The sequence below is a fragment of the Bradyrhizobium sp. 482_C4_N1_8 genome (assembly GCF_052075965.1).
GTDB classification, from domain to species: Bacteria; Pseudomonadota; Alphaproteobacteria; order Rhizobiales; family Xanthobacteraceae; genus Bradyrhizobium; species Bradyrhizobium barranii.
In genome coordinates, this window is the sequence record NZ_CP197231.1 from 57,672 (window position 1) to 115,342 (window position 57,671).

Sequence of the window (57,671 nt, forward strand, 5' to 3'; positions counted from 1 at the left end):
CCGCATCCAGCAGATCGCCGAGATTCTGCAGGTGCCGGTGTCGTTCCTGTTCGAGGGCGGACCGAGCGGCGTAGCTGGCCCGGACGGCTTCGCCGAAGGCGCCTCGCCGTCGTATGTGTCGGACTTCCTCGCGACCTCCGAAGGTCTCGCTCTGACCAAGGCGTTCACCCGAATCACTGATTCGAAGATGCGCCGCTCGATCGTCGATCTCGTCGAGCAGATCGCCGCCCGCGAAGGTCCCGACAAACGCTGACGCGACGGCTCAATCCGATTTGAGACTGCGTCAAATCTGGCCTATGTCGTCATTTGCGGGCGCGTTTTTGGTGCGCGCCCTCTTCGATGATGCGGTTCAAAGGCACAGATGCGTTCATGACCAAGTCCAATTGGTTCGATTCACAAACTATTCTCGATGGCATCCGCCGCTGGGTGGAGATCGAGACGCCGACGGACACACCTGAACAGGTCAACAAGCTGATCTCCGTGGTCGCGGAGCAATACCGCGATCTGCCGGTTACGCTCGAGCGCGTCGCCGGCGTCGATGGCTGCGGCGATCATCTCGCTGCACGCTCGACCTGGGGCCAGGACCGGCCGGGCATTTTGGTGCTGAGCCACCTCGATACCGTTCATCCCATGGGATTCATCGAGCGCCTGCCGTTCAAGGTCGAGGGCGACAGCGCGTTCGGTCCCGGCATCTACGACATGAAGGGCGGCGCCTATATCGCCCATCACGCCTTTCGCGCGCTCTGCGCCGCCGGCGATCGCTCGCCGCTCGGCATCACCCATTTGTTCACCTCCGACGAGGAGATCGGCAGCCCGACCTCGCGCGCGCTGATCGAGGCGGAAGGGCGCAAGGCCAAATACGTGCTGGTGACGGAGCCCGCGCGCGACGGCGGCAAGATCGTCACCGGGCGCAAGGGCGTCGGACGATTCGAAGTATTCATCAAGGGTGTGCCCGCACATGCCGGCACGCGGCCCCAGGATGGCCGCAGCGCGATCCGCGAGCTTGCCAACGTCATCCTGGCGCTGGAAGCGATGAACGATCTGGCACGCGGCGTCACGGTGAATGTCGGCGTGGCACGCGGCGGCACGCGTCCCAACGTCACGCCGGAGGAGGCCTATGCCGAAGTCGACCTGCGCGTGCCGAGCTTTGCCGACGCGGAGGAGTTCGTCGGCAAGATCCTCGGGCTGAGGTCGAAGACGGATGGCGTCACGGTCAAGGTCACGGGCGGACTCAACCGTCCGCCCTACGAGAAGAGCAATGCAGGCGCCTCGCTGTACGAGCATGCGAAGTCGCTTGCCACCGAGATCGGCTTCGAGCTGATCGACACCCACACCGGCGGCGGCTCGGATGGCAATTTCACCGCCGCCCACACCGCAACGCTCGATGGACTCGGCGTCGACGGCAAGGGCGCACACACCCATTATGAGCAGATCTACCTCTCGTCGCTCGAACCCCGCGCGCGGCTGCTCCATCGCCTGTACCAGACGCTGCGATGAGCGAACGAAAATCAGATCCCGATCGCGATGACAGCGAACGCGCCTTCTTTGGGCGCCGCAAGGGCCACAAGCTCAGGCAGCACCAGGCCGAGCTGATCGATCATCTACTGCCGCATCTTTCACTCGACATCGAGGGCGAGAAGCCGGCGAATGCCAACGAGATCTTCGATCCCGCGGCCGACGATGTCCGGCTCGAGATCGGCTTCGGCGGCGGCGAGCATCTTGCGGCCGAGGCCCAGAACTTCGCCACGACCGGCTTCATCGGCTGCGAGCCCTATCTCAACGGCATGGCAAAGATCCTCGCGCAGATCGAGGCCGCCAACATCGGCAACATCCGCCTGTTCGCGGGCGATGCCGCCGAGCTCCTGGCCTGGCTGCCGCAGGCATCGCTGTCGCGGATCGACCTGATCCATCCCGATCCCTGGCCGAAGCGGCGGCACTGGAAGCGGCGCTTCGTCCAGGACCGCACCATCGCCGCGATGGCACGCGTGCTGAAGGCGGGCGGCGAATTCCGTTTCGTCTGCGATATCGACGATTACTGCGCGTGGACGCTGATGCATCTGTCGCGGTCGACGGATTTTCAGTGGCTCGCCCAATGCGCCGACGATTTCCGTCGGCCATGGGACGGCTACACCATGACGCGCTACGGCCGGAAGGCCACGCGCGAAGGGCGCAAGACCACATATCTGCGGTTCAGGCGCGCATAGATTCTTCGCGCGATCCATCGATAATCGTCATGCCCGGGCTTGTCCCGGGCATCCACGTACTTTCCTCCTGTGGGCAGCAAGAACGTGGATGGCCGGGACAAGCCCGGCCATGACGACGAAGATCCGTACTTTGATTAGATCGTCTGGCGGTTGCGCCAGAATTTCACGACGCGCTCGGCCGTTGACGGCATCAGGCGCGTGAAGTTCACGCGCGCCTGCTCGAGATCGGCATCAGCCGGCGTGCGATGCGGGCCGTACCACATCAGGATCAGCGCGCGCACCGTGGGCCAGCCGAGATTGAGCACGCGCCCCAGAATCAGAATCGGATCGTAGCGGTCGCCCGCGACCAGGCGATCGAGGATCGAGAGGCGGACACCGGACATCGCCGCGAGCGAGGCGATCGATTCCTCATATTTGAGCGCCTTGGCGAAGCCGAGCAGCGCGCTCTCGCCGAGATGACCCTCGCGATGCAAGGTCAGCACCGTGCGCTGTGCCGCCGAGAAATCGCGGCGCGGCCCCGGCGGCAGCGCGGCCTCCTCGATCGCCGCCATGGCGCGCTTGATCTCGACCTGGCGCACGGGATTGACCACGCTCGAGAGGCGGCGGCGGATGACGTCGAGCGTGCCGTCGAGCAGCTGTTTCAGGTGCTCGCCCGAGAGATCGTTGCGCTGGCCGATCTTGAGCGTCAGCACGCCGTCCTGCGACGCACGCTTGATCAGCTCGGAATAGCTGCCTTGCGAGAACTCCGCGCCGGCATTGCCCGCGGCGCGACGCACCACGTCGCGATCGCCGCGCTCGACCAGCACGTCGGTGATGGCGGCCGACAGTGCGGGGCGCTCGGTCATCGCCAGCAGATGGCCCTGACCCTTCAGCCGCGCGATCTCGACGAGAGCGGCGTCGTCGAGCACCGGCGAGCGGCGCAGCACAGGGCCCGCCACCATGATCTCGTTTTCGCGCGCGAGCTGGCTCACCAGATGCGGCGGCGCATTGTTCAGGCGCGAGAAGCGCTCGGCGAGGTCGACGCGCGAGGCAAGCTCGGCATGCGGAACGAGATCGATCAGCAGATTGTCGAAGAGATCGACGAGATCGGGACGGAGCTTCTCGGCGTCCTGGAAGAACAGTTGGGCGATGGCGCGCGCGATCTCACCGCGACGCCGGGGGTCGCCGCGTTTGACGATCTCGTCCAGTCCGGGAATGAGCGACGTGGCAGCGGTCATGAAAACGCAACTCGTACAGGGCACGCCGCGGGTGCGCCCTTGGTCCAAGCCGCCCCACAATCAGGGAATTTAGGCCTGCTAGATGAAGGAAGCGTTGCGCGGGGGGGGGCCACAGGCCGGGCGCAAAAAGCCTCGTCTTTCCCGCGATGGGCCTTGTCCGGGAGGACGGAAAGGGCTATATCAGCGCCAATTCATCTTCTCATACGATCCGCGTAGTGAGAGTGGGCCCGAAAGGACCCGCTCTTTTTTATTACCTGAACGCGGCTTGGTTGAAGATATGCGGCCCGGCGAGCTGCCGGGATAAAGAGTTCCGAAACAGGCTCTGCAGATCCTAACCTGTTCAAGTCCTTAACCAAGCCTTAACCATCGAGCGCCTTGACCCCTGATATGACCGAACCGAACACTGGTTCCACGGATGCCGAGTTGCTGGCCGAGCCGAGGCTCGTGGTCGAGCCGGGCGTGGCGGCACGTGTGTCTGCGGTCGCAGGTCCGGTGCTCGAGGGCATGGGCTACCGCCTGGTGCGGATCCGCATCTCCGGCGAGGCCGGCTGCACCGTGCAGATCATGGCCGAGCGGCCGGACGGCTCGATGCAGCTCGAGGATTGCGAAGCGATCTCGCGGGCGCTGTCGCCCGTGCTCGACGTCGCGGACCCCATCGACCGCGCTTATCGGCTGGAAATCTCCTCGCCGGGGATCGACCGTCCGCTGGTGCGCCGCTCGGATTTCGAGCGCTATTCCGGCTATCTGGTGAAGATCGACATGGCGGTCGCCCATGAGGGGCGGAAGCGGTTCCGTGGCATGCTTGGTGCCGTCGAAGGCGACCGCGTGCACCTGCATCGCGACGACGTCAAGGCGAACGATAATCCCGACGTTCTCCTGACGATGGAAGACATCGGTGAGGCACGCTTGGTGCTGACCGACGAGCTGATCGCGGAATCCATGCGCCGCGGCAAGGCCGAGGAGCGCCAGATGCGCCGCGATCTCGGCATCGAGCCGCCGGCTGCACCGCACGCGGAAATCAGTGCGAAGATCACCAAGAACACCAAGCCGCAAAAAAAGAAGCCGGCACCGACCAATACGAAGAAGCACCGCCTGGCCGCCGAACGCGCGCGGCGGGGCGAGATCGAGCCTGACGAAGGAGACTAGCCATGGCAGTCAGCGCCAATCGACTTGAATTGCTCCAGATCGCCGATGCCGTCGCGCGCGAGAAATCGATCGACCGCGGCATCGTCATCGCGGCAATGGAAGACGCCATCGCCAAGGCGGCACGGGCACGTTACGGCAGCGAGACTGACGTTCATGCCGAGATCGACCCGAAGAAGGGCGAGCTGCGGCTGTCGCGCCACATGCTGGTGGTCGAGAAGGTCGAAAATCATTCCAACCAGATCTCGCTGGTGGATGCGCAGCGCGCCAATCCCGGCGCCCAGGTCGGTGACACCATCGCCGATACGCTGCCGCCGCTGGAATATGGCCGCATCGCCGCGCAATCGGCCAAGCAGGTGATCGTGCAGAAGGTGCGCGAGGCCGAGCGCGACCGGCAATATCAGGAATTCAAGGACCGCATCGGCGACATCGTCAACGGCGTCGTCAAGCGCGTCGAATATGGCAGCGTGATCGTCGACCTCGGCCGCGGTGAAGCCATCATCCGCCGCGACGAGATGCTGCCGCGCGAAGTGTTCCGCAACGGCGACCGCGTCCGCGCCTACATCTTCGACGTCCGCCGCGAGACCCGCGGCCCGCAGATCTTCCTCTCCCGCACCCATCCGCAGTTCATGGCGAAGCTGTTCGCGCAGGAAGTGCCTGAGATCTATGACGGCATCGTCGAGATCAAGGCGGTGGCCCGCGATCCCGGCTCGCGCGCGAAAATCGGCGTGATTTCCCGCGATTCCTCGGTCGATCCGGTCGGCGCTTGCGTCGGTATGCGCGGCTCGCGCGTGCAGGCGGTGGTGAACGAGCTGCAGGGCGAGAAGATCGACATCATTCCGTGGTCGCCCGACATCGCGACCTTCGTGGTCAACGCGCTGGCGCCGGCCGAAGTCTCCAAGGTCGTCATCGACGAAGACCGCGAGCGCATCGAGGTCGTCGTGCCCGACACCAACAACCAGCTCTCGCTGGCGATCGGCCGCCGCGGCCAGAACGTGCGTCTGGCCTCGCAGCTCACCGGCTGGGACATCGACATCCTGACCGAGCAGGAGGAATCGGAGCGCCGCCAGGCCGACTTCGAGAACTCCACCCGCGTCTTCATGGAATCGCTCAATGTCGACGAGGTGGTCGGCCAGCTGCTGGCGTCCGAAGGCTTCACCTCGGTCGAGGAACTCGCGATGGTGGACCTCAAGGAACTCGCCGGCATCGAAGGCTTCGACGAGGAGACCGCGCAAGAGCTCCAGAACCGTGCCCGCGAATATCTCGAGCAGCAGGAGGCCGAGATCGAGGCCAAGCGCAAGGAGCTCGGTGTCGAGGACGCCGTCAAGGACGTGCCGGGCGTCACCTCCAAGATGCTGGTCAAGTTCGGCGAGAACGACATCAAGACCGTCGAAGACCTCGCCGGCTGCGCCACTGACGATCTGGTCGGCTGGACCGAGCGCAAGGAAGGCGGCGAGCAGACCAAATTCCCTGGTGCGCTCGACGGTATCGAGATCTCCCGTGACGATGCCGAAGCCATGATCATGCAGGCCCGCGTCAAAGCCGGCTGGATCACCGAAGCCGATCTCGCGAAGCCCGCCGAAGAGGCCGAGGCGACCGAAGATCAGCCGGCTTAAGGACGAAGGAGAATGTCGCCCGGATGCTCGCAGATACTGACCACGATCTCGACCATGGACCGCGGACCGAAAGGTCCGCGACCATGCGGATGTGCGCGGTCAGTCGCGAGGTCCGGCCGATCGACGAGCTGATCCGCTTCGTCATTTCGCCGCAAGGCGACATAGTTCCCGATCTCAAGCGCAAGCTGCCCGGACGCGGCATGTGGGTCACCGCCTCGCGCGAGGTGGTTGCGGAAGCCGTGCGGCGTCACCAATTTAGCAAAGCCTTCAAGCGCGAGCTGCGCACTCCCCAGACGCTTCCCGCCGACATCGAGGCGCTCCTGGTTCGGAGTGTGACGGAAGCCCTTGGGATTGCCGCCAAGGCGGGCCAGATTGTGGCCGGCTTCGGCAAGGTCGAAAGCGCCCTGCGGGAAGGCACGGCCGAGGTCCTGATCCATGCCAGCGACGGGGCCGCGGACGGAATCCGCAAATTGGACATGCTGGCACGTCAAAATGACGGGAATCGCGGCGCCAAGCCGCAGATTCCCGTCGTCACTGCGTTGAAATCGATAGAATTGGATTTGGCACTTACCCGGTCAAATGTGATACATGCTGCCCTGCTCGCGGGCCCGGCGAGCAAGTCATTCCTGTCACGTAGCCAGATGCTGGTCCGATACCGGATGGCGGACGATGACAAGACTGCCGAAAAGCCCGGCCAGGATTTCTGAGAGACAACGACGACCCGATAGGACGGTGCGGCAACGCACAACGTTAACAAAGATCAGGATTAGGACTGCTGAATGGTTGATACCAAGACCCCTGACGACAAGAAGCTGAGCGTTCCGAGCAAGACGCTATCGCTCAAGCCGCGCGTCGAAACGGGCACTGTGCGTCAGAGCTTCAGCCATGGCCGCAGCAAGCAGGTCGTGGTCGAGAAGCGCGGCAAGCGCCGCGTCGACGGCAGCCCCGAACCGCAAGCTCCCGCGGTTGTTGCAAAGCCGGCACCGGCCGCGCCTGCTCCCGCTCCGGCACGCCCGGCTCCGCCGCGCAACGCCGGCTCCGGCGTGGTGCTGCGCACGCTGACCGAGGACGAACGTTCCGCCCGCGCCAGCGCGCTGGCCGACGCCAAGGTGCGCGAAGTCGAAGAGCGCCGCCAGGCCGAAGACGAAGCCCAGCGCCGCGCTGTCCGCGAAGCCGCCGAACGCGTCGAGCGCGAAGCCGCCGAGGCCCGCCGCAAGGCCGAGGATGAGCGCCACCGCCACGAAGAGGAAGCCAAGCGCAAGGCCGAAACCGAGGCCAAGAAGCGTTTTGGCGAAGGCGAACAGCCGGCGTCAGCCGCGCGCCCTGCAACTGCCGCCCCGGCCGCTCCCACGCCACGTCCTGGCGCGCCCGCAGCACGCCCCGGCACCACCACGACCACGGCACGCCCGGGAACAACCACCGCGCGCCCTGGAACGACCACCGCGAGGCCGGGAGGCGGCCCGTTGGGTCGCGCTCCCGCGGTCGCAGCCGGACCGGACGAGGACGATGGTCCGCGCCAGATCCGTCGCGGTCCCGGCGGCGCCGCGCGTCCTGTGGTAGCCCCCAAGCCCACCCACAAACCCGGCCCGCAGAAGGAGCGCGGTCGCCTGACGGTCGTGACCGCATTCAATGCCGACGACGTGCGCGAGCGCTCGATCGCCTCGTTCCGCCGCCGCACTCAGCGCCTGAAGGGCCATGCCGCGAACGAGCCGAAGGAAAAGCTCATCCGCGAGGTGGTCATTCCGGAAGCGATCACCATCCAGGAGCTCGCCAACCGCATGGCCGAGCGCGCGGTGGAAATCATCCGCATGCTGATGAAGCAGGGCGCGATTCACAAGATCACCGACGTGATCGACGCCGACACTGCGCAGCTGATCGCCGAAGAGCTTGGTCACACCGTCAAGCGCGTTGCCGCGTCCGACGTTGAAGAAGGCCTGTTCGACGCCACCGACGATTCCACCGACACCGAGACGCGTTCGCCCGTCGTGACCGTGATGGGTCACGTCGACCACGGCAAGACCTCGCTGCTCGACGCGCTCCGCCATGCCAACGTCGTCTCCGGCGAAGCCGGCGGCATCACCCAGCATATCGGCGCCTATCAGGTGCTGTCGCCCGAAAGCGGCAAGAAGATCACCTTCATCGACACGCCCGGCCACGCCGCGTTCACCGCGATGCGCGCCCGCGGCGCCAAGGTGACCGACATCGTCGTGCTGGTGGTTGCTGCCGATGACGGCGTCATGCCGCAGACGATCGAAGCCATCAACCACGCCAAGGCGGCGCGGGTCCCGATCATCGTTGCCATCAACAAGATCGACAAGCCCGATGCGAAGCCCGAGCGCGTGCGCACCGAGCTGCTCCAGCACGAGGTGCAGGTCGAATCCTTCGGCGGCGAAGTCGTCGACGTCGAAGTGTCAGCCAAGAACAAGACCAATCTCGACAAGCTGCTCGAGATGATCGCGCTCCAGGCCGACATCCTCGACCTGAAGACCAATTCGGAGCGTCCGGCCGAAGGCACCGTGATCGAAGCCAAGCTCGATCGCGGCCGTGGCCCGGTCGCGACCGTGCTGGTCCAGCGCGGCACGCTTCGTGTCGGTGACATCATTGTCGCCGGCGCCGAGATGGGCCGCGTCCGCGCGCTGATCTCGGATCAGGGCGAGACGGTGCATGAGGCCGGTCCTTCGGTTCCGGTCGAGGTGCTCGGCTTCAACGGTCCGCCGGAGGCCGGCGATCGTCTCGCGGTGGTCGAGAACGAAGCCCGCGCCCGCCAGGTCACCAGCTATCGCGCGCACCAGAAGCGCGAGAACGCGGCTGCCTCGATCTCCGGCATGCGCGGCTCGCTCGAGCAGATGATGTCGCAATTGAAGACGGCGGGCCGCAAGGAATTCCCGCTGATCATCAAGGCCGACGTGCAAGGCTCGCTGGAAGCGATCCTCGGCTCGCTGGAGAAGCTCGGCACCGATGAAGTCGCAGCCCGCATCCTGCATGCCGGCGTCGGCGGCATCTCGGAATCGGACGTGACGCTCGCGGAAGGCTTCAACGCCGCGATCATCGGCTTCTCGGTTCGTGCCAACAAGGAGGCGGCTGCGGCCGCCAAGCGCAACGGCATCGAGATCCGCTACTACAACATCATCTACGACCTCGTGGACGACGTGAAGAAGGCGATGAGCGGCCTGCTCGCGCCGACCCTGCGTGAAACCATGCTGGGCAATGCCGCGATCCTGGAGATCTTCAACATCTCCAAGGTCGGCAAGGTTGCCGGCTGCCGCGTCACCGACGGCACCGTGGAACGCGGCGCCAATGTGCGCCTGATCCGCGACAACGTCGTCGTGCACGAAGGCAAGCTGTCGACGCTGAAGCGCTTCAAGGACGAAGTGAAGGAAGTCCAGTCCGGTCAGGAGTGCGGCATGGCCTTCGAGAACTACCACGACATGCGTGCCGGTGACGTGATCGAGTGTTATCGCGTGGAGACGATCCAGCGCTCCCTGTAAGTCCAAATCTTACCGAAGCGCCCGGATCTTTTTGAGCTGAAATTGCGGGAGTGCGATGGCCGGATTTATTCCGGCCATCCGCGCCGCATTCGTTTCAACAGGACAAATGACAATGCTCGTGTCCCAAACGCGGGCACGACGAGGTGATTTTCAACCATGCCCCGCCACCATCAGAAGAAAAGTTCCGCGCCGGGCGGCTCGCAACGCCAGTTGCGTGTCGGCGAGCAGGTTCGCCACGCGATGGCCGAGATTCTGGCGCAAGGCAATGTGCATGATGTGGACCTCGAAGGTCACATCATCACCGTGCCGGAGGTTCGGATGTCGCCCGACCTGAAGCTCGCAACGGTTTACGTGATGCCGCTCGGTGGCCGCGACACCGAGGTCATCATCGCTGCGCTCGAGCGCAACAAGAAATTCCTGCGCGGCGAAGTCGCGCGGCGCGTTAACCTGAAATTTGCACCTGACCTTCGTTTCCGCGTCGACGAACGATTCGACGAAGCGGAACGGATCGAGAAGCTTTTGCGAACACCTGCGGTGCAGAAGGACCTGGAACAGGATCCGGATTCGGATCGGGAAGAAGAGCGATGACGATGGACCCGGCTCACGGCACGATCGGCGGCGAAGAGACCGATCAGCGCGACGTGCAGAAAAATAATTTTGCGGATCTCGGCGGCGATTCGCAGCCGCATCAGGAGCCGCGCCGCGTCAACAACGATCCCCGCGCCAACAAGCAGAAGGGCAACCAGCCGCGCCGCGACCGCCGCGACGTCCATGGCTGGGTCGTGCTCGACAAGCCGATCGGCATGACCTCGACGCAAGCCGTCGCCGTGCTCAAGCGCCTGTTCAACGCCAAGCGCGCGGGACACGCCGGCACGCTCGACCCGCTCGCCTCCGGCGGCCTGCCGATTGCGCTCGGCGAGGCCACCAAGACCGTTCCCTTCGTGATGGACGGCCGCAAGCGCTACCAGTTCACCGTGTGCTGGGGCGAGGAGCGCGACACCGATGATATCGAGGGCCGGGTCACCGCGACCTCCGACCAGCGCCCGACCCAGGAGGCCATCCTGGCCCTGCTGCCCCGCTTCACCGGGGTGATCGAGCAGATCCCGCCGCGCTATTCCGCGATCAAGGTCCAGGGCGAGCGCGCCTACGACCTCGCCCGCGACGGCGAGGTTGTGGAACTGGCCCCCCGTCCCGTCGAAATTCATCATTTAACCCTTGTGGATCAACCGGATAGCGACCGGGCAGTGTTCGAGGCGGAGTGCGGCAAGGGCACCTATGTCCGGGCGCTGGCCCGCGATATGGGCCGGATTCTCGGCACTTACGGCCACATCTGCGCGCTGCGGCGGACCCTGGTCGGCCCATTTGACGAGAACGACATGATTCCGCTGGATCAGTTGGAGGCTTTATGCGATAGAGCCGCGTCCGGCGAGGGCAGCCTCGCCGACGCGCTTATGCCCGTTGAGACCGCGCTGGACGACATCCCGGCACTGGCCGTCACTCGGGCTGATGCGGCAAGGCTCCATCGGGGCCAGGCCGTTTTATTGCGCGGACGGGATGCGCCCACTAGTAGCGGCACAGTCTATGTCACGGTGGCAGGCCGTCTATTGGCGCTTGCTGAAGTCGGCAACGGCGAAATCATCCCCAAGCGTGTGTTCAACCTGACCGGTCTGACTGCCAGCACCGGTCGCAACGAGAGAAATTGACGATGTCGATTGCCGCAGAACGCAAAGCGGAAGTCATCAAGACGAATGCCAACAAGGCCGGCGACACCGGCTCGCCGGAGGTTCAGGTCGCGATCCTGTCGGAACGCATCAACAACCTCACCAACCATTTCAAGACCCACGTGAAGGACAACCATTCGCGTCGCGGCCTCTTGAAGCTGGTTTCGACCCGCCGCTCGCTGCTCGACTACCTCAAGAAGAGGGACGAGGCGCGTTACAAGGCGCTGCTCGAGAAGCACAACATTCGTCGTTAAGTGTTCCTGCGCGCGCCACTGGCGCGCGTTTTCGTGCGCGGTTTCGAGCGAAAGCGTTTGTTTAAAGGTTTTTGATCGAGGCTGCGTGCGCGTCGGGTGCGAGCCGTTGACGGCTAGCACCCGGGCACGATGGGCGAGGACCGCAATCCGGTGTTCGCGTTCGTGCCGACTGACAGTCCAGCAGCAATCCGGCGGCTGGGCACAACGGGCAAGGCGCCCGTATGACCCGAAAGGATGGACGCCATCCGAAATCCGAAAACCATGGCAGGATCGCAGGACGCTGATCGCCCGCTTCGATCAACGTCCCGCAATCTTGCGCATGGTTTTTGTTTTTCGGGCCGTCCTTCTTTCGAGAACCCATGAAAGAAGACATCTATGTTCAATAAGCATTCAGTCGAGATCGACTGGGGTGGACGCCCTCTCAAGCTTGAAACCGGCAAGATCGCGCGTCAGGCCGACGGTGCCGTCGTCGCCACCTATGGCGAGACCGTGGTGCTCGCCACCGTCGTCGCGGCGAAGGCGCCGCGCGAAGGCGTCGACTTCCTGCCGCTGACGGTCGACTACCAGGAGAAGACCTACGCAGCCGGCCGCATTCCCGGCGGCTATTTCAAGCGCGAGGGTCGTCCGACCGAGAAGGAGACGCTGGTCTCCCGCCTGATCGACCGTCCGATCCGTCCGCTGTTCGTCGACGGCTGGCGCAACGAGACCCAGGTGATCGTCACCGTGCTGTCGCACGACATGGAGAACGATCCCGATATCGTGGCGCTGGTGGCCTCATCGGCTGCGCTGACCCTGTCCGGCGCGCCCTTCAAGGGCCCGATCGGCGCAGCGCGCGTCGGCTTCGCCAATGACGAGTTCATTCTCAACCCGACGCTCGACGAGATGGTCGACACCCAGCTCGACCTCGTCGTCGCCGGCACGGCCGACGCCGTGCTGATGGTGGAATCGGAAGCCAAGGAGCTCAACGAGGACATCATGCTCGGCGCCGTGATGTTCGGTCACCGCCACTTCCAGCCGGTGATTAACGCCATCATCGAGCTCGCCGAGAAGGCCGCCAAGGAACCGCGCGAAGTCACGGTGATCGACAATTCGGCGCTCGAGAAGGAAATGCTCGGCCTCGTCGAGCAGGAGCTGCGCGCCGCCTACGCCATTCCGGTCAAGCAGGATCGCTACGCCGCGGTCGGCAAGGTCAAGGAAAAGGTGATCGCCCATTACTTCCCCGAAGGGCAGGAGCCGAAATACGACAAGCTGCGCGTCTCCGGCGTGTTCAAGGAGCTGGAAGCCAAGATCGTTCGCTGGAACATTCTCGACACCGGCAAGCGCATCGACGGCCGCGATAGCAAGACCGTGCGCAACATCATCGCCGAAGTCGGCGTGCTGCCCCGCGCCCACGGCTCGGCGCTGTTCACCCGCGGCGAAACCCAGGCGCTGGTCGTGACCACGCTCGGCACCGGCGAGGACGAGCAGTATATCGACGCGCTGTCCGGAACGTACAAAGAGACGTTCCTGCTGCACTACAACTTCCCTCCCTATTCGGTCGGTGAGACCGGTCGCCTCGGCGGCACCAAGCGCCGCGAGATCGGCCACGGCAAGCTGGCCTGGCGCGCGATCCACCCGGTGCTGCCGCCGCATCACGAGTTCCCCTACACCACGCGCGTGGTGTCGGAGATCACCGAGTCGAACGGCTCGTCCTCGATGGCTTCGGTCTGCGGCGCTTCGCTGGCGCTGATGGATGCCGGCGTGCCGTTGAAGCGGCCGACCGCGGGTATCGCGATGGGCCTGATCCTCGAGGACAAGCGCTTCGCGGTGCTCTCGGACATCCTCGGTGACGAGGACCATCTCGGCGACATGGACTTCAAGGTCGCCGGTACCGAGCAAGGCATCACCTCGCTCCAGATGGACATCAAGATCGAGGGCATCACCGAAGAGATCATGAAGGTGGCGCTCGGTCAGGCCAAGGATGGCCGTATCCACATCCTCGGTGAAATGGCCAAGGCGCTCACCAACGCCCGCGCCGAGCTCGGCGAGTACGCGCCGCGCATCGAGACCTTCAAGATCGCCACCGACAAGATCCGCGAAGTGATCGGCACCGGCGGCAAGGTGATCCGCGAGATCGTCGAGAAGACCGGCGCCAAAGTCAACATCGAGGACGACGGCACCGTGAAGGTCGCCTCCTCCGATGGCGAGGCGATGAAGGCCGCGATCAAGTGGATCAAGTCGATCGCCTCCGATCCGGAAGTCGGCCAGATCTATGACGGCACCGTCGTCAAGGTGATGGAGTTCGGCGCCTTCGTGAACTTCTTCGGTTCCAAGGACGGCCTCGTCCACATCAGCCAGCTCGCTTCGGCGCGCGTGCAGAAGACCTCCGACGTCGTCAAGGAAGGCGACAAGGTCAAGGTCAAGCTGCTCGGCTTCGACGACCGCGGCAAGACCCGGCTGTCGATGAAGGTGGTCGACCAGACCACCGGCGAAGACCTCGAAGGCAAGGGCGGCGACGGCGAGAAGACCCCGCGCGAAGCCGCCGGCGAGTAATCGATCCGCACATCAGAAACACGAAGGGCGGCCTCGCGGCCGCCCTTTTTGTTTGTCGCTTCCTTAAGCCCGGGGATCAGGCCGCGAGGTCGTACCGGTCGAGGTTCATCACCTTGGTCCAGGCCTTGGCGAAGTCCTGCACGAACTGCTGCTTGGCGTCCGACGAGGCATAGACCTCGGCGAAGGCGCGGAGCTGCGAGTGCGCACCGAAGATCAGGTCGGCGCGCGTGCCGGTCCACTTCACCGCGTTGGTCTTGCGGTCGCGGGCCTCGTAGGTGCCGTCAGCCGCCGGCGTCCACTGCGCGCTCATGTCGAGCAGGTTGATGAAGAAGTCGTTGCTCAGCGTTCCGACCTTCGAGGTCAAGACGCCGTGCTTCGAACCGCCCGCATTGGCGCCGAGCACACGCAGACCGCCGACGAGCGCGGTCAGCTCGGGACCGGACAGCTTCAGCAGCTGCGCGCGATCGACAAGAGCTTCCTCCTGCTGCAGGAACTGATGCTTCTTGCCGACGTAGTTGCGGAAGCCATCGGCCCGCGGCTCCAGCGGGGCGAAGGATTCCGCGTCGGTCTGCTCCTGCGAAGCATCCATGCGGCCCGGCGTGAAGCCAAGCTTCACGTCAACGCCGGCATCCTTCGCGGCCTTCTCGACCGCGGCAGAACCGCCGAGGACGATGAGGTCGGCGAGCGAGACCTTCTTCGCACCTGCCGATGCGTTGAAGTCCTTCTGGATCGCTTCGAGCTTGCCGAGAACCTTGGAGAGCTGAGCCGGCTGGTTCACCTCCCAATCCTTCTGCGGGGCCAGACGGATGCGCGCGCCGTTGGCGCCGCCGCGCTTGTCGGAGCCGCGGAACGTCGAAGCCGACGCCCAGGCGGTCGAGACCAGCTCGGAGACCGAGAGGCCCGAAGCCAGTATCTTGGTCTTCAGCGCAGCGATGTCCTGGTCGCCGACCAGCTCGTGGTTCACCTTCGGAATCGGATCCTGCCAGATCAGCGTTTCCTTCGGCACCAGCGGGCCGAGATAGCGCTGGATCGGACCCATATCGCGGTGGGTGAGCTTGAACCAGGCGCGGGCAAAGGCGTCCGCGAACTGATCCGGGTTTTCGAAGAAGCGACGCGAGATCTTCTCGTAGGCCGGATCGAGACGCAGCGAGAGGTCGGTCGTCAGCATCGTCGGCCGGTGCTTCTTCGACTTGTCGAAGGCATCAGGAATGATCGCGTCGGCACCCTTAGCCGTCCACTGATTCGCACCGCCCGGGCTCTTCGTCAGCTCCCATTCGTACTTGAACAGGTTCTCGAAGAAGTTGTTGCTCCACTTCGTCGGCGTCGTCGTCCATGTCACCTCGATACCGCTGGTGATGGAATCGCCCGCCAGGCCGGAAGCGTACTTGCTCTTCCAGCCGAGGCCCTGATCCTCGAGCGCGCCCGCTTCCGGCTCCGGACCGACCAGCGACGGATCGCCCGCGCCGTGGGTCTTGCCGAAGGTGTGGCCGCCGGCGATCAGCGCGACGGTTTCCTCGTCGTTCATCGCCATGCGGGCGAACGTCTCGCGGATGTCCTTGGCCGCGGCGACCGGGTCAGGCTTGCCGTTCGGGCCTTCCGGATTGACGTAGATCAGGCCCATCTGCACCGCGCCGAGCGGCTCGGCGAGCTGGCGTTCGCCGCTGTAGCGCTCGTCGCCCAGCCACGTGCCTTCAGGACCCCAATAGAGCTCTTCCGGCTCCCACACGTCGGCGCGGCCGCCGGCGAAGCCGAAGGTCTTGAAGCCCATCGATTCCAGCGCGACGTTGCCGGCGAGCACCATCAGATCGGCCCAGGAGATCTTGCGGCCGTATTTCTGCTTGATCGGCCAGAGCAGACGGCGCGCCTTGTCGAGATTGGCGTTGTCAGGCCAGCTGTTCAGCGGTGCGAAACGCTGCTGACCGGCACCGGCGCCACCGCGGCCGTCCGTGGTGCGATAGGTGCCCGCGCTGTGCCAGGCCATGCGGATCATGAGGCCGCCATAGTGGCCGAAATCGGCAGGCCACCATTCCTGCGAGTCCGTCATCAGAGCCGTCAGGTCCTTGATGACGGCATTCAGGTCGAGCGACTTGAACTCCTTGGCATAGTCGAACTCCTTGCCCATCGGGTCGGACAGGGTCGAATTCTTGTGCAGCATCTCGATGCTGAGCTGGGTCGGCCACCAGTCGCGGTTCACGCGCGTGGGTTTTCCGCCCGAAAACGGGCACTTCGAAGTGTCATCCATGAATACCTCCTCTGGTGGCGTCGAACTCGCGCCTTTGACCAGGTAGAATTACTCTAGGCTTCGCATTCGATCAGGGGAAGTTGACTTTAATGATCGCTGCGATAGGATTTTCTGATGGCCAACGTGACGATGCGCCAGCTCAGATATTTCGACGCGCTGGCGCGTCACGGCCATTTCGGCCGCGCGGCGGAGGCAAGCTCGATCTCCCAGCCGGCCCTGTCGATGCAGATCAAGGAACTGGAGGAGGCGCTTGGCGGCCTGCTGCTGGAGCGCAGCGCCCGGCAGGTGGCGCTGACCCGGTTCGGCGAGGAGCTCGCACCGCGCGTCCGCGACATCCTGCGCTCGGTCGATGAGCTTGGCGATTTCGCGCGCGCCTCGCAGGACCGGTTTGCGGGCCGGCTGCGGATCGGCATGATCCCGACGATCGCGCCCTATCTGCTGCCGAAGATCACCAAGAATCTCACGCGCATGCATCCGGAGCTCGACATCCGCGTGCGCGAGACGATGACGCCGCGGCTGATCCAGGAACTGGTCGAAGGCCGGCTCGACACGGCCATCGTCGCACTGCCGGTGTCCGAGCCTTCGCTCACCGAAGTCGCGCTGTTCGACGAAAAATTCCTGCTGGTGCGGCCGGGCTCCGACGAAGGCACACCGGTGCCATCGCGCGAGATGATGCGCGAGATGCGGCTGCTGCTGCTTGAAGAAGGGCACTGCTTCCGCGATCAGGCGCTGTCGTTCTGCAACATGCAATCGGCGCCGCCGCGCGAGATGCTGGATGCGAATTCGCTGTCGACGCTGGTCCAGATGGTCAGCGCCGGAATCGGCGTCACCTTGATCCCGGAAATGGCGGTGTCGGTGGAGACGCGATCGGCCTCGGTCTCGCTGTCGCGCTTCCGCGATCCCGAGCCCTCGCGCACCATCGGCATGGTCTGGCGCAAGACCAGCCCGCTGGCGCGGCAGCTGCTGCAGATCTCCGAGGTGGTGTGCCTGTCGGCCGGCAAGGCGCGCCCGCGGCAAGCCACGCGCGGCCAACGTGGGTAGGCGGGAATTTTCCTGAATAGCCGGGATCATTCAAGCGAGCCCCGGCGCAAGGCGGCAGATCGAACTGAGAGCACCAATGTCTGATCCCGTCATCCGTCCCGCGCGCACCGACGAATATGACGAGATCGGCCGCGTCTGGATGGAAAGCTGGGCCTCGACCGGCCTCGCCGAGGCGAGCGAGTTCCTGCTGGCAAATCTGCGCGCACGCATCAGGCGCGAGATCGAGAACGGCTGGAGCCTGTTCGTCGCCGACGACAACGGCACGATCGCCGCCATGCTGGCGCTGCATCTGCCAAAACTCTATCTCGACATGCTTTTCGTCGGGCCCGCCTACCAGGGGCAATCGCTCGGACGGCAATTGCTCGCCTTCACCCGCACGGAAATGCCCGACGAGATGCACCTGCGCTGCGTGCGCGAGAACGAAAAAGCCTGGCGCTGGTACGAACGCGAAGGCTTTGTGTTCGAGAAGGAAGAGATCGAGCCGTCGAATGGGTTCGTGATGAAGTATTATCGGTGGAAGCGGCAGCGGCCCACCGAATAGACGGCGACCTCCGGGTGCAGCTTGCGGTTGTCGCGATCCCACCCTAGTGTGGCGCGTCCGATGACCTCCCGCCTCTGATCCTTGGAATCCATGTTTCGACTTGCTGCCCCGGTGCTCATCCTGCTGTCCTTCCTGACTTCGGCAGCAGCGCAAACCCCTCCCGCAACCACCGCTCCCGCCGCTCAGACCGCACCATCGGCAAAGCCGACAGCCAAGAAAGCGACGGCGAAGGCGACGCCGAAGCCTGCGGAGTCGGCGACTGCCGGTCCTTGCGGCGCCGGCGTGATTGCGGGGACCGGGGACATCTTCGTCGTCCAGAAGATCGGTTTGACCGTGTTCGGCAACGACTATGCCGAAGTCCCGGTATCCTGGGGCCTTGACGATCTTGTCTTTGCGCGGGTGCGGGCCGCAGCAGGCAACACGCCGGTGCGACGGATCACTTATGCCAAGGGTGCACTCGATTCCTGCTACCACCCCAAATCCGGCCTGTTTCGCAATCAGCGCGAGGAGCTGTCGAACCTGATCCGGCAGGTCGCGCCACTGCTGGTTGCGAACGCTATCTCGTCGTCATGCGCAGCGAAGGACAGCTTGACGGGACCAATCAGTCGCTCAGCGGCGTCGGCATCTTCAGCCGGGGTGTCGGTCTCATCTCATATGCATATGTCTTCTCCTATATCGGCGTGACGTGGGTCGACGGCCGCACCTTCGAAATCATGAAAGGCCCCGCCGTAACGTTCGAAGGTGTCATGAAGCATATGGCTGACAACTTCGTTTCGAACGAGCTTTTGCAGAAGGTGGACAAGTCCATGTTTCCGGAGACGGCCGCGGACTCCGCCAACAACACCGCCCTGCGCGACACCACCCGCGACTTTCTGACCAAACGGCTGGACAAGATCTTGCCGCCGTATTTCGCGCAATAAGGCGCGTTGGCGTACGACGATGAATCTGCTTGCCGGCGCATTGGTATCATACGCGCTGCTGTCGCCGACAGGCGGGCAGGTGCAACCGGCGCCAAAGCCGGAAGTGGTCAAGCCCGCGATCAGGAAACCGGCAGGCGTCAAGCCAAGCGGACCGGTTGAAAGCGGCCCGTGCCAAATCGGCGTGATACCGGTCGGCGGTGACCTATTCGTGGTCGAGAAGTTTGGGCCTTTCACGTTCATGGACAAACGTGCGCGGGTCTCGATTGCGGCGTGGGCACTCGACGACCTCGTCGTCTCGCGCGTTCGCGCCGCTGCGGCCGGCAGTTCCGTGAAGAGAATCCCCTACACCGTCGAAGAGCTCAAGTCCGGTGGTCGCGAAAAGCAGCATCCGTTTTTTTACAGCGCAGCGACCGACATCGGAAACTTCGTTCGCTTCCTCGCGCCCAAACTGCGGTGTGAGCGCTACATCGTCGTCCACCGGAATCACGGAACGCATCGGGAATCCGGCATCGGTATCTCACAATACCCTTACGGTGGGCCAGTCCATCTCTTCGCGATGATGTACATCCGGGTCTATGACGGTACCACCTTCGCGTTGATCAAGGAGGCACCCGCCTTGATGACCGAGGACACGTATGTAGAGCGCTTGCTGCACAATCCGCTCGGCGGTCCGTCAAGCGAGCTGGATCGCGCGATGTTTCCGGAGAAGCCGGCGGACGCAGTCAACAACCCGGTGCTGCGCGACGGGGTACGCACGATGCTGACGAAGAGTCTCGACAAGACGCTGCCGGCCCTGCTGCAACGTCCGTCGCCGTCACGTTGACCAAGATATCGCTCGCAGAACGGCGCATCCATCTAGGCATAGTGCGTTGCGCATCGGGCGCAAACACGCAATGAATCTGCCCTCGCCCGCCGTTACGCCAATGGAAAGTTCTCGCCATGATCAAGCTCTATTGGTCACCCCGCTCGCGCTCGTTCACGACGCTCTGGCTGATGGAAGAGAGCGGCCTGCCCTATGAGCGCGTGCTGACCGACATCTCGACCGGCGCGCAGAAGGCGCCGGATTTCCTCAAGGTCAATCCGATGGGCAAGGTGCCGGCGCTCGCCGACGGCGATGCCGCGCTCGGCGAGGCCGCCGCGATCTGCGCCTACATCGCCGACCGCTATCCCGAAGCGAAGCTCGCGCCCGCGGTAACCGATCCGCGTCGTGCGCGCTATTTGCAATGGCTGTTCTTTTCGCCTGGCTGCATCGAGCCTGCCATCATCCAGATCTTCACCAAGATCGAGATCCCGACCTCGACGGCGGCCTGGGGCAGCGCCACGCAGGTGTTCGACGTGCTGGAAGCTGCGCTCGCGAAGGGACCGTGGATCCTCGGCGAGGAATTTTCCGCCGCCGACATCACGGTCGGCTCCGGCCTGAATTTTGCGGTGCGCCTGTTCAAGATGGTGCCGTCCCGCCCGGCGTTCGATGCCTATCTCGCGCGCTGCATGGCGCGGCCGGCGTTCCAGCGTGCAGAGCAGATCGCCGCGGGATAAACCAACTCTCGTAGGGTGGGCAAAGCGGAGCGTGCCCACCACGTCTTTCTGCGGTCATGGAGAGATGGTGGGCACGGCGCTCTGCGCCTTTGCCCACCCTACGAAATCACTCTGACGCCTTCAGATCGTCCGGCCTTGGCATCAGGACGATGTTGTAGCCGGAATCGACATAGTGGATCTCGCCGGTCACGCCGCCGGAGAGATCCGACAACAGATACAGCGCCGAGCCGCCGAGCTCGTCGAGCGTGACGCCGCGGCGGAGCGGCGAATGTTTTTGCATGAAGCCGAACATCGCACGCGCCTCGCCGATGCCCGAGCCGGCGAGCGTACGGATGGGGCCTGCGGAGATGGCGTTGACGCGGATGCCGCGCGGTCCGAAATCGGAGGCGAGGTAGCGCACGGAGGCCTCCAGCGCCGCCTTGGCGACGCCCATCACGTTGTAGTTCGGCATCGCGCGCTCCGAGGCGCCGAAGGTCAGCGTGATCATGCTGCCGCCCTCCGTCATCAGCTCGGCGGCACGCTTTGCCACCTCCGTGAACGAGAAGCAGGAGATCACCATGGTGCGCGAAAAGTTCTCGCGGCTGGTGTCGGCGTAGCGGCCCTTCAGCTCGTTCTTGTCGGCAAAGCCGATGGCGTGGATGACGAAATCGAGCTTGCCCCATTTCTCGCGCAGCACGGCGAAGGTCGCATCAACGCTGGCAATGTCCTCGACGTCGCAAGGCAGCACCAATTCCACGCCGAGCTGCTCCGCCAACGGCTTGACGCGCTTGCCCAGTGCCTCGCCCTGGAAGGTGAAGGCAAGCTCGGCACCGTGGGCATGCAGCGCCTTCGCCATGCCCCAGGCGATCGAATGATCATTGGCGATGCCCATGATCAGACCGCGCTTGCCTTTCATCAGTCCTTCCATTGCCCAGCGGCTCCCATCATTCCGACGTCATCGCCCGCGCAGGCGGGCGATCCAGTATTCCAGAGACAGCAGTTATAGGCCGAGATGCCGCGGCGTACTGGATGCCCCGCTTTCGCGGAGCATGACAGAGTGCTGGGCTCACACATCCAGCCGGCTGAACACCAGCGTGGCGTTGGTGCCGCCGAAGCCGAAGGAGTTCGACAGCACGGTGCCGATCTTGACGTTGTCGATGCGCTTGCGCACGATCGGCATGTCGGCGAACACGGGATCGAGCTCCTGGATGTGAGCGCTCTCGCAGATGAAGCCGTTGTTCATCATGAGCAGCGAGTAGATCGCCTCCTGCACACCGGTCGCACCGAGCGAATGGCCGGTCAGCGCCTTGGTCGCCGAGATCGGCGGGCACTTCTCGCCGGCACCGAACACCCTGCGGAGCGCGTCGATCTCCGGCGGATCGCCTGCTGGCGTCGAGGTCGCGTGCGGATTGATGTAGTCGACCTTGGTCTTCACCGTCGACATCGCCATGCGCATGCAGCGCTCGGCGCCTTCACCGGAGGGCGCGACCATATCGTAACCGTCCGACGTCGCGCCGTAGCCGACGATCTCGCCGTAAATGCGCGCGCCGCGCGCCTTGGCATGTTCGAGCTCTTCCAGCACCAGCACGCCGGCGCCGCCGGCAATCACGAAGCCGTCGCGGTTGACGTCATAGGGACGCGAGGCGGTGGCGGGCGTATCGTTGTACTTCGACGACATCGCGCCCATGGCGTCGAACAGCACCGAGAGGGACCAGTCCAGCTCCTCGCAGCCGCCGGCGAAAATGATGTCCTGCTTGCCGATCTGGATCGTCTCATAGGCGTTGCCGACGCAATGGTTCGACGTCGCGCAGGCCGAGGAGATCGAATAGTTCACGCCCTTGATCTTGAACCACGTCGCGAGCGTCGCGGAGGCCGTGGACGACATCGCCTTCGGCACGGCAAACGGTCCGACGCGCTTCGGCCCCTTGGTGCGGGTGATGTCGGCGGATTCGACGATAGTGCGGGCCGACGGGCCGCCGGAACCCATGATGATGCCGGTGCGGATGTTGGAGATTTCTTCGGGCGACAGACCGGAGTCCTGGATCGCCTGCTCCATCGCGATGTGATTCCACCCCGCGCCCTGGCCGAGGAAGCGCATCGCACGCCGGTCGACAACCGTCGCGGGATCGATCGTCGGCGCACCTTGCACCTGCGAACGGAAGCCGAGTTCGGCATATTTTTCAGCCCGCGTAATGCCTGACTTCGCCTCGTGAAGGCTCGCAAGCACTTCCTGGGTGTTGTTTCCGATGGACGAGACGATACCCATCCCGGTGACCACAACCCGCCTCATGACAGCCTCGCCTAAATCATTGTCTTTCTTGGTGATGCGCTCAGCCCAGGCTCACGCCCTGCTTGAACAGGCCGACCTTCAGATCCTTCGCGCGATAGATAATCTGGTCATCGACCGAAAGCCATCCGTCGGCGATGCCGAGCACCAGCTTTGAACGCATCACGCGCTTGATATCGATGTTGTACACAACCTTACGGGCCTCGGGCAGCACCTGGCCGCTGAACTTCAGCTCGTTCAGGCCAAGCGCGCGGCCACGCCCTTCACCGCCGCTCCAGCCCAAATAAAAGCCGACCATCTGCCACAGCGCATCGAGGCCGAGGCAGCCGGGCATGACCGGGTCGTTCTTGAAGTGGCAGCCGAAGAACCAGAGGTCGGGCTTCACGTCGAGCTCGGCCCGCACCATTCCCTTGCCGAACTCGCCGCCATTGTCGTTGATTTCCGCGATGCGGTCGAACATGAGCATCGGCGGCAGCGGCAGCTGGGCATTACCCGGGCCGAACATTTCGCCGCGGCCACATGCCAGCAGATCTTCGTATTCGTAGCCGTTGCGCCTGTTCAGCATGCGGAAGCCTCTGTTCAAATCCCGATTGAGCGGCGTTTCTGGCGAAAATGGGCCCCGTTTCGTTCGGAAAGCCGCGCCAATTCCCGTCATCAGGCGCGACTGCCACGAGCCAGGATGGACTGCGGGCCGGGCCTCAATGCCCGGCTGCGCCATAATCGGCCAAGCGGAACCGCGGGCTCTCTAACACAGGCATTTCGGGTGGCAAAGCGATCTCATGAAGGTAAAGTGACCACCTGCTCGCCCGGTTCCATTTCTCATTAGAACCTCTCTAGTTGCGAGAAACTTGCATCTGCATCTATCTGTCCATATATTGCATATAGATGCAGTGTCCACGCGTGCCCGAAATCTGGAAATGAGCGAGAATCCCGCGCCCCATCACGACGACGACGTCCATTCCGCCGCCCTCCTGTCCGGCCGCCAGCCGGCCTTGACCGGCTGCCCGTGGCACGACGTCAACGAAATGCTCCAGTCCGCGGGGCTTCGTCCGACGCGCCAGCGCATGGCGCTCGGCTGGCTCCTGTTCGGCAAGGGTGCTCGCCACCTCACGGCTGAAATGCTCTATGAGGAGGCGACGCTGGCCAAGGTGCCGGTGTCGCTCGCGACCGTCTACAACACGCTGAACCAGCTGACCGATGCCGGCCTGCTGCGCCAGGTCAGCGTCGACGGCACCAAGACCTATTTCGACACCAACGTCACCACCCACCACCATTATTACCTCGAGAACAGCCACGAGCTGGTCGATATCGAGGATCCGCATCTGGCACTGTCCAAGATGCCGGAGGTGCCCGAGGGTTACGAGATCGCGCGCATCGACATGGTCGTGCGCCTGCGCAAGAAGCGCTGAATATCCAACATTGTTGAGTTGATCGTCATGGCCGGGCTTGTCCCGGCCATTGCTATTTGCACGGTCATTCCTGAATGGTCCGAAGGACCAGGCCCGGAATCTCGAGATCCCGGGTTCGATGCTTGCGCATCGCCCCGGGATGACGCCTACGGCGTCAGTTGACCTGCTCGTCCGAATAGACGCCCCAGAGGCGCTCCTGCTGGATCCAGCCGTCAAAGCCGTTGCCGGTGACGCGACACCAGTTTGCAGTGCACTTCTTGACCTGCGTGACGACGCCGGCCTGGAGCTTGGCCGCAACCGCGCTGTCAGGATCGGCCCGGTCGTAGATCGGCGCGAGCTCGTCCTTGTGTTTCATGGTGACGACCGCGGTGCGGCGGCCCGACAGCAGCGAATGATAGACCCAGCCCTCGGCGCCTTCGGAATCGCGCACCCGGCGCCAGTTCTCGAACTCGGCGGTGATTTCGACCGGCAGGCCGGCGCGGGTGTAGACCCAGGCGACGTCATTGTCCTTGGTCGGGCCGGCGCGGACGTTCACGTGGTCCGATTTGAGGCTGACATAACGCGGCACCGGCAGGCCGCTCGCGGTCTGGGGGGTGCTGTCCTTCGCCGAATGGGAGGGGCTGACCGAGGCGCTCAACCAGGTGCAAACGAGCGCCATCACCGAACAAAAACGCCCCAACGCCATCAACCCGTCTCCTGTCGAGGGCCCCGCCGCGCCGGGCCCTCACCCTAAATTCCGAACCTGCCGCGCAAGCCCCTCGCCAGTGTTCCCGAAGCCTTAACCCGTGGTTCTTGTCTTGGCCCGGCCTTCTGCTAGAGAGGACGGACACTTGAACAACCAGTTTGCCCCGATTTTCCAGCCGGAAATGTCGGGAGAGCTTGAAGGAAGCGCCGGGGACGACACGGCAAAGGCAGTGTCGAACAACCGGGTTAATGAGGCCTCAACGGCCGGCCTTTGGTAACAGAGGCGGCTTGCGGCGCCTCATGAGGGCATGACATGTCGGTGAAGAAAAAGCCCCTCGTGGTGGTGACGCGCAAGCTGCCGGACTCGATCGAGACCCGGATGCGCGAGCTGTTCGACGCGCGGATCAATCTCGAGGACACACCGATGTCGGCCGAGCAGATCGCCGAGGCCGCGCGCACCGCCGACGTGCTGGTTCCGACCGTCACCGACCACATCACCGCCGACATCGTCAACCAGCCCGACTGCAAGCTCCGCCTGATCGCCAATTTCGGCAACGGCGTCGACAACATCGACGTCGAGGCCGCGCATGCCCGCGGCATCACCGTCACCAACACACCAAAAGTTCTGACCGAAGACACCGCCGACATGACCATGGCGCTGATCCTGGCGGTGCCGCGCCGGATGATCGAAGGCGCCTCGATCCTGACCGAAGGAAAGCCCTGGCCCGGCTGGTCGCCGACCTGGATGCTCGGCCACCGCATCGGCGGCAAGCGTCTCGGCATCATCGGCATGGGCCGCATCGGCCAGGCGGTCGCGCGCCGTGCCCGCGCCTTCGGCCTCCAGATCCACTATCACAACCGTCGCCCCGTGGCCCCGAAGATCGCCGAAGAGTTAGGGGCTACCTATTGGGAAAGCCTCGACCAGATGCTGGCGCGGATGGACATCATCTCGGTGAACTGTCCGCACACGCCGGCGACCTATCATCTGCTGTCGGCGCGGCGGCTGAAGCTGATCCGCAAGGACGCCTACATCGTCAACACCGCGCGCGGCGAGGTGACCGACGAGGACACGCTGATCAAGCTGATCGAGGGCGGCGAGATCGGCGGCGCGGGCCTCGACGTCTACGAGCACGAGCCCGCGGTCAATCCAAAGCTGGTGCGGCTCGCCAAGGCCGGCAAGGTGACGCTGCTGCCGCATATGGGCTCGGCCACGATCGAGGGCCGCGTCGAGATGGGCGAGAAGGTGATCATCAACATCCGCACCTTCCTCGACGCGCACAAGCCGCCGGACCGCGTACTGCCGAGCATGCTCTGAGGTTTATTTGCCGCGCGTTTCGCGCTTGCGCCAATCCGCGACGAAATCGATGAACGCGCGTAGCGCGGGCGGCGTCTGGCGCCGGCTCGGATAGTACAGGAACGGGCCCGGAAACGGCTCGCACCAATCTTCCATCAAGCTGACCAGCGCGCCGGACCTCACCGCGTCATGGACGTAGCCATCGAGCGTCGCCCAGATACCGGCGCCGTCGAGCGCAGCGCGCATGGCAAGGCCCATGTTGGTCGAGATCAGCTTTGCGGGCGGATCGACCTTCACGATCTGGCCAGCCTTCTCGAACTCCAGATCATGCATGACGCCGCTCGAGTAGCGGGCGCGGATGCAGTCATGGTCGAGCAGATCCTTCGGATGCTTCGGCGTGCCGCGGCGCGCGATGTACGCAGGCGATGCGACGACGACATAGGTCTGCGGACCGCTCAGCGGGATCGCCACCATGTCCTGCGCGAGGTGCTCGCCATAACGCACGCCGGCATCGTAGCCCGCGCTGACGATGTCGACGAAGCCGCTTTCGGAAACGATGTCGAGATCGACCTGCGGGTAGGTCGCGAGAAACGGCCCGACCATCGGCGCCAGCACGAGGTCCACCGCCGGCGGCGGCGCGTTGATGCGCAGGCGGCCCGAGGCCACCTCGCGCAAGCCGCGGACCTGATCCAGGGCATCGCCGACATCGCGCAGCGCCGGAGCGATGCGGGACAACAGCAGCTCGCCCGCCTCGGTCAGCGCGACGCTGCGGGTGGTGCGGTTCATCAGGCGGACGCCAAGGCGCTCCTCCAGATCCCGCAGCCGCTGGCTAAGGCTCGACACCGACACGCGAATTTCGACCGCCGCACGCCGGAAATTGCGGGTGCGGGCAACCGCCACGAAGACGTCGAGATCACGCAGATCGGGCTCGGTCATTGTTCGCTATGATGAACAAGCTATTCTGGATTGTCCAGCTTATCGGCCTAATCGGTCAGGCGCATATCTGGCCTCGTCACGCGGCGCGATCAGCCTGCCGCCTTTTGAGGAGAGCCATCATGGAACAGCGCAAACTCGGTTCAACCGGTCCGACCGTCTCCGCCCTTGGTCTCGGCTGCATGGGCATGTCGGAGGTCTATGGCCCCGCCGACCGCGGCGAAAGCATCGCCACGGTCCATGCGGCGCTCGATGCCGGCATCACGCTGCTCGACACCGGCGATTTCTACGCCATGGGCCACAATGAAATGCTGGTGCGCGAGGCCCTGAAGGATGTGTCGCGCGAAAAAGTGCAGATCAGCGTGAAGTTCGGCGCGCTGCGCGGTCCCGCCGGCGAATTCTCCGGCATGGACACAAGGCCGGCCGCGACCAAAAACTTCCTCGCCTATTCGCTCCAACGCCTCGGCACCGACTACATCGACGTCTACCGTCCCGCGCGTCTCGATCCCAACGTCCCGATCGAAGAGACCATCGGCGGCCTCGCCGATCTCGTGAAGGCCGGCTACATCAGGCATATCGGCCTGTCCGAGGTCGGCTCCGACACCATCCGCCGCGCGCACGCCATGCATCCGATTGCCGATCTCCAGATCGAATATTCGTTGATTGAGCGCGGCATCGAACGCGGCATCCTCAAGACCTGCCGCGAACTCGGCATCGGCATCACCGCTTACGGCGTGCTGGCGCGCGGCCTGATCAGCGGCCATTGGTCGAAGGACTCCGGCAAGACCGGCAGGGATTACCGGCTGATGACGCCGCGCTTCCAGGGCGCAAATCTCGACGCCAATCTCGCGCTGGTGGAATCCCTGCGGGCGATCGCCGCAGAGATCGGCGCAACGCCGGCGCAGGTCGCAATCGCCTGGGTGGCGGCTCAAGGCAAGGAGATCGTGCCGCTGGTCGGCGCACGCACGCGCAACCGTCTCACCGAAGCGCTCGGCGCGGCGAAGGTAACGCTGACGCCGGCTCATCTCGCGGCGCTTGCAAAAGCATTTCCGCCCGACGTCGCTTCCGGCACGCGCTACGCGGCCGAGCAGATGGCGCATCTCGACAGCGAGAAGCCGGCCACGCGGTAGCGGCGGCGATCAGGTGCGATGGGCGCTGAGATCGGTGATCACAGGCCCATCGCCGTTGAGCGGATTGGCCGGATCGCGCGCGTAGCGCAGCGTCTCGAAGCGCATCGCGCGCGCGTCGATCATCAGGAGGCGGCCGACGAGGCCGTCGCCGAAGCCGACGATCTCGCGGATCGCCTCCAGCGCCATCATCGAGCCCATCACGCCAGCAAGCGCGCCCATGACGCCGGCCTCGGCGCAGGCAGGCACCGTGCCGGGCGGCGGCGCTTCCGGAAACAGGCAGCGATAGGTCGGATTGAACACGCCCTGCTCGTTCTTCTCATGCGCGCGGATGGTGGTGAGCGAGCCGTCGAAGGTACCGAGCGCCGCCGTGATCAGCGGCCGCTTCGCGAAGAAGCAGGCGTCCGAGACCAGATAACGCGTCGAGAAATTGTCGGAGCCGTCGAGCACGAGATCGTAGTCTCCGATCATGCTCAGCGCATTGTCGGCATTGAGCCAGGTGGCGTGGCCGACGAAGCGGACATGCGGATTGAGCGCGGAGATCCGCTCGGCCGCGCTCTCGACCTTGTGCCGGCCGATATCGGGCGTCGTATGGATCACCTGGCGCTGGAGGTTTGACAGCGAGACCACGTCGTCATCGACCACGCCGAGCGTGCCGACGCCGGCGGCCGCCAGATACATCAGCGCGGGCGCGCCGAGCCCGCCGGCGCCGATCACCAGCACGGAGGCCCGCTTCAGCGCGGCCTGACCCGGCCCGCCGACATCGCGCAGCACGATATGGCGGGCATAGCGTTCCAGTTCGTCCGGGCTCAGCATCGTCGTCCTTCGTTCTCTCAAACCCTCATGGTGAGGAGGCGCAAAGCGCCGTCTCGAACCATGAAGGCCTCGATCTCGCCTGCAGCCATCCTTCGAGACGCGGCCTTCGACCGCTCCTCAGGATGAGGACCTGGGTGTGTGGCTCAGCTCTTTGCCTGAACCACCCCAACATTGTTCGCGACCAACGAGATGTGCTTCAATGGTAGCACGTTCAATGGGCTGGCTGGATTTGTCATGAGATCGATGCTTGCGGCAACACTGATGTTCGCGGCTGCCACAGGCGCTAGCGCCCAGATGACGACGCCAGAGATCCCCGGCACCAAGCCGAAGCCGGTCCAGACCGTGCCGATCCGGCCTCCCGCACTGCAGACGCCGTCGGCGACGGCCGATGCGATGGCGCAGGCGGAACGGCTGTCGCTCCAGTCCGACCTCGCCTGGGTCGGCCAATATAACGGCGCCATCACCGGCGACGTCAGCGCGCGCATGGTCGAGGCGATCAAGGAATATCAGAAGGCCAAGGGTGGCAAGCCGACCGGCGTGCTCAATCCGCAGGAGCGCGCTGCGCTCGCCGAGACCGCGCGGCGCAAGCAGGAGAGCGTCGGCTGGAAAATCGTGATGGAGCCGACCAGCGGCGCCCGGCTCGGCATCCCCGGCAAATTGGTGCCGCAGCAGGCGACCGACGCCAACGGCTCGAAATGGACTTCGCCGACCGGCACGGTGCAGGTGCTGCTGAGCCGCCGCAAGGAAGCGAACCCGACCACGGCGAAACTCGCCGAGCTGGAGAAGGAGCCGTCGGGGCGCAAGGTCGACTACACCGTGGTGAAGCCCGACTTCTTCGTGCTGTCGGGATTGCAGGGCCTCAAGAAATTCTACGTGCGAGGCACCTTTAAGGGCGACGAAGTCCGCACCATGACGATCCTCTACGACCAGGCGACCGAGAACACCGTCGAGCCGGTCGTGATCGCGATGTCGAGCGCGTTCAATGCGTTTCCGACGGGCCCGCAGGCCGGGCCGCCGCCGCGCAAGACCGTCGAATACGGCACCGGCGTCGTCGTCAGCGACGATGGTGCGATTGTCACCGACCGCCTCGTCACCGATAGCTGTCTCGCGATCACGATTGCCGGCTATGGCAGCGCCGACCGTCTCGCCGAGGACAAGGAGCACGATCTCGCGCTCCTGCACATCTACGGCGCGCGCGGCCTGAAGCCGCTCAGCCTCACCGGTGGCACAGCGAAGACGAGCGTCGATGTCATCGGCATTGCCGATCCGCAGAGCCAGGGCGGAGCTGCGGGCGTATCGAGCCTCAAGGGCGCGCTGGCGCCGGTCACAGCAAGCGATTCCGCGCTGTCGCCTCCACCGGCGGTCGGCTTCTCGGGCAGCCCGGCCATCGACGGCGACGGCAAGTTCGCCGGCGTCGCGCTGTTGAAGCCGGCGATGGTCGCGGGGCCCGCGACATCGGTGCCGGCGTCGCAGGCGGTGATGGTGTCTGCAGAAGCGGTGCGTAATTTCCTGAAGGCGAACGATGTCACGGCGAACGGCACGTCGACGGATGCGAAGGCGGCCGTCGTCCGCGTGATCTGCGTGCGGAAGTAGGCGAGAGAGAATAACACTTCTCTCGTGTCCCGGACGCGGTGCGGAACGCAATGCCCTCTCCGTTGAGCCACGCAGCTCCTACACGGTCTCACGTGCTCTTTGGCGAAGGTCCCAGATTTTCGAGGGGCGCGGTCAGCCTGCATGTAAGCCCGGCTGCGCCATACGAAACGTCAACGGAACCGCTGAAATCGTCCTTCAGCACCCGGGAAATCAGCCTGGAGCCAAAGCCTGTGCCGACGGGTTTCGATACGGACGGACCGCCAATCTCCTGCCAGACAAAGACAAATTTTGACTCGCCATCCTGAGCCTCGGTTGACCATGTAATCGATACGCAGCCTCCCGCTACGGTCAGAGCGCCGTACTTCGAAGCGTTGGTCGCGAGCTCGTGGAGCGCCAATGACAGAGCCAGCGCTTGTCGAGATTTCACGACGAGTGGAGGACCCGAGACGATGAAGCGGCCTTCGCCTGTCCGATAAGGTGCAAGAGCAGTGCCGATCACATCGTGGAGTGGCGCGGCCGCCCAATTTGATGCGGTCAGCAGATCCTGCGCTCGTCCAAACGCGCCGAGCCGTGCCTGGTACTTTTCGAGATCGGCTTTGCTCGTCGGGTCACGAAATGTCTGGGCAGCTACCGCGCTCAACACTGCGAGCGTGTTCTTGACGCGGTGCTTCAGCTCCTCATTGATGAGGTTCAGCGCTTCCCTTGCCATATGCTCGGACGTGACATCCCTGCAGACGACAAGCACGCCGCCCACCTTGCCTTCAAGATCAATTGGACCAAAGCTGTACGTCCACCAAACGTCCTCGCGGCGCCCGTGACGAGTCACCGGTACCAGCTGGTCCTCATTCCAGGTCGCCCCCTTGCCCGACATGACGTACTCGATCTGGGGACCAATGATGTCCCAGATCTCGGCCCAACACTCACGGCCGCGCGCGCCCAAAGCGCTTGGGTGCCTTTCCGGCCCCATCGTCTCCCGGTATGCATCGTTGTAGAACTGGATGAGTTCTGGTCCCCACCAAATGAACATCGGGTGCCGCGAGGTGAGAACGAGCCGCACTGTAACTCGAAGACTTTGGGGCCAAGTGTCCGGAGAGCCCACGGATGTGCTCGACCAGTCAAACGCTCGCGTCAAAGCGCCCATCTCGCCGCCGCCGGCCAGGAAGTCGCCGCTTATATCGCCGCCCATACGCACAGCCTTACTCAGACGCTGATCGACGAGCCTGCCGCCAGTGTTCCGCACCCTACATTGCCGAACTTGTGCCGTCATCTGCGCGGATCGGGCCGCATAGGCGACATCTGCCTCGCACCGAAAAATACCGCGGAGGTTCGAAAACCGCGAACCGCTGGATTTGCGGTCGCGACACCTGCCGGCGATTGGACGACGTCAGTTGCACAAGAGGTACGAGCGCACCGTCCTTGTGAATGCGCGGTCAGCTCAACCTGAACCTGACACCGCTCCGCGCAAGCCCTCCAGAGATCCCGACCGGCGTGCCGTCCGCGCGCCAGCAGGCGGCGCCGGTCATGGTGCCGTCGTCGTGGAAGGCAATGCCATTCATGCCGCCCGCCACCGTCGCAACGGGCTGCACCTTGTGGCCGAGGCCCGCAAGCTTCGCGCGCACGGCCTCCGGCACCTTCTGCTCGACTTCGAGCGCGTTACCTTCGGTCCAGATGCGCGGCGCCTCGACCGCTTCCTGCAGGCTCATGCCGTGGTCGATCAGATTGACCAGCGCCTGCATCGCGCTGGGGAAGATACGTTTTCCCCCGGGCAGGCCGAGCGCATAGCGCAGCTTGCCGTCGCGCAGCGCCATCATCGGCGACATCGAGGTGGTGACGCGCTTGCCCGGCGCCAGCGACAGCGCGTGGCCGGGACGCGGATCGAACAGGTTCATGTAGTTGTTGGCGATGGCGCCCAGGCCCGGAATCATGATCTTGGCGCCAAAGAGATTGTTGATGGTCTGCGTGGTCGCGACGACGTTGCCGAACGCGTCTGCCGCTGTCATGTGCGTGGTGTGCGCGCCTTCGAGCTGCGAGACGCCGGCGCCCCAGGCCTGGGCCCGCGCCGGATCGATGGCGCGGCGGCGTTCCTCGGCATAGGCCTTCGACGTCAGCCGCTCCACGGGGACGCCGACATAATCCGGATCGCCGCTGGCCGCGGCGCGATCGGCAAAGGCGATCTTCAGGACTTCGGCGAGATAGTGGATCGTCTCCGGCGTGCCGAAGCCGAGGCCTCCGATGTCATAACCCTCCAGAATGTTCAGCATCTGCGCGATGTGCACGCCGGAGGCCGCGGGCGGCGGCGGGCCAAGGATGGTCCAGCCGCGATAGTCGGCGCGGATCGGTTGCCGTTCGACGGTCTTGTAGCCGGTCAGATCGTTGCGGCGGATGAAGCCGCCGGCCTTCTCCATGTAGTCGACGAGGATGTCACCAAGCGGCCCCTCGTAGAGCGCGGTCTCGCCGTGGTCGGCGATGGTGCGGAGCGTCTCGGCATATTCGGCCTGCACCACGCGTTCGCCGACCTTGAGCGGCTCGCCATCAGGCAAATAGATCGCCGCAATTGGCTTGTCCTTGCGCATCTCGGCAGCGCTCTCGCTGATGCATTCGTGCAAATACGGCGTCGCCGCATAGCCGCGCGCGGCATGCTTGATCGCGGGCTGCATGACGTCCGCGAGGCTCATGGTGCCGAAGCGGCGCAGCGTCTCGCACCAGGCTTTCAGCGAGCCCGGCGTGGCGACCGCCTTCGGGCCGTTGAGGTTCTCGTTGCCGACGGTGTCGAACACGTCATGCGCCGCGCCTGGCGCGGAGGTATAGCTGGTGTCACGTACCGCCGCGGGCACAGTGCTCTGCCCGTCGATGAAACGGTGGCTGCCGTCAGCCAGACGTATATGCGCCATGCCGCCGCCGATGATGCCGACCATCATCGGCTCGACCACGGTCAGCGTGAACAGGGTCGCGATCGCGGCGTCGATGGCGTTGCCGCCCGCGGCCAGCATCTCGGCGCCGGCGCTGGAGGCCAGCGGATGGTTGCTGACCACCATGCCGCGGCTCGAGACCGCCGGCATCTTCTCGCATTCAAAGATCGTTGCCGTCCGGTCGCGCCAGTTTCCGCCCATGCCGCCTGCCCCTTTTATTCACGGCGGCAAGCACATCATACGCGCGATGACGGGTCCAGTATTGGTACGGATTAGCTGGCATTCCCGATTCTGCCATCATCGTTAGCGTTGATTCGGACATCCGCGGTCCCCTTTGGATCGGGCAGGGCACGTCCTGAGCGAGTAGAGCTCAGCATCGAGAAGCGATGCACGTTCGCGTGGCGTTACCCCACAGACCCAAGCATTCCAAAGGATTCAACTTTCCATGCACACGATCGTACTGGCCACCCAAAAGGGTGGCAGTGGCAAGAGCACGCTTGCCATCGGCCTCGCGCCGGCGGCCAAGCAGGCCGGCTTCACCGTCCGCCTGATCGAAACCGACCCGCAGGGTACCCTGTCCAACTGGCTGCGTCGCCGCCACGCTGACGATCTCGTCGTCGAGCCGATCTATCACGCCGCCGACATCGCGCCGCGCCTGAAGATGCTGGCCGACAGCGGCTTGCAGCTCGCGATCGTCGACACCGCGGCCGGCCTCAGCGCCGCGACCACCGCCGCGATCCGCCATTCCGACCTCTGCCTGATTCCGGCTCGCCCGAGCGTTGCCGACATCGAGGCGACCGTCTCGACGCTGAGCGTCGCGCGCGCTTGGAAGCGGCCCTACGGCTTCGTGCTGAACCAGGCGCCAATCCGCGGCCAGCGCATCGACAACGCCGCCAACACGCTCGCCGAGGAAGCCGCGCTCGATCTCGCCGAGGTGCTCGCGCGCCCGCTGATTGTGATGCGCAACGACCACCAGGACTCGCTCGCGAGCGGCCTCGCCGTCAGCGAATTCGCGCCGAACGGCAAGTCGGCGGACGAGATCCGCGGCCTCTGGCGCTGGATCGAGACCCGTCTCGAGCTCGAAGCCACGACCAATGTCCTGATCGACCAGGTCATCTCGGTCGCGGACGGGATGCTGCGCGTCGCCGCCAAACACGCGGCGGACGAGACCACGACACTGGCGTCCTGAGCGGGGCGATCGCTCGGACGACAGGCGGCCTCTTCACTTATCCGGTTGAAGAGTCCAAGCGATGAAGCAATCCGGCCACCAGCCCGGCCGGATTGCTTCGCTGCGCTCGCAATGACGGCGTGGTGGGGTCGTCGCCTTCGCCGAGACTCACGGCCTATCGGCGGCAGGCCCGATCTTCACTTCTGACATTTCTGACACCAGAAGGTGGAGCGCCCGTTCTGGGTGAATCGCTTCACGGTGCCGCCGCACCCTGGCGTCTTGCAGGTCTCGCCCTCGCGGTCATAGACCTTGAAGGAGTGCTGGAAATAGCCGAGTTCGCCCGAGGTCTGGCGATGGTCGCGCAAGCTGGAGCCGCCGGCCTTGATCGCGTCGTTCAGCACGGTGTGAATGGCAATCACCAACCGCTTCGCGTGATCGGTCGGCTCGCCGCCGCCAACACCCTTGCGACCCTTGGTCGCGAGCGTCGCAGCAATGCGGCGCGGTGACAGATGCGAGCGATGCAGCGCTTCGCAGACATAGATGTTGCCGAGCCCGGCGACCACGCGCTGGTCGAGCAGCGCGGCTTTCAGGCTCGTCGTCTTGCCCTCGCACGACCGCGCCAGCATCGCGGCGTCGAATTCGTTGCCGAGCGGCTCGGGACCGAGATCGCGCAGCAGTGGCTCGTCTTCAAGCGCGTTGCGCGCGATGACTTTCATGTAACCGAAGCGGCGCGGGTCGTTGAACACGATGTCGGCGCCGGAGGACATCCGAAACAGCACGTGGTCGTGCGTGGAGTCCTTAGCCCGTGGGTAGTGAAACTCGCCCGGCGCGGCCTCGTTGTCCGGCTTGATGACGCGGAACGAGCCCGACATGCCCAGATGCATCAGCAGCACGTCGCCGGAGGCGAGATCGGCCATGAGATATTTTGCACGGCGGCCAAGCCCCGTGACGACCTGCCCCTGGAGCCGGGCCACGAAATCGGGCTGGAACGGAAAGCGCAGATCCGGCCTGCGGGCCTCCGCGACGAGGATTTTCGCACCCTCCATGACGGGCTGAAGGCCGCGGCGGACGGTCTCGACTTCGGGCAATTCAGGCATGGTCAGGCATTCACCTTATGAGGGCGGTGTGATAGCGCCATTGCGGCGGCCGCGCTATGGTCCGCCCAGTGGAGTAGAGTAATGGATCGGCCGGGCGAAACCACGCATTTTGGCTTCAGGGACGTTCCCCTGGGGGACAAGCAGACGCTGGTGAACGATGTGTTTCACAGCGTGGCGTCGCGCTATGACTTGATGAACGACCTGATGTCCGGTGGCCTGCACCGGGTCTGGAAGGACATCATGATCAACGCGCTCAACCCGCCGAGGGGTGACCGGCCGTTCGCGCTGCTCGATGTTGCCGGCGGCACCGGCGACATCTCGTTCCGCGCTGCCAAGGCGGCAGGTCCCGGCTTCCATGCCACGGTCTGCGACATCAACGCCGAGATGCTGGCCGTGGGCCGCGAGCGCGCCGCGAAGCGGCATCTCGAGACCCAGGTCGATTTCGTCGAGGGCAATGCCGAAGCGCTCGCCTTCGCCGACCGCAGCTTTGACGCATATACGATCGCTTTCGGCATTCGCAATGTGCCGCGGATCGACCTGGCGCTGCGCGAGGCCTATCGCGTGCTGAAGCCCGGCAGCCGCTTCCTGTGCCTGGAATTCTCCACCGTCGAGATGCCCGGGCTCGACCGGATCTATGACCTGTTCTCGTTCAAGGTGATCCCGCCGCTCGGCCGCATGGTCACGGGCGACGCCGAGTCCTACCAGTATCTCGTCGAATCGATCCGCAAGTTTCCGAAACCCAACGCCTTCGCCGACATGATCCGCGACGCCGGCTTCGCCCGCGTCGGCTGGCAGACATTGTCCGGCGGCATCGTCGCACTGCATTCGGGCTGGCGTTTGTGATTTCTTCCATTACCCACATTTCGCGCCTGATCCGCGCCGCGTTCGTGTTTGCGCGCGAGGGCGTGTTCGGTTCCGTCGATCCGACCCTGGTGCCGCCGCCAGGGCAACTCGCGCTGAAGCTTGCGCGCCTCGTCGAACGGCGCGGTCCAAAGCACGGACCACGGCTGACGCGCGCGCTGACCCGGATGGGCCCAGCCTATCTCAAGCTCGGGCAGTTTCTGGCCACGCGTCCCGACGTCGTCGGCGTCGTCATGGCGCGTGATCTGGAAAGCCTCCAGGATCGCTTGCCGCCGTTTTCGCAAGCCGAAGCGGAAGCCGCGATCGCGAGCTCGCTGGAGCGTGCGCTCAAGGACGTGTTCACGAGCCTCGGCCCGCCGGTCGCCGCCGCCTCGATCGCGCAGGTGCATCGCGGCGAGGTGTCGCGCGACGGTGTCCGCAAGCCTGTCGCGGTGAAGGTGCTGCGGCCGAACGTGGCCTCGCGATTCCGCCGCGACCTCTCCGATTTCTTCTACGTCGCGCACAAGGCCGAGACCTATTCGAGCGAGGCGCGGCGTTTGCGCCTGATCGAAGTCATCAACACCATGTCGCGCTCGGTCGCGATGGAGATGGACCTGCGGCTGGAAGCGGCTGCAATGTCGGAGATGGCGGAGAACACGGGCGACGATCCTGATTTTCGCGTGCCAACCGTCGATTGGGACCGCACCACGCACAACGTGCTGACGATGGAGTGGATCGACGGCATCGCGCTGAACGATCACAAGCGCCTTGCAGAGGCGCAGGTCGACCTGCCCGATCTCGGCCGCAAGGTGATCCAGAGTTTTCTGCGCCACGCGCTCCGCGACGGCTTCTTCCACGCCGACATGCATCCGGGCAATCTGTTCCTCGATGACGCCGGCCGTCTGGTCGCGGTCGATTTCGGCATCATGGGCCGGCTCGGGATGAAGGAGCGGCGCTTCCTCGCCGAGATCCTGCTCGGCTTCATCACGCGCGATTATCGCCGCGTCGCCGAGGTGCATTTCGAGGCGGGCTATGTGCCGGCGCATCACTCGGTCGAGAATTTCGCGCAAGCGATCCGCGCCATCGGTGAGCCCATTCACAACCGCACGGCGGAAGAGATCTCGATGGCGCGGCTGCTGACGCTGCTGCTCGAGGTAACCGGCCTGTTCGACATGACGACGCGGCCCGAGCTGATCCTGCTGCAGAAGACCATGGTGGTGGTCGAGGGCGTGGCGCGCGCCTTCGATCCCAAGCTCGACATCTGGAAGGTCGCCGACCCCGTGGTGCGCGAATGGATCGAGCGCAATCTCGGCCCGATCGGCCGCGTGCAGGGCGCGCTCTCCGGCGGCAGCGACCTCGCCCGCGTGCTGATGCGCCTGCCCGACATCGCGCAGCGCTCGGTCGCGGTGCTCGAGCAGCTCGAGACCATGACGCGGGAAGGCATCCGGCTGTCGCCGGAGAGCATCGCCGCGATGGGCCGCAGCGAAGGCCGCAAGAATCGCTGGCGCACCGTGGCGCTCTGGATCATCGCCGCCACCTTCATCGGAATCCTGATCGCCGTTCGGAATCTGTGATTGCACTGCAATCACGAAAACGATAGCATCGCTATCATTCCGTGCTGGAGGGGCGTCATGGCAAGCCTGACCATCCGCAAGCTCGACGAGGGCGTCAAAACCTATTTGCGCCTGCGCTCGGCCAGGAACCGCAGGTCGGTCGAGGAAGAGGTCCGGGTCATCCTCGGGGAGCTGATCGAGGGCCGCGAGGAGCCGCTGACGCCGTTTGCGCTGCCGCCGGCCCAATCTACCGCCCCCACGCCGCAACGGACCGGCGCCCTTCCCGAGGCCAGCGTCACCCTGATCATCGGCGGTGGCATCGCGGCCTATAAGTCGCTCGACCTGATCCGCCGGCTCAAGGAGCGCCGGATCGAGGTCCGTTGCGTCCTGACCAAGGCGGCTCAGCAATTCGTCACGCCGCTGGCCGTGAGCGCGCTGTCGCATGAACGCGTCTACACCGACCTGTTCGACCCGCAGAGCGAGTTCGACGCCGGGCACATTCGCCTGGCGCGCGAGTGCGACCTGATCGTCGTCGCGCCCGCGACCGCCGATCTCCTGGCGAAGATGGCCAATGGCCACGCCGATGATCTCGCCAGCGCCATCCTGCTCGCAACCAACCGCAAGGTGCTGCTGGCGCCGGCGATGAATCCGCTGATGTGGAACAATGCCGCGACCCGCCGCAACGTCACGCAGCTTCAGCGTGACGGCATGGTGCTGATCGGCCCGAATTCAGGCGAGATGGCCGAGGCGGGCGAAGCCGGAATCGGCCGCATGTCCGAGGCGATCGAGATCGCCACCGCCGCCGAGCGCCTGCTGCGGCCGCCGGTGCCGCGCCCGCTCGCCGGCAAGCGCGTGCTGATCACCGCAGGTCCCACCCACGAGCCGATCGACCCGGTGCGCTACATCGCCAACCGCTCCTCCGGCAAGCAGGGCTTTGCCATCGCCGCCGCCGCGCAAGCTGCGGGTGCCGAGGTGATTTTGGTCAGCGGCCCGGTCGATCTCGGCGATCCCCCGGGCGTGACGGTGAAGCGCGTGGAATCGGCGCGGCAGATGCTGGAGCAGGTGCAGGCGGCGCTTCCCGCCGACATCGCGATCTTCGCGGCCGCGGTCGCGGACTGGCGGGTTGCCAGTGAGGGCGAGCAGAAGCTGAAGAAGACCTCGGCCGGCATGCCGCCGCTTCAGCTGGTCGAGAATCCCGACATCCTCGCCACGATCTCGAAGCTGACCGACCGGCGCCCGCCGCTGGTGATCGGCTTTGCCGCCGAGACCGAGCACCTCATCGACAACGCCAAGTCCAAGCTGGCCCGCAAGGGCTGCGACTGGATCGTCGCCAACGACGTCTCGCCGGCCACCGGCGTGATGGGCGGCGACCGCAACACCGTGCATCTGATCAGTCGCAAGAATGGTGAGGAGGACGGCGAGATCGCAGTTGATTCCTGGCCGGTGATGACCAAGGAACAGGTCGCCATCGAGCTGGTCGCGCATGTCGTCAAGAGCGTGACCGACAAATCCCGGGAGCCGGCATCTTGAGCACGAAAGTCACGGTCGAACTGCAGCAACTGGCCCACGCCGAAGGCCTTCCGCTGCCGGCCTATCAGACCTCCGAAGCCGCCGGCCTCGACCTGATGGCCGCAGTTCCCGACAGCGAGCCGATGACGCTCGCCCCCGGCCAATATGCGCTGGTGCCGACGGGCCTCGCGATCGCGCTGCCGCCCGGCCACGAGGCGCAGGTGCGGCCGCGCTCGGGCCTTGCGGCCAAGCACGGCGTCACCGTGTTGAACTCGCCCGGCACGATCGATGCGGACTATCGCGGCGAGATCAAGGTGATCCTGATCAACCACGGCGCGGCGCCCTTCGTGGTCAAGCGCGGCGAGCGCATCGCGCAGATGGTGATCGCGCCGGTGGTGCAGGCAGCGCTGGTTCCCGTGGCGACATTGTCCGCGACCAATCGCGGCGCCGGCGGCTTCGGCTCGACCGGCCGCTAACACACGGCAACTCCAGCCGAATCATCCCGAAGAACGACGTGGATTGGAACCGCGCGCCCGGCATTTTTGTGGGACCGCCTTTGCGTTCACGATCTGGACTCTTACCGCTGGAGTCACGGTGGGGGTATTGTCGTTTGATTCGCGCGCGACGGGGGTCGCCGCGCGCAAATTCGTGCGATCTGGGGCAACTATGTCAGGCGTGATCGTGTCGATGCGTCGGACGCTGCTGTCGTGCACATCGTTGGCGCGCAACGGCTTGTTGGGAGGCGCTCTCGCGGCGCTGCTGCCGGCTGCGCCGGCTGAGGCTGCCGACCTCGTCGACACACTTTCCATAATGCTGGACTTCAACCGGCAGGAACTCGCGGTGCTGGCCACCGCGCTCGCGCTGCTCGGCTTCTCGGTCGTGGCCGCGATCCTGTTGATGCGCACGCGCGTGCGCACGGCGAACAACGAGGCGCGGCTGCGCGCGCGGATCGGGGAACTGCAACTCCAGTCCGATCGCTTCGGCGCGTTGCTGTTCGCCGAGCCGCAGATCCTGATCTCCTGGCCGGCCGGCGACAATCGCGCGCAGATTTCCGGCGACATCTCCATGGTGCTGCCGCGCGATTCCTCCCCCCAGCGCGTCCTCGCGTTCGGAACATGGCTGCCGCCGGAGCCCGCGCTCCAAATGGATCACGCGGTCGATGCGCTGCGTGATCGCGGCGACGGGTTCCAGCTGACGCTGACCACCGCGCACGGCCACACGCTGGAGGCCATCGGCCGTGCCATCGGCGGCCAGGCCATTGTCAGGATTCGCGAACTCTCCGGACTCCGGCGCGATCTGGCCGAGACCAATTTGCGTTACAAGGCCCTCGCCGACGAGACCGAGATGCTGCGCGGCTTTGCCGCCGCCGCGCCCTGGCCGATCTGGGCCAAGGCCGAGAACGGCGCGCTGAGCTACGCCAATCCGGCCTATGTGCGCGCGACCGAGGCAAGCAGCGTCACCGACGCCCAGCAGCGCAAGCTCGAGCTGCTCGACAGTGCCGACCGGACCGCGATGGAGCGGGGCCTGAAGGACGCGGCCAGTTTCACCTCGCGGCTGCCGATCGTGATCGGCGGTGAGCGGCGCATCTACGACGTCCGCGCGGTCAATGTCGGCAGCGGCAATGTCGGCGTCGCCATCGATGCCAGCGAGGCGGATGCGCTGAGCTCGGCGCTGGTGCGGATGGCGGAGGCGCATCGGCGCACGCTCGACCAGCTCTCCTCGGGCGTTGCCGTGTTCGACGGCCAGCGCCGGCTCGCCTTCTACAACGATTCCTACCGCCGGCTGTGGGACCTCGACCGCATCTTCCTCGACGCCAATCCCGACGATTCCAGCGTGCTCGACCAGCTCCGCGCAGCGCGCAAGCTGCCGGAGCAGCCGGACTTCCGCGCCTGGAAGGCCAAGCTGCACGAGGCCTATCGCGCGGTCGAGGCCGCCAAGGACACCTGGTACCTGCCCGATGGCCGCGCGCTCTCCGTCGTCACCACCCCGAATCCGGAAGGCGGCGTCACCTATCTGTTCGACGACGTCACCGAAAGCCTCGAGCTCGCCCGCCGCTTCGACGGCATGATTCGCGTCCAGCGCGAGACGCTGGACAGCCTCGCCGAGGGCGTCGCGGTGTTCGGCAGCAACGGCAGGGCGCAGCTGTTCAACCCGGCCTTCGTCCGGATGTGGAAGCTGTCGAGCGACGCCATGCGCGACGAGCCGCACATCCAGACGGTCGAAGGCTGGTGCCATCAGCTGTTCGACGACCCGCAAGTCTGGCGCCAGATCCGCGAGGCCGTCACCTCGATCGAGAGCCGCGCCGACGTGCCGCTGAAGCTGGAGCGCAAGGACGGCAGCGTGCTCGACGGCATGATCCGTCCGCTGCATGACGGCGCGACCATGCTGACGTTCCAGGACATCACCGACACCGAGAATGTCGAGCGTGCGCTGCGCGAGCGCAACGAGGCGCTGGAGGCCGCCGACCAGATGAAGGTGGATTTCGTCCACCACGTCTCCTACGAGCTGCGCTCGCCGCTCACCACCATCATCGGCTTCGCGCATTTCCTCAGCGATCCCTCGACCGGGCCGCTGACGCCGAAACAGGCCGAATATCTCGACTACGTCACCAAATCGACCAACGCCCTGCTGGCGCTGACCAACAACATCCTGGATCTCGCCACGATCGACGCCGGCGCCATGAAGCTGGAACTCGGCCCGGTCGACGTCAGCAAGGCCATCGAGCTCGCCGCCGAGGGCATCCAGGACCGCCTCGCCACCGACCGCATCCGTCTCAAGGTCGAGATCGCGCCCGATATCGGCAGCTTCGTCGGCGACGAGAAGCGCGTGGTGCAGGTGCTCTATAACCTCCTCGCCAACGCCGTCGGGTTTTCTCCACAGGATTCCACCGTCGGCATCAGCGCACGCCGCACCGAACGCAGCGTGGTCTTCACTGTGACAGATTCCGGGCCTGGAATACCTGCCGACATGAAGGACAAGGTGTTCAACTGGTTCGAAAGCCGCTCGCAGGGGTCGCGTCACCGCGGCGCCGGGCTCGGCCTGTCGCTGGTGCGCTCCTTCGTCGAGCTGCATGGCGGCAAGGTGCGGGTGGATTCGATCGTGGGCAGGGGCACGGTCGTGATCTGCGACTTCCCGACCGACCAGGCGGCGCATCGCGACGCCGCCGAATGACTGAACCGACCACATTCTCCGTCGCGCTTGTCAACGAGACGGCCACTGCGCAATTGATGGCCGACCTTGCGCTGCTGGTCGGCCCCGGCGACGTCATCACCCTCACCGGCGATCTCGGCGCCGGCAAGACTGCGGCTGCGCGAGCCATGATCCGCTATCTCGCCGGCGACGAGACGCTGGAAGTTCCGAGCCCAACCTTCACGCTGGTGCAGGGTTACGAGCTGCCGCCGTTTCCGGTGATGCATGCCGATCTCTACCGCGTCGAGGACGAGAGCGAGCTCGAGGAGATCGGCCTGTCGCCGCTTCCCGATGCCACGCTCGTCCTGATCGAATGGCCGGAGCGCGCACCGTCGGCGATGCCGCAAGACCGCATCGACATCGCGCTGACGCACCGGCCGGCGCTGGGCTCGAATGCGCGCGCCGCCGACATCACCGGTTACGGCAAGGCCGCCGCGCAAGTCGCGCGGCTGAAGGCGCTACGGGAATTCCTCGAGGCATCCGGCTACATGGATGCAACGCGCAAGCACATGGCCGGCGATGCCTCGACCCGCTCCTATGCGCGGCTGCAGCGTAACGACGAGATCGTCATCCTCATGAACTTTCCGCAGCGGCCCGACGGCGCTGCGATGTACAACGGAAAATCCTACAGCGCGGCAGTGCATCTTGCCGAGAACATCAAGCCGTTCGTTGCCGTCGACGAAGGCCTGCGCGTGGCGGGAGTCTCAGCGCCCGCGATCCACCATTACGATCTCGACCACGGCTTCCTGATCTCCGAGGATTTCGGCAGCGACGGCGTGATCGAAGGCGATCCGCCGCGCCCGATCGCCGAACGTTACGAAGCTGCGACCGACGTGCTGGCCGTGCTGCACGGCAAGACATTGCCGGAGACGCTGCGGCTGGCGGATCAGACCTACACCATTCCTGCCTTCGACACCGAGGCGCTGCTGATCGAGATCGGGTTGATGCCGGAATGGTATCTGCCCGATCGCAACGCGCCACTGAGCGACGAGAAGCGCGCGGAATTCTTCGCGATGTGGCGCGAGCTGCTGAAGAAGCCGCTGGCCGCGCCAAGAACCTGGATCATCCGCGACTACCACTCGCCCAATCTGATCTGGCTCGCCGATCGTACTGGCATGGCGCGCGTCGGCGTGATCGACTTCCAAGACACCGTGCTCGGGCCGCACTCCTATGACGTAGTGTCGCTGCTGCAGGACGCGCGTATCGACGTCCCTGAGACCCTCGAGCTGACACTGCTGTCGCGCTACATCAAGGCGCGGCGCACGGCCGATGCGAGCTTCGATCCGGCCGGCTTCGCCGAACTCTACGCCATCATGTCGGCGCAGCGGAACACGCGCCTGCTCGGCACCTTCGCCCGCCTCAACCGCCGCGACGGTAAGCCGCATTATCTTCGCCACCAGCCGCGGATCTGGACCTACCTCCAGCGCTCGCTGGCACATCCCGCGCTGGCTCGCCTGCGCGACTGGTATCTCGCCAACGTCCCGCCGCCCCGGGGGGCGTCCCAAGAGCCGTCCGAAGAGCAGCCTCAAGAGCAGCCCCAAGCCTGATTCGCGGCCCGATTTACCGCCTGTTAGCCATCGCATCGGTATCATCGCCCGCAGGCAGCCGGACAAAGACGGGGCTGGAGCAAGGGCAGATGGCGGTCAAGACGGACCATCGTGGCAACAGCCGGGTTGTTTTCGAGCGCGGGATACCGGCCCAGATGATGGGGATCGACGGCACCTGGCGGCGCGAGTGCACCATGGAGGACGTCTCCGAGAGCGGCGCCAAGCTGACCATCGACGGCTCGGTCGAGGGCCTGCATCTGAAGGAATTTTTTCTCCTGCTGTCGTCTACCGGACTTGCGTACCGGCGCTGTGAGCTGGCGTGGGTCAATGGCGACCAGATCGGCGTCAATTTTCTCAAGCTCGGCGACAAGAAGAAGAAGGCGCGTTCCACATCCGTTGGGGCGTGACGGCCACACCCGTCGTACAACCGTCACGGCAGGTGGTTAAGGCGGTTAAGACGCGGTGCGGCCAATTGCGGTCCGTGTTAGGATTGCTGCGTACGCGAACTTCAAAAGTTCTCGATTCCGGGAAAGACGAGTCTGAGAAAGCGCACGATGTCCGTCAAACCGACCAAAGCCATGGTGCTCGCTGCGGGGTTCGGGCTGCGCATGCGTCCGTTGACGGAGAAGATGCCGAAGCCGCTCGTGCCGGTGGCCGGCCAGCCGCTGCTGGACCATGTGCTCGACAAGCTCGGCGACGCCGGCGTGACCGAGGCGATCGTCAATGTGCACTATCTGCCGGACCAGATCATCAACCACACCGCATCCCGCCAGCATCCGCGCGTGACCATCTCGGACGAGCGCGACCAGGTGCTCGGCACCGGCGGTGGCGTGGTCAAGGCGCTGCCGCTGCTCGGCGACGCGCCGTTCTTCCATGTCAATTCCGACACGCTGTGGATCGACGGCGTGCGCTCGAACCTGGCGCGGCTTGCGGAAAACTTCGACCCTGAGCGCATGGACATCCTGCTCTTGATGGCGCCGACCGCGACCAGCATCGGCTATAGCGGCCGTGGCGATTACGGCATGCTGCCCGACGGCGCCCTGCGCAAGCGCAAGGAAAAAGAGGTCGTTCCGTTCGTCTATGCCGGCGCGGCGATCCTGTCGCCCTCGATCTTCGCCGACGCGCCGACGGGCGAGTTCTCGCTGACCAAGATGTTCGACCGCGCCAACGAGCAGGAACGGCTGTTCGGCCTCCGCCTCGACGGCGTCTGGATGCATGTCGGCACGCCCGATGCCGTGCATGCGGCGGAAGAGGCGTTTCTGGAGAGCGTGGCGTAAGCTGCTCTCGTGTCCCGGACGCGAGTACCGTAGGGTGGGCAAAGCGAAGCGTGCCCACCATCTCTCTGCTTAGAGATCGGGGATACATGGTGGGCACGGCGCGAGTGCGCCTTTGCCCACCCTACGACACCTGATCCTAGTCAGGCGAACAGCGGGGACTATCTCCCCTCCACCCATATCCATTTGAATCCGCCTCCCTATATTGGCGCCTGATTCCCGAATCAGGCAGCCCATGCGCGTTTTCAGCGTTCCCATCTCAGTTCCGTTCCTGCGCACGGTCGTCTCGAGCCTGCTCGACGGCCGGCTGGTCGACGGATTCGAGGCGCGCAAGGAACCGGCGCGGCTTGCGGATGCCACGCTGTACCTGCCGACAAGGCGCGCCATGCGCGTCGTGCGCGAGATCTTTCTCGACGAGATGGCCGCCGATGCGGTGGTCCTGCCCCGCATCGTCGCGCTCGGCGACATCGACGAGGACGAGCTCGCTTTCGCCGACGAGGGCGAGCAGTTCTCCGGCGCAGCGCCGCTCGACATTCCGCCGCGGCTTGGCGAGCTGGAACGGCGGCTGACGCTGGCGCAGCTCGTCGCCGCCTGGGCCAAGGGCCCGGTGCTGTCCCCGCTGGTGGTCGGCGGCCCCGCCTCGACGCTGGCGCTGGCCGGCGACCTCGCGCGCCTGATCGACGACATGGTGACGCGCGGCGTCGACTGGAGCGCGCTCGACGGCCTCGTGCCCGACATGCTCGACCGCTACTGGCAGCACTCGCTCGAATTTTTGCGGATCGCGCGCATCGCGTGGCCCGGCCATCTCGCCGAGATCAACCGGATCGAGCCCGCGGCGCGGCGCGACCTCCTGATCGCGGCGGAAGCCAGGCGGTTGACCGCGCATCCCCATGGCCCCGTGATCGCGGCGGGCTCGACCGGCTCGATGCCGGCCACCGCAAAATTCCTGCATGCGGTCGCATCGCTGCCGCATGGTGCCGTGGTGCTGCCCGGCCTCGACACCGACCTCGACGACGACGCCTGGCGCAGCATCGGCGGCGTGCGCGATTCGCTCGGCAAGTTCGCCGAGCATCCGGCGTCGAACCATCCGCAATATGCTATGCACGCGCTGCTGGATCGCTTCGGCATCAAGCGCGGCGATGTCGAGCTGCTTCAACCGGCAGCGGACGGCGGCCGCGATCTGCTCGCCTCCGAATCGATGCGGCCATCTGCCAAGACGGAAGTCTGGCACGACCGGCTGAAGCAACCGGATGTCGCAGCGAAGATCGCCGGCGGCATGTCAAACCTCGCGGTGGTCGAGGCGCCCAATCCCGAAATGGAGGCCCTCGCGATCGCCATTGCGATGCGCGAGGCGCGCCATCTCGACAAATCAGCGGCGCTGGTGACGCCGGACCGCGCGCTGGCGCGGCGGGTGATGGCCGCGCTGACGCGATGGGATCTCGCCTTCGACGATTCCGGCGGCGACGTGCTGATGGAAACGTCCGCCGGCGTTTTTGCGCGCCTCGCGGCCGAGGCTGCGACCAAGGGATTGGAGCCGCCGACGCTATTGGCGATGCTGAAGCATCCGCTGTGCCGGCTTGGCCGGCTGCCTGGCGCATGGAAGGCGGCAATCGAGGGCCTCGAGCTTGCAGTCCTGCGCGGCACGCGGCCGCCTGCGGGCACCGCAGGCCTGCTGCGCGAATTCAATCGTTTCCGCGAGGAGCTGGCAAAGCTGTGGCGCAAGGAGGTCTCTGCGCTCCACCACGCGGAGCCACGTGCGCGTCTGAAGGCAGAGGACCTCGATCGCATCCAGGCGCTGATCGATGCCCTGCGACAAGCGTTGGCGCCGATCGAGAGTCTCGCGTCATCGAAACCGTACGACTTCGCCGAGCTCGCGCACCGGCATCGCGAGATCATGATCGAACTGTCGCGCGACGAGCAGGGCATCCCGCTCGCTTTCGAGGAGCGCGAGGGCCTGGCGCTCGCAGCCGCCTTCGACGACCTCCTGCGCGGCGGCACCACCAGCGGGTTGATGGTGACGCTGTCTGACTATGCCGACGTTTTCCAGACCGCGTTCAGCGACCGGGCCGTGCGGCGGCGGGACAGACCCGGCGCGCGGCTGCAGATCTACGGCCCGCTGGAATCGCGCCTGATGCAGGCCGACCGGATCATCATCGGCGGCTTGATCGAAGGCGTCTGGCCGCCGGCGCCGCGCATCGATCCCTGGCTCAGCCGGCCGATGCGGCACGAGCTTGGCCTCGATCTGCCGGAGCGCCGTATCGGCCTCTCCGCACACGATTTCGCGCAACTGCTCGGCGGCGGCGAGGTGATCCTGACCCATTCCGCGAAGGCCGGCGGCGCACCAGCGGTCGCCTCGCGCTTCCTGCACCGGTTAGAGGCGGTCGCGGGCGGCGAGTTCTGGAAGACGGCCATCCGCGCGGGCGAAAAATACGTGCAGTTTGCGGGCGCGCTGGACCAGCCCGACGAGGTCAGGCCGGTCAAGCAGCCCGAGCCGCGGCCGCCGCGCGCGACGCGGCCGCTCAAGATGTCGGTCACCGCGATCGAGGACTGGCTGCGTGATCCCTACACGATCTACGCAAAGCACATTTTGCGGCTCGACGCGCTCGACCCCGTCGACATGCCTCTGTCGGCCGCCGACCGCGGCTCGGCGATTCACGATGCGCTCGGCGAGTTCACGGAAAGCTACGCCGCGCGCCTGCCCGACGATCCCGCCCGCGTGCTGCACGCGATCGGTAAGAAGTATTTTGAGCCGCTGATGGAGCGCCCCGAAGCGCGCGCGCTGTGGTGGCCGCGTTTCCAGCGCATCGCGCGCTGGTTTGGCGAATGGGAGACGGCGCGTCGCGACGTGATCGAGGTCATCACGGCGGAGACGCGTGGCGAGATTTCGATCCGGCTCGACCACGAGCGCAGCTTCCAGCTCTCCGCCCGCGCCGACCGCATCGAGCGGCGCCAGGGCGGCAGCTATGCTATCCTCGACTACAAGACCGGGCAGCCGCCGACCGGCAAGCAGGTCCGCATGGGCCTGTCACCGCAGCTCACGCTGGAAGCGGCGATCCTGCGCGAGGGCGGCTTCCCTGACATCGACGCGGGTTCGTCCGTCAGCCAGCTCGTCTATGTGCGCCTGAGCGGCAACAATCCCCCCGGTGAAGAGCGCATCCTCGAGCTCAAATATAGGCAAGGCGACGAGCCGCAGCCGCCGGACACGGCCGCCGCCGAAGCACGGGCCAAGCTGGAGGCGCTGATCCGTGCCTTCGAGGACGAGAACCAGGCGTACACCTCGCTGAACCTGCCGATGTGGACCAACCGCTACGGCACCTATGACGACCTCGCCCGCATCAAGGAATGGTCGGCGGCCGGCGGCCTGGGGATCGAAGAATGGTAAAAGCGCTACGCCCCATCCCGAATGCTGTGCGCGACACACAGAGGCGCGCGTCGGACCCGACCGCGTCGGCCTTCGTGTCGGCCAACGCTGGCTCAGGCAAAACGCATGTGCTGGTGCAGCGCGTGATCCGGCTGCTGTTGTCAGGTGTGCCGCCGGAAAAGATCCTCTGCATCACCTTCACCAAGGCGGCGGCCGCCAACATGGCTGAACGCGTTTTCACCACGCTTGGCCATTGGGTGACGCTGGACGATGCGGAGCTTGATGCAGCGATCCGCGACGTCGGCATTCCCCATCCGGACCGAAAACTGCGCCGCGAAGCACGAAAGCTGTTCGCCTGCGCGCTGGAGACGCCGGGCGGATTGAAGGTGCAGACCATCCACGCGTTGTGCACCCGGCTGCTCCAGCAGTTTCCGTTCGAGGCCAATGTTCCCGCGCGCTTCGCCGTGATCGACGAGCGCGACCAGACCGACATGATGGAGCGCGCCAATCTGAAGGTGCTGCTGGAAGCCGCGCGCGATCCGGAGACCGTCACCGGCCGCGCGCTGCTCACCGCGATGGCGAGTGCGGCCGACGTCACTTTCAAGGAGGTCGTGCGCGAAGCCTGTCTCAGCCGCGATCATTTCATGGCCTGGACCGACGAGGCCGGCAACGCCGGGGCAGCTGCTGAGCAGATGGCGGCGGTGCTGGGCGTGGAGGCGAGCGATCGGATCGAGGACGTCGAGACGGAAATTCTCGACGGTCCCTTCCTGCCGCGGTCGCGTTGGGACGACATTGCCTTCGCGCTGGAAGACGGCAGCAAGTCCGACAACGACCAGGCGAGTCGCCTCCGCGAGGCGAAGGTCTTCTCCGGTGCCGCACAGGTCGATGCCTATCTCGGCGTCTTCCTCACCGACGAAAAGCTGCCGCGCAAGGCGGTGCTGACGAAGAAGTTTGGCGATCACAACCCATCCGTCGCCCGCCTGTTCGAGAACGAGGGGCAGCGCCTCGGCGGATTGATCGAGAAGCGCCGCGCGGTGACCATGCGTGACCGCACCGCGGCCCTGCTGCACATCGCGACCGCGGCCGCCGCAAACTACCGCCGTGAGAAGCAGGAGCGCGGGCTGCTCGACTACGACGACCTCATCGACAAGACGCTGGCGATGCTGAACCGCGTCTCTTCAGGCTGGGTGCATTACAAGCTCGACCGCGGCGTCGATCACGTCCTGATCGACGAAGCCCAGGACACGAGCCCGCGGCAGTGGGACATCGTCGCGCACATCATTTCCGAGTTCACCGCGGGCGAAGGCGCGCGCGAAGGGTTGAACCGCACCGTCTTTGCCGTCGGCGACGAGAAGCAGTCGATCTTCTCCTTTCAGGGCGCCCAACCCCGAGAATTCGACGCGCGCCGGCGCGAGCTGCGCAGCAAGTTCACCGCCGCCGGGCTGAAGTTCGATCCGGTCGCCTTCACCTATTCGTTCCGTTCGGGCGCGGCGATCCTGCACTCGGTCGACCACGTCTTCCGCGAGCCCCAGATCTACAAGAGCATCCATTCGGCAGAGATCGGCCATCCCCTGCACAATGCGCTCGCCGATGCGGGCCCGAGCGTGATCGAGCTGTGGGATCTCGCCGAGCCCGATGACAGGCAGGAGATCGAGGGCTGGCGCGCGCCGTTCGATGGCGTCGCCGCCACCAGCCCCGAGGTGAAGCTCGCCCGCCGCATCCAGACCGAGATCAAGCAACTGGTCGAGAGCGGCACGCTGACGGGACACGAAGGCGAGCGCCGCCCCTTACGTTACGGCGACATGCTGATCCTGGTGCGCCGGCGCGGCAATGCGTTCGACGCCGTGATCCAGGCGCTGAAGCACGCCAATGTTCCGGTCGCCGGCGCCGACCGGCTGAAGCTGACCGAGCACATCGCGATCATCGACCTGATGAATCTCGCGGACGCGCTGCTGCTGCCGCAGGACGATCTCGCGCTCGCGGTTGCGCTGAAGAGCCCTCTGTTCGGGCTCGATGACGACGACCTGTTTCAGCTCGCCTGGGGCCGCAAGGGGTCGCTGCGCCGCGCGCTTGCCGAACATGCCGCCACAAGCGAGACGTTCGCCACGGCACTGCGGCGGCTTGAAGCCTGCGAGGCGCGGTCGCGCGACGAGACTCCGTTCGCCTTCTACGCTTGGCTGCTCGGCGGCGACGGCGGACGTGCGCGGATCCTGCGCCGGCTCGGCCATGAGGCCAACGACGCGCTCGACGAGTTCCTGGAGCTGGCGCTGAATTACGAGCGCAAGGCACCGGCCTCCCTGCAGGGTTTCATGGCCTGGCTGCGCTCGGCCGACACCGAGGTGAAGCGCGACATGGAGATCTCGCGCGACGAGGTGCGGGTGATGACGGTGCACGGCGCCAAGGGCCTCGAAGCCTCCGTCGTGTTCATGGTCGACACGACATCATCGCCCGCGGATTCGCAGCGGGTCCGGCTGATCCACGTGCCGCGCGGCAATGGCGGCGAGGTCGTGGTCTGGGCCGGGCGCAAGGCCGACGATCCCAAGCCCGTCGCCGACGCACGCAAGGCCATGATCGAGGAGACCGAGGACGAGTATCGCCGCCTGCTCTATGTCGCGATGACGCGCGCGGCCGATCGGCTGATCGTCGGCGGCTGCATGCCCGGTAACATGAAGACGGTCCGCAAGCTGAGCTGGTATGACCTCATCGACACCGGGCTCACCGGCTCGGGCCTGGACAAGCAGACGATCGAGACGCCGCTCGGTAAGGTGACCCGATTCGCCCGGCCGGAGGATGTCGGGGCGCTCGGCACGCCTGCGATGTCGGTGGACCAATCGATCGCATTGCCGGACTGGCTGCGGACGCCGTTACCGCACGAGAGCGTCGATGACGATCCAGTGCGCCCCTCCGGCCAGTCGGCCGAGGACGGCCGAAGCGTGCGGCCAGGCGAATCGGTGCAGTCGCGCGCGGTGGCGCTGCAGCGCGGCACGCTGGTGCACCGGCTGCTGCAATCCCTCCCCGACATCGCCCCCGAGCGCCGGCGCGAGGCCGCGCTTGGCTTCATGGCGCGCAACGCGCCCGACTGGACGGAGGCCGACCGGACCGCGCTGGCCGACAAGGTTCTCGCCCTGATCGCCGAACCGCGCTTTGCCCCGGTGTTTACCGCCGGCAGCCGTGCCGAGGTCTCGATCGTCGGCCGAGTGGACCGGCCGGGGCGGCCGCCAGCGCTGGTGTCGGGGCAGATTGACCGGCTGGTCGTCCGTCCGGACGAGGTTCTGATCGTCGATTTCAAGACCAACCAGGCGGCGCCCAAAAGCGCCGCGGAGGCGCCCGCCGCCTATGTCCGGCAGCTCGCGCTGTACCGGGCGGTGCTGGCCCGGCTTTATCCCCAAAAGCCGATCCGGGCCGTCCTGCTCTGGACCGAGGCCCTTGAATATATGGAGATTTCAGCCCCCGCGCTGGACGCGGCGCTGGCATCCCTTCATGTCGGCGTGAGCGTCCTTGACCCGGCAAGGAGCCGTTCATAGGTTGACGCCATGATCCCGGGCGCGATTCCACGTCGCGCCGATTCTCTTTCAACCGTACGAGGTGCTCCAATGGCCGTTGGCAAGGTTTCCGATACCGATTTCGAAGCCGAAGTGCTCAAGGCGAACGGCCCTGTGGTCGTCGATTTCTGGGCCGAATGGTGCGGCCCCTGCCGCATGATCGCACCCGCCCTCGACGAGATCGCCGGCGCGATGGGCGACAAGGTCAAGATCGTCAAGCTCAACGTCGACGAGAGCCCGAAGACCGCGTCCAAGTATGGCGTGATGTCGATCCCGACGCTGATGATCTTCAAGGGCGGCGAGATGGCCTCCCGTCAGGTCGGCGCCGCGCCGAAGGCGAAGCTTCAGCAGTGGATCACGTCCGCGGTTTGATCCGCGGCACGTGTAACTGAGAATTCTTCAACGGCCGGCAACACGCCGGCCGTTTTATTTTTGCTCGACGTCAATCATGCCGATCTCGTTTCGGCGAGTTTGGCGAGACTGGCGAGAACATCGGGAAAGTCCGACGCGACAGCCGGACCGATCTCGGACGCTTGCGGCCCTCGCGCGTCGACGGCGTAAACGATCCGTGTGCGCCCTGCCCCAAGGGATTCGATGCGATGGGCGACCTTAATGACGAGATCGCCGACTCGCGTTTCGTCGATGAAGCACGCGTTCTCGCGGACCTCGATCAACTGCGAGCGCAGCGCCTCCTCGCCGGGAGGCTTCATCGTGAACCAGGTCCCTGCCGCAAATGGCCCGTCAATGTCGATCTGCTCGATACCTGCGTTCCAGGTTTTCCAACCCGGCACATCGCGGAAGATGCTCCAGACCGTCTCCGGGGCTGCCGATGTCTCGACCGCGTATTCGCCCCGCCAGACATTGTCGTCGTTCATCGCACGCTGCCCTCCTTAATATGTACGCTCATCATAAGCGCGCTTATTGAGGAGTCGAGGCAACCGGGACGAAGCGCCTCTATCCAACCCACCCCGTCGCCAATGCATTCGCCAGCTCCGGCTGGCCATTGCGGCGCGCGAGTACGGCCATCGCCTCACGGTCATATGCGACGTGCCGGAATGTCACCTGCCAAACACCGTCAACGAGCTCAAGGATCGCATAGCGCGCGTGCGGCGTGCCGGCTTCGACGACATGCGGGAATGGATGCACGTCGCGATAGCCGGGGCTGCCGACGCTGCCGGGATTGACGATCAACCGGCCGTCGCGCAACCGCACCGCGCGGGCAAGATGGGTGTGCGCGCAAAGGATCAGCGTTTGCGTGACGCCCTGCGCGAACTGCTCGATGCGGTCGAGCGGCGAGAGCGCCACCGTGCCGTCGGGATGCACGGTATCGAGCCAATAGACCTCATCGTCATCGGGCGTCGCATGACAGAGGAAAACCTGCTCGCGAAACACCCGCGTCATCGGCTGCGCGCGCAGCCAGTCGAGTTGCGCGGCATTGAGCGCTTCGTAGGCTGGACGGTCCCACGATCCCATCTGTTCCGGCGGGCGATCGAGCAGGTAGCGGTCGTGATTGCCGAGCACGTGCACGGCGTCGAGCTGCATCAGGATCTCGATGGTCCGGCGCGCATCGAGCGGGCCGCTCAGCATGTCGCCGAGATTGACGATGTCGGCGATGCCCTGCGCGCGGATGTCGGCAAGCACCGCCTCCAGCGCGAGATGGTTCCCGTGAACGTCGGCGATCGCGGCGAAACGCATTGAGATTCCTGTAGCCCGGATGGAGCGAAGCGTAATCCGGGGCCTTGATCGCTTGCGGCGTGATCCCGGATTGCGCTTCGCTCCATCCGGGCTACGCCCCTCTATGCAGGAGGCGTGCCGTTGATGCCCAGCACGTGGCCGGCAAGATAAAGCGAGCCGGTGATCAGGATGCGCGGTGGCACCTCGTAGGCGAGCTTCGCCAAGCCGCGTAGCGCGGCTTCGATGCCGGGCGCGGTCTCGACGCGCATGCCGAGGCTGCGCGCGGCATCCGCGAGGCGGTCGACCGCCATCGCATTCTCGGTGTCGGGGATCGGCACCGCGATGATGTGACGGGTCAGGCCGGCGAAATTGGCGAGAAAACCTTGCGCGTCCTTGTTGGCCATCATGCCCGCGATCACGACCAGCGGACGCGACACCCGCTCTTCGAGATCGCCGAGCGCGGCCGCCGCGACGCGCCCGCCTTCGGCATTGTGGCCGCCGTCGAGCCAGATCTCCGAGCCCTGCGGTCCGAGCGCGAGCAGCTCGCCCGAGGTGATGCGCTGCATCCGCGCCGGCCATTCGGCGCCGACGATGCCCGCCTCGAAGGCCGCCTGGTTGACTTTGAAAGCCGGAATCGCGCGCAGCGTCGCGATCGCAAGACCGGCATTGTCGAACTGGTGGCGGCCGAACAGGCGCGGCGCCGCCAGATCCATCAGGCCGCGATCGTCGGAATAGACCAGACGCCCGTGCTCGACATTGACGTGCCAGCTCTCGCCCGCGGCAAACAGCGGCGCGCGCATGTGCCTCGCCTGCGCCTCGATCACGGCCATCGCCTCGCCCGTCTGCTCGGCGCAAATCACGGGCACGCCGCGCTTGATGATCGCCGCCTTCTCGCCGGCGATGGAGGTCAGCGTATCGCCGAGGAAATCCATGTGGTCCATGCTGATGGGCGTAATCACGCAGGCTGCCGGTGTGTCGACCACATTGGTCGAATCGAGCCGACCGCCGAGGCCGACCTCAAGCAGCACGACATCGGCAGGGTTCTGCGCGAACAGATGGAAGGCAGCCGCGGTCTTCAGCTCGAACACGGTCGCGGCTTCGCCGGCATTGACCCGCTCGACCTCTTCCAGAACCGCGCGCAATTCATCGTCGCCGACCAGCACCCCGCCGCCGACACGGCCCAGACGAAAACATTCGTTGATGCGGACGAGATAGGGCGAGGTGTAGGCATGGACCCGCAGGCCCGCGGCCTCCAGCGTCGCGCGCAGATAAGCGAGCGTCGAGCCCTTGCCGTTGGTGCCGGCGATGTGGATCACCGGCGGTAGCTTGCGTTCAGGGTGGTCGAGCCGCTCGAGCAGGCGGTGCATCCGCTCCAGCCCGAGATCGATGCGCTTCTGATGCAGGGCCGACAGCCGCCCGATCAATTCACCGAGCGGCGGCTTTGCGCTGTCAGAGGACGCGTTCACGCGTGCGGCGCGGCCGGCGCCGTCTCGGCGGCCGAGACGATCTGCGCCGGACTGACGACCGGCTGCACCGATTTCGATGCGCCTTCCTGCGCCGGCGCCCTGGTCAGCAGGCGGCAGAGCCGCGCCAGGGTCGGGCGCAGTTCGTGACGGTGCACGACCATGTCGACCATGCCGTGATCCTTCAGATATTCGGCGCGCTGGAAGCCTTCCGGCAATTTCTCGCGGATGGTCTGCTCGATCACGCGCGCGCCGGCGAAGCCGATCAGCGCACCGGGCTCGGCGATCTGGACGTCGCCCAGCATCGCGTAGGACGCTGTGACGCCGCCGGTGGTCGGGTTGGTCAGCACGACGATGTAGGGCTGTTTTGCTTCGCGCAGCATCTGCACCGCGACCGTGGTGCGCGGCATCTGCATCAGCGACAGGATGCCTTCCTGCATGCGCGCGCCGCCCGATGCGGCGAACACGATGAACGGCGACTTCTTCTCGACGGCGAGCTCCAGCCCGCGCACGATCGCTTCGCCTGCGGCCATGCCGAGCGAGCCGCCCATGAAATCGAAATCCTGCACGGCGACGACGACGGCGGCGCCTTCGAGCTTGCCATAGCCGACCTTGATCGCATCGTTCAGATTGGTGCGCGCACGGGCATCCTTGATACGGTCGACGTACTTTTTCTCGTCACGGAACTTGAGTGGATCGGGCGTGACGTCGGGCAACGCGACGTCGTACCAGGTCTCGTTGTCGAAGATCGACTTCAGACGCGCCACCGCGCCCATGCGCATGTGGTAGTTCGAGCCGGGGATGACGAACTGGTTGGCCTCGACGTCCTTGTAGAACACGAGCTGTCCGGAATCCGGGCACTTGATCCACAGATTCTCCGGCGTCTCCCGCCGCAGCATGTTGCGGATCTTCGGCCGGACCACATTGGTAAGCCAGTTCATGGTTTGCTCCGATGTGCGAGCCCCGCGGAGGGACCGCCTGAAGGATATATGGCGGCCGGGCCTCTGCCCGGCAAGCCGCCGTGTTCGCCCGCCCCAGAAGCGGAATTATGGCCTATTCGGCCGCAGCTTTCGCGCCCTTGACACCCTGGGCCAGGGCCGCCGTCAGCTCGGCTACGGCGTTAACGGTTTTGGCGGTCGCCCGGCCCTCGGCGTCGAGGCTGTTCTTGAGCGCGTCGACCAGCGCGGTGCCAACCACCGAACCATCGGCCTTCTCGGCAATGGCGCGCGCCGCCTCTGGCGTGCGGATGCCAAAACCAACGCAGATCGGCAGCTTGGTATGCCGCTTGATGCGCGCGACAGCTTCACCGACGGCATTCGCGTCCGCCGCCGCGGCTCCGGTGATGCCGGCGATAGAGACGTAGTAGACAAAGCCTGATGTATTCGCGAGCACCGCGGGCAGGCGCTTGTCGTCGGTGGTCGGGGTCGCGAGGCGAATGAAGTTCAGGCCCGCCTTCAGCGCGGGAATGCAGAGCTCGTCGTCTTCCTCCGGCGGTAAATCGACGATGATCAGGCCGTCAACGCCGGCCGTCTTGGCATCGGCCAAAAACTTGTCGACGCCGTAAATGTAGATCGGATTGTAATAGCCCATCAGCACCAGCGGCGTGACGTTGTCGTCCTTGCGGAAGTCGCCCACCAGTTCCAGCGTCTTCTTCAAGGTCATGCCGTTCTTGAGCGCGCGCAGACCTGCAGCCTGAATCGAGGGACCATCCGCCATCGGATCGGTGAAGGGAATGCCGAGTTCGATGACGTCGGCGCCTGCCTTGGGCAGCGCCTTGACGATATCGAGCGACGTCGAGAGATCGGGATCGCCGGCCATCACATAGGTGACGAAGGCCGAGCGGCCCGCTTTCTTCAGCTCGGCGAAACGGGTGTCGATACGCGTGGTCACTTGCTCTTGCCCCTCAGGATGTCGCCGACCTGCGGGACGTCCTTGTCGCCGCGGCCGGAGAGATTGACGACCATCAGG

At 65.3% G+C, this 57,671-nt stretch carries 50 protein-coding genes (2 of these 50 cut by a window edge); 33 read left to right on the top strand and 17 right to left on the bottom strand.

The features are described 5' to 3' along the window. The 3 genes from AB7Z56_RS00245 to trmB form a co-directional block, all read left to right on the top strand. A protein-coding gene (locus AB7Z56_RS00245) for a helix-turn-helix domain-containing protein (RefSeq protein WP_008131807.1) crosses the window boundary here: on the top strand, nt 1-253 show its 3' portion. It extends 161 nt beyond the left edge of the window; the window shows 253 of its 414 coding nt (coding positions 162-414); its start codon lies off the left edge, out of view; it ends in the stop codon at nt 251-253. An 86-nt stretch (nt 254-339) separates the two neighbouring features. Continuing rightward, the gene (locus AB7Z56_RS00250) at nt 340-1,497 is read left to right on the top strand and encodes a M20 family metallopeptidase (RefSeq protein WP_283017888.1); all 1,158 of its coding nucleotides are present in this window, start codon (nt 340-342) and stop codon (nt 1,495-1,497) included. Next, complete coding sequence (gene trmB, locus AB7Z56_RS00255; protein ID WP_441256134.1) at nt 1,494-2,204, top strand: tRNA (guanosine(46)-N7)-methyltransferase TrmB; 711 nt, start codon at nt 1,494-1,496, stop codon at nt 2,202-2,204. The genes AB7Z56_RS00250 and trmB overlap by 4 nt, the downstream gene beginning before the upstream one ends. A gap of 134 nt (nt 2,205-2,338) precedes the next feature. Here trmB and AB7Z56_RS00260 read toward each other — a convergent pair whose 3' ends face one another. Further along, nucleotides 2,339-3,421, bottom strand: a complete 1,083-nt coding sequence (locus AB7Z56_RS00260; RefSeq protein ID WP_063980136.1) for a DUF2336 domain-containing protein — start codon at nt 3,419-3,421, stop codon at nt 2,339-2,341. Nucleotides 3,422-3,808: 387 nt separating this feature from the next. On the opposite strand from AB7Z56_RS00260, the gene rimP reads away from it, so the two are divergent. The 8 genes from rimP to pnp all read left to right on the top strand — a co-directional run bounded on the left by rimP (nt 3,809) and on the right by pnp (nt 14,175). Further along, the gene (rimP, locus tag AB7Z56_RS00265; RefSeq protein WP_063980137.1) at nt 3,809-4,567 is read left to right on the top strand and encodes a ribosome maturation factor RimP; all 759 of its coding nucleotides are present in this window, start codon (nt 3,809-3,811) and stop codon (nt 4,565-4,567) included. 2 nt (nt 4,568-4,569) lie between these two features. Then, nucleotides 4,570-6,180, top strand: a complete 1,611-nt coding sequence (gene nusA / locus AB7Z56_RS00270) for a transcription termination factor NusA (protein ID WP_028150578.1) — start codon at nt 4,570-4,572, stop codon at nt 6,178-6,180. A 23-nt stretch (nt 6,181-6,203) separates the two neighbouring features. After that, a complete protein-coding gene (locus AB7Z56_RS00275) occupies nt 6,204-6,887 on the top strand; it encodes an RNA-binding protein (RefSeq protein WP_063980138.1) in 684 nt (227 codons plus the stop codon). Nucleotides 6,888-6,959: 72 nt separating this feature from the next. Beyond that, nucleotides 6,960-9,668: a translation initiation factor IF-2 gene (infB, locus tag AB7Z56_RS00280; protein WP_063980139.1), complete on the top strand. Its 2,709-nt coding sequence runs from the start codon at nt 6,960-6,962 to the stop codon at nt 9,666-9,668. A gap of 156 nt (nt 9,669-9,824) precedes the next feature. Next, nucleotides 9,825-10,256: a 30S ribosome-binding factor RbfA gene (rbfA, locus tag AB7Z56_RS00285; RefSeq protein ID WP_063980140.1), complete on the top strand. Its 432-nt coding sequence runs from the start codon at nt 9,825-9,827 to the stop codon at nt 10,254-10,256. Further along, nucleotides 10,253-11,371, top strand: coding sequence for a tRNA pseudouridine(55) synthase TruB (gene truB / locus AB7Z56_RS00290; RefSeq protein ID WP_063980141.1), 1,119 nt, complete (start codon nt 10,253-10,255; stop codon nt 11,369-11,371). The genes rbfA and truB overlap by 4 nt, the downstream gene beginning before the upstream one ends. A gap of 2 nt (nt 11,372-11,373) precedes the next feature. After that, nucleotides 11,374-11,643 carry a 30S ribosomal protein S15 gene (gene rpsO / locus AB7Z56_RS00295; RefSeq protein WP_008131787.1) on the top strand — a complete coding sequence of 90 codons (270 nt, stop codon included), beginning with the start codon at nt 11,374-11,376 and terminating at the stop codon, nt 11,641-11,643. A gap of 375 nt (nt 11,644-12,018) precedes the next feature. Beyond that, the gene (pnp, locus tag AB7Z56_RS00300; protein WP_231143729.1) at nt 12,019-14,175 is read left to right on the top strand and encodes a polyribonucleotide nucleotidyltransferase; all 2,157 of its coding nucleotides are present in this window, start codon (nt 12,019-12,021) and stop codon (nt 14,173-14,175) included. 76 nt (nt 14,176-14,251) lie between these two features. On the opposite strand, the gene katG is transcribed toward pnp, so the two are convergent. Further along, nucleotides 14,252-16,417, bottom strand: a complete 2,166-nt coding sequence (katG, locus tag AB7Z56_RS00305; protein ID WP_283017889.1) for a catalase/peroxidase HPI — start codon at nt 16,415-16,417, stop codon at nt 14,252-14,254. 114 nt (nt 16,418-16,531) lie between these two features. Between katG and AB7Z56_RS00310 the strand changes: the two genes are divergently transcribed. The 6 genes from AB7Z56_RS00310 (at nt 16,532) to AB7Z56_RS00335 (ending at nt 20,455) form a co-directional block, all read left to right on the top strand. After that, nucleotides 16,532-17,458 (top strand): hydrogen peroxide-inducible genes activator, encoded by a 927-nt coding sequence (locus tag AB7Z56_RS00310; RefSeq protein WP_028150571.1) that lies wholly within the window; start codon nt 16,532-16,534, stop codon nt 17,456-17,458. Nucleotides 17,459-17,534: 76 nt separating this feature from the next. Further along, nucleotides 17,535-17,999 (top strand): GNAT family N-acetyltransferase, encoded by a 465-nt coding sequence (locus AB7Z56_RS00315; protein ID WP_063980144.1) that lies wholly within the window; start codon nt 17,535-17,537, stop codon nt 17,997-17,999. Between the two features lie 111 nt (nt 18,000-18,110). Continuing rightward, on the top strand, nt 18,111-18,683 hold the full coding sequence (locus AB7Z56_RS00320; RefSeq protein WP_245328511.1) for a hypothetical protein: 573 nt from the start codon (nt 18,111-18,113) through the stop codon (nt 18,681-18,683). Next, a complete protein-coding gene (locus tag AB7Z56_RS00325) occupies nt 18,680-18,919 on the top strand; it encodes a hypothetical protein (protein WP_245328512.1) in 240 nt (79 codons plus the stop codon). The genes AB7Z56_RS00320 and AB7Z56_RS00325 overlap by 4 nt, the downstream gene beginning before the upstream one ends. A gap of 19 nt (nt 18,920-18,938) precedes the next feature. Beyond that, nucleotides 18,939-19,742, top strand: coding sequence for a hypothetical protein (locus tag AB7Z56_RS00330; protein ID WP_063980145.1), 804 nt, complete (start codon nt 18,939-18,941; stop codon nt 19,740-19,742). Between the two features lie 116 nt (nt 19,743-19,858). Next, nucleotides 19,859-20,455: a glutathione S-transferase family protein gene (locus AB7Z56_RS00335; protein ID WP_063980146.1), complete on the top strand. Its 597-nt coding sequence runs from the start codon at nt 19,859-19,861 to the stop codon at nt 20,453-20,455. A 106-nt stretch (nt 20,456-20,561) separates the two neighbouring features. Here the strand turns inward: AB7Z56_RS00335 and fabI are convergent, their stop codons facing one another. The 3 genes from fabI to fabA all read right to left on the bottom strand — a co-directional run bounded on the left by fabI (nt 20,562) and on the right by fabA (nt 23,286). Beyond that, entirely contained in the window at nt 20,562-21,362 is an 801-nt protein-coding gene (gene fabI / locus AB7Z56_RS00340; protein ID WP_231143732.1) for an enoyl-ACP reductase FabI, read from the bottom strand. Nucleotides 21,363-21,500: 138 nt separating this feature from the next. Further along, nucleotides 21,501-22,724, bottom strand: coding sequence for a beta-ketoacyl-ACP synthase I (gene fabB / locus AB7Z56_RS00345; RefSeq protein ID WP_063980148.1), 1,224 nt, complete (start codon nt 22,722-22,724; stop codon nt 21,501-21,503). Between the two features lie 40 nt (nt 22,725-22,764). After that, entirely contained in the window at nt 22,765-23,286 is a 522-nt protein-coding gene (gene fabA, locus AB7Z56_RS00350) for a bifunctional 3-hydroxydecanoyl-ACP dehydratase/trans-2-decenoyl-ACP isomerase (protein ID WP_063980149.1), read from the bottom strand. A gap of 352 nt (nt 23,287-23,638) precedes the next feature. Between fabA and irrA the strand changes: the two genes are divergently transcribed. Continuing rightward, on the top strand, nt 23,639-24,130 hold the full coding sequence (gene irrA / locus AB7Z56_RS00355; RefSeq protein ID WP_063980150.1) for an iron response transcriptional regulator IrrA: 492 nt from the start codon (nt 23,639-23,641) through the stop codon (nt 24,128-24,130). 154 nt (nt 24,131-24,284) lie between these two features. Here the strand turns inward: irrA and AB7Z56_RS00360 are convergent, their stop codons facing one another. After that, nucleotides 24,285-24,815 carry an SH3 domain-containing protein gene (locus AB7Z56_RS00360; RefSeq protein ID WP_039155120.1) on the bottom strand — a complete coding sequence of 177 codons (531 nt, stop codon included), beginning with the start codon at nt 24,813-24,815 and terminating at the stop codon, nt 24,285-24,287. 312 nt (nt 24,816-25,127) lie between these two features. On the opposite strand from AB7Z56_RS00360, the gene AB7Z56_RS00365 reads away from it, so the two are divergent. After that, entirely contained in the window at nt 25,128-26,129 is a 1,002-nt protein-coding gene (locus AB7Z56_RS00365; RefSeq protein ID WP_028149823.1) for a 2-hydroxyacid dehydrogenase, read from the top strand. 3 nt (nt 26,130-26,132) lie between these two features. On the opposite strand, the gene AB7Z56_RS00370 is transcribed toward AB7Z56_RS00365, so the two are convergent. Continuing rightward, nucleotides 26,133-27,044, bottom strand: coding sequence for a LysR family transcriptional regulator (locus AB7Z56_RS00370; RefSeq protein WP_063980151.1), 912 nt, complete (start codon nt 27,042-27,044; stop codon nt 26,133-26,135). 119 nt (nt 27,045-27,163) lie between these two features. Between AB7Z56_RS00370 and AB7Z56_RS00375 the strand changes: the two genes are divergently transcribed. Continuing rightward, complete coding sequence (locus tag AB7Z56_RS00375; RefSeq protein WP_063980152.1) at nt 27,164-28,171, top strand: aldo/keto reductase; 1,008 nt, start codon at nt 27,164-27,166, stop codon at nt 28,169-28,171. Nucleotides 28,172-28,180: 9 nt separating this feature from the next. Here AB7Z56_RS00375 and AB7Z56_RS00380 read toward each other — a convergent pair whose 3' ends face one another. Continuing rightward, nucleotides 28,181-28,984 (bottom strand): HesA/MoeB/ThiF family protein, encoded by an 804-nt coding sequence (locus tag AB7Z56_RS00380; protein ID WP_039155124.1) that lies wholly within the window; start codon nt 28,982-28,984, stop codon nt 28,181-28,183. Nucleotides 28,985-29,218: 234 nt separating this feature from the next. Here AB7Z56_RS00380 and AB7Z56_RS00385 point away from each other — a divergent pair, with 234 nt between their 5' ends. Continuing rightward, nucleotides 29,219-30,577, top strand: a complete 1,359-nt coding sequence (locus tag AB7Z56_RS00385; RefSeq protein ID WP_063985959.1) for a serine protease — start codon at nt 29,219-29,221, stop codon at nt 30,575-30,577. Between the two features lie 88 nt (nt 30,578-30,665). Here the strand turns inward: AB7Z56_RS00385 and AB7Z56_RS00390 are convergent, their stop codons facing one another. After that, nucleotides 30,666-31,763, bottom strand: a complete 1,098-nt coding sequence (locus tag AB7Z56_RS00390; RefSeq protein WP_063980153.1) for a sensor histidine kinase — start codon at nt 31,761-31,763, stop codon at nt 30,666-30,668. Between the two features lie 244 nt (nt 31,764-32,007). Continuing rightward, nucleotides 32,008-33,687 (bottom strand): gamma-glutamyltransferase, encoded by a 1,680-nt coding sequence (gene ggt / locus AB7Z56_RS00395; protein ID WP_063980154.1) that lies wholly within the window; start codon nt 33,685-33,687, stop codon nt 32,008-32,010. A gap of 244 nt (nt 33,688-33,931) precedes the next feature. On the opposite strand from ggt, the gene AB7Z56_RS00400 reads away from it, so the two are divergent. Beyond that, nucleotides 33,932-34,675, top strand: a complete 744-nt coding sequence (locus AB7Z56_RS00400; RefSeq protein WP_441256135.1) for a nucleotide-binding protein — start codon at nt 33,932-33,934, stop codon at nt 34,673-34,675. A gap of 176 nt (nt 34,676-34,851) precedes the next feature. On the opposite strand, the gene mutM is transcribed toward AB7Z56_RS00400, so the two are convergent. After that, nucleotides 34,852-35,751 carry a bifunctional DNA-formamidopyrimidine glycosylase/DNA-(apurinic or apyrimidinic site) lyase gene (gene mutM, locus AB7Z56_RS00405; RefSeq protein WP_283017891.1) on the bottom strand — a complete coding sequence of 300 codons (900 nt, stop codon included), beginning with the start codon at nt 35,749-35,751 and terminating at the stop codon, nt 34,852-34,854. Between the two features lie 81 nt (nt 35,752-35,832). On the opposite strand from mutM, the gene ubiE reads away from it, so the two are divergent. The 11 genes from ubiE to trxA all read left to right on the top strand — a co-directional run bounded on the left by ubiE (nt 35,833) and on the right by trxA (nt 52,938). Further along, nucleotides 35,833-36,594, top strand: a complete 762-nt coding sequence (ubiE, locus tag AB7Z56_RS00410; protein WP_014490941.1) for a bifunctional demethylmenaquinone methyltransferase/2-methoxy-6-polyprenyl-1,4-benzoquinol methylase UbiE — start codon at nt 35,833-35,835, stop codon at nt 36,592-36,594. Then, nucleotides 36,591-38,165, top strand: coding sequence for a 2-polyprenylphenol 6-hydroxylase (gene ubiB / locus AB7Z56_RS00415; protein WP_063980157.1), 1,575 nt, complete (start codon nt 36,591-36,593; stop codon nt 38,163-38,165). Before ubiE ends, ubiB begins: the two co-directional genes overlap by 4 nt. Before the next feature lie 57 nt (nt 38,166-38,222). Then, nucleotides 38,223-39,674: a bifunctional phosphopantothenoylcysteine decarboxylase/phosphopantothenate--cysteine ligase CoaBC gene (gene coaBC, locus AB7Z56_RS00420; RefSeq protein WP_063980158.1), complete on the top strand. Its 1,452-nt coding sequence runs from the start codon at nt 38,223-38,225 to the stop codon at nt 39,672-39,674. Then, nucleotides 39,671-40,129: a dUTP diphosphatase gene (gene dut / locus AB7Z56_RS00425; protein ID WP_063980159.1), complete on the top strand. Its 459-nt coding sequence runs from the start codon at nt 39,671-39,673 to the stop codon at nt 40,127-40,129. The genes coaBC and dut overlap by 4 nt, the downstream gene beginning before the upstream one ends. A 190-nt stretch (nt 40,130-40,319) precedes the next feature. Then, nucleotides 40,320-42,824 (top strand): sensor histidine kinase, encoded by a 2,505-nt coding sequence (locus tag AB7Z56_RS00430; RefSeq protein WP_063980160.1) that lies wholly within the window; start codon nt 40,320-40,322, stop codon nt 42,822-42,824. Further along, nucleotides 42,821-44,389, top strand: a complete 1,569-nt coding sequence (gene tsaE, locus AB7Z56_RS00435) for a tRNA (adenosine(37)-N6)-threonylcarbamoyltransferase complex ATPase subunit type 1 TsaE (RefSeq protein WP_063980161.1) — start codon at nt 42,821-42,823, stop codon at nt 44,387-44,389. The genes AB7Z56_RS00430 and tsaE overlap by 4 nt, the downstream gene beginning before the upstream one ends. 89 nt (nt 44,390-44,478) lie before the next feature. Beyond that, nucleotides 44,479-44,796: a PilZ domain-containing protein gene (locus tag AB7Z56_RS00440; RefSeq protein WP_014490931.1), complete on the top strand. Its 318-nt coding sequence runs from the start codon at nt 44,479-44,481 to the stop codon at nt 44,794-44,796. 147 nt (nt 44,797-44,943) lie between these two features. Continuing rightward, nucleotides 44,944-45,666 carry a nucleotidyltransferase family protein gene (locus AB7Z56_RS00445; protein ID WP_063980162.1) on the top strand — a complete coding sequence of 241 codons (723 nt, stop codon included), beginning with the start codon at nt 44,944-44,946 and terminating at the stop codon, nt 45,664-45,666. Nucleotides 45,667-45,898: 232 nt separating this feature from the next. Then, nucleotides 45,899-49,045: a double-strand break repair protein AddB gene (gene addB, locus AB7Z56_RS00450; RefSeq protein ID WP_063980163.1), complete on the top strand. Its 3,147-nt coding sequence runs from the start codon at nt 45,899-45,901 to the stop codon at nt 49,043-49,045. Then, complete coding sequence (gene addA / locus AB7Z56_RS00455) at nt 49,039-52,548, top strand: double-strand break repair helicase AddA (protein WP_231143735.1); 3,510 nt, start codon at nt 49,039-49,041, stop codon at nt 52,546-52,548. Before addB ends, addA begins: the two co-directional genes overlap by 7 nt. A 69-nt stretch (nt 52,549-52,617) precedes the next feature. Next, entirely contained in the window at nt 52,618-52,938 is a 321-nt protein-coding gene (trxA, locus tag AB7Z56_RS00460) for a thioredoxin (RefSeq protein WP_007598398.1), read from the top strand. A 74-nt stretch (nt 52,939-53,012) separates the two neighbouring features. Here the strand turns inward: trxA and AB7Z56_RS00465 are convergent, their stop codons facing one another. The 6 genes from AB7Z56_RS00465 to trpB all read right to left on the bottom strand — a co-directional run. Then, nucleotides 53,013-53,441, bottom strand: coding sequence for an SRPBCC family protein (locus AB7Z56_RS00465; protein ID WP_063980165.1), 429 nt, complete (start codon nt 53,439-53,441; stop codon nt 53,013-53,015). A 79-nt stretch (nt 53,442-53,520) separates the two neighbouring features. Beyond that, complete coding sequence (locus AB7Z56_RS00470) at nt 53,521-54,261, bottom strand: metallophosphoesterase family protein (RefSeq protein ID WP_441256136.1); 741 nt, start codon at nt 54,259-54,261, stop codon at nt 53,521-53,523. A 101-nt stretch (nt 54,262-54,362) separates the two neighbouring features. Next, the gene (locus AB7Z56_RS00475) at nt 54,363-55,706 is read right to left on the bottom strand and encodes a bifunctional folylpolyglutamate synthase/dihydrofolate synthase (RefSeq protein ID WP_063980167.1); all 1,344 of its coding nucleotides are present in this window, start codon (nt 55,704-55,706) and stop codon (nt 54,363-54,365) included. Then, complete coding sequence (gene accD / locus AB7Z56_RS00480) at nt 55,703-56,644, bottom strand: acetyl-CoA carboxylase, carboxyltransferase subunit beta (RefSeq protein WP_063980168.1); 942 nt, start codon at nt 56,642-56,644, stop codon at nt 55,703-55,705. Before accD ends, AB7Z56_RS00475 begins: the two co-directional genes overlap by 4 nt. Before the next feature lie 112 nt (nt 56,645-56,756). Continuing rightward, nucleotides 56,757-57,593, bottom strand: coding sequence for a tryptophan synthase subunit alpha (gene trpA / locus AB7Z56_RS00485; RefSeq protein WP_063980169.1), 837 nt, complete (start codon nt 57,591-57,593; stop codon nt 56,757-56,759). Further along, nucleotides 57,590-57,671, bottom strand: the 3' end of a protein-coding gene (trpB, locus tag AB7Z56_RS00490) for a tryptophan synthase subunit beta (protein ID WP_063980170.1). 1,136 nt of this gene lie beyond the right edge of the window; 82 of the gene's 1,218 nt are visible here — the last part of the coding sequence; its start codon lies off the right edge, out of view; the stop codon is at nt 57,590-57,592. Before trpB ends, trpA begins: the two co-directional genes overlap by 4 nt.

Coding starts and splice junctions, on each gene's coding strand:
- AB7Z56_RS00250 (WP_283017888.1), top strand. CDS start 340: ATGATGCGGTTCAAAGGCACAGATGCGTTCATGACCAAGTCCAATTGG.
- trmB (WP_441256134.1), top strand. CDS start 1,494: ATGAGCGAACGAAAATCAGATCCCGATCGCGATGACAGCGAACGCGCC.
- AB7Z56_RS00260 (WP_063980136.1), bottom strand. CDS start 3,421: ATGACCGCTGCCACGTCGCTCATTCCCGGACTGGACGAGATCGTCAAA.
- rimP (WP_063980137.1), top strand. CDS start 3,809: ATGACCGAACCGAACACTGGTTCCACGGATGCCGAGTTGCTGGCCGAG.
- nusA (WP_028150578.1), top strand. CDS start 4,570: ATGGCAGTCAGCGCCAATCGACTTGAATTGCTCCAGATCGCCGATGCC.
- AB7Z56_RS00275 (WP_063980138.1), top strand. CDS start 6,204: ATGCTCGCAGATACTGACCACGATCTCGACCATGGACCGCGGACCGAA.
- infB (WP_063980139.1), top strand. CDS start 6,960: ATGGTTGATACCAAGACCCCTGACGACAAGAAGCTGAGCGTTCCGAGC.
- rbfA (WP_063980140.1), top strand. CDS start 9,825: ATGCCCCGCCACCATCAGAAGAAAAGTTCCGCGCCGGGCGGCTCGCAA.
- truB (WP_063980141.1), top strand. CDS start 10,253: ATGACGATGGACCCGGCTCACGGCACGATCGGCGGCGAAGAGACCGAT.
- rpsO (WP_008131787.1), top strand. CDS start 11,374: ATGTCGATTGCCGCAGAACGCAAAGCGGAAGTCATCAAGACGAATGCC.
- pnp (WP_231143729.1), top strand. CDS start 12,019: ATGTTCAATAAGCATTCAGTCGAGATCGACTGGGGTGGACGCCCTCTC.
- katG (WP_283017889.1), bottom strand. CDS start 16,417: ATGGATGACACTTCGAAGTGCCCGTTTTCGGGCGGAAAACCCACGCGC.
- AB7Z56_RS00310 (WP_028150571.1), top strand. CDS start 16,532: ATGGCCAACGTGACGATGCGCCAGCTCAGATATTTCGACGCGCTGGCG.
- AB7Z56_RS00315 (WP_063980144.1), top strand. CDS start 17,535: ATGTCTGATCCCGTCATCCGTCCCGCGCGCACCGACGAATATGACGAG.
- AB7Z56_RS00330 (WP_063980145.1), top strand. CDS start 18,939: ATGAATCTGCTTGCCGGCGCATTGGTATCATACGCGCTGCTGTCGCCG.
- AB7Z56_RS00335 (WP_063980146.1), top strand. CDS start 19,859: ATGATCAAGCTCTATTGGTCACCCCGCTCGCGCTCGTTCACGACGCTC.
- fabI (WP_231143732.1), bottom strand. CDS start 21,362: ATGGAAGGACTGATGAAAGGCAAGCGCGGTCTGATCATGGGCATCGCC.
- fabB (WP_063980148.1), bottom strand. CDS start 22,724: ATGAGGCGGGTTGTGGTCACCGGGATGGGTATCGTCTCGTCCATCGGA.
- fabA (WP_063980149.1), bottom strand. CDS start 23,286: ATGCTGAACAGGCGCAACGGCTACGAATACGAAGATCTGCTGGCATGT.
- irrA (WP_063980150.1), top strand. CDS start 23,639: ATGAGCGAGAATCCCGCGCCCCATCACGACGACGACGTCCATTCCGCC.
- AB7Z56_RS00360 (WP_039155120.1), bottom strand. CDS start 24,815: ATGGCGTTGGGGCGTTTTTGTTCGGTGATGGCGCTCGTTTGCACCTGG.
- AB7Z56_RS00365 (WP_028149823.1), top strand. CDS start 25,128: ATGTCGGTGAAGAAAAAGCCCCTCGTGGTGGTGACGCGCAAGCTGCCG.
- AB7Z56_RS00370 (WP_063980151.1), bottom strand. CDS start 27,044: ATGACCGAGCCCGATCTGCGTGATCTCGACGTCTTCGTGGCGGTTGCC.
- AB7Z56_RS00375 (WP_063980152.1), top strand. CDS start 27,164: ATGGAACAGCGCAAACTCGGTTCAACCGGTCCGACCGTCTCCGCCCTT.
- AB7Z56_RS00380 (WP_039155124.1), bottom strand. CDS start 28,984: ATGCTGAGCCCGGACGAACTGGAACGCTATGCCCGCCATATCGTGCTG.
- AB7Z56_RS00385 (WP_063985959.1), top strand. CDS start 29,219: ATGAGATCGATGCTTGCGGCAACACTGATGTTCGCGGCTGCCACAGGC.
- AB7Z56_RS00390 (WP_063980153.1), bottom strand. CDS start 31,763: ATGGGCGGCGATATAAGCGGCGACTTCCTGGCCGGCGGCGGCGAGATG.
- ggt (WP_063980154.1), bottom strand. CDS start 33,687: ATGGGCGGAAACTGGCGCGACCGGACGGCAACGATCTTTGAATGCGAG.
- AB7Z56_RS00400 (WP_441256135.1), top strand. CDS start 33,932: ATGCACACGATCGTACTGGCCACCCAAAAGGGTGGCAGTGGCAAGAGC.
- mutM (WP_283017891.1), bottom strand. CDS start 35,751: ATGCCTGAATTGCCCGAAGTCGAGACCGTCCGCCGCGGCCTTCAGCCC.
- ubiE (WP_014490941.1), top strand. CDS start 35,833: ATGGATCGGCCGGGCGAAACCACGCATTTTGGCTTCAGGGACGTTCCC.
- coaBC (WP_063980158.1), top strand. CDS start 38,223: ATGGCAAGCCTGACCATCCGCAAGCTCGACGAGGGCGTCAAAACCTAT.
- AB7Z56_RS00430 (WP_063980160.1), top strand. CDS start 40,320: ATGTCAGGCGTGATCGTGTCGATGCGTCGGACGCTGCTGTCGTGCACA.
- tsaE (WP_063980161.1), top strand. CDS start 42,821: ATGACTGAACCGACCACATTCTCCGTCGCGCTTGTCAACGAGACGGCC.
- AB7Z56_RS00440 (WP_014490931.1), top strand. CDS start 44,479: ATGGCGGTCAAGACGGACCATCGTGGCAACAGCCGGGTTGTTTTCGAG.
- AB7Z56_RS00445 (WP_063980162.1), top strand. CDS start 44,944: ATGTCCGTCAAACCGACCAAAGCCATGGTGCTCGCTGCGGGGTTCGGG.
- addB (WP_063980163.1), top strand. CDS start 45,899: ATGCGCGTTTTCAGCGTTCCCATCTCAGTTCCGTTCCTGCGCACGGTC.
- addA (WP_231143735.1), top strand. CDS start 49,039: ATGGTAAAAGCGCTACGCCCCATCCCGAATGCTGTGCGCGACACACAG.
- trxA (WP_007598398.1), top strand. CDS start 52,618: ATGGCCGTTGGCAAGGTTTCCGATACCGATTTCGAAGCCGAAGTGCTC.
- AB7Z56_RS00465 (WP_063980165.1), bottom strand. CDS start 53,441: ATGAACGACGACAATGTCTGGCGGGGCGAATACGCGGTCGAGACATCG.
- AB7Z56_RS00470 (WP_441256136.1), bottom strand. CDS start 54,261: ATGCGTTTCGCCGCGATCGCCGACGTTCACGGGAACCATCTCGCGCTG.
- accD (WP_063980168.1), bottom strand. CDS start 56,644: ATGAACTGGCTTACCAATGTGGTCCGGCCGAAGATCCGCAACATGCTG.